Annotated in this window: 65 protein-coding genes and 1 pseudogene (1 of these 66 only partly in view); 32 read left to right on the forward strand and 34 right to left on the reverse strand. The window is 36.8% G+C overall.

All coding sequences use genetic code 11. From position 1 onward, the window contains the following. The 4 genes from AC1DIT_RS04375 to AC1DIT_RS04390 form a co-directional block, all read right to left on the reverse strand. On the reverse strand, positions 1–386 hold a 386-nt coding region (locus tag AC1DIT_RS04375; RefSeq protein ID WP_476998075.1), incomplete at its 3' end, for a YbaK/EbsC family protein. A gap of 19 nt (positions 387–405) precedes the next feature. Further along, entirely contained in the window at positions 406–1,116 is a 711-nt protein-coding gene (locus AC1DIT_RS04380; RefSeq protein ID WP_077295395.1) for a GNAT family N-acetyltransferase, read from the reverse strand. A gap of 28 nt (positions 1,117–1,144) precedes the next feature. Continuing rightward, on the reverse strand, positions 1,145–1,714 hold the full coding sequence (locus tag AC1DIT_RS04385) for a histidine phosphatase family protein (protein ID WP_016132177.1): 570 nt from the start codon (positions 1,712–1,714) through the stop codon (positions 1,145–1,147). Positions 1,715–1,803: 89 nt separating this feature from the next. After that, complete coding sequence (locus tag AC1DIT_RS04390; protein WP_016132176.1) at positions 1,804–2,583, reverse strand: YhfC family intramembrane metalloprotease; 780 nt, start codon at positions 2,581–2,583, stop codon at positions 1,804–1,806. Between the two features lie 167 nt (positions 2,584–2,750). Here AC1DIT_RS04390 and AC1DIT_RS04395 point away from each other — a divergent pair, with 167 nt between their 5' ends. Further along, positions 2,751–3,485, forward strand: coding sequence for a MerR family transcriptional regulator (locus AC1DIT_RS04395; RefSeq protein ID WP_016112383.1), 735 nt, complete (start codon positions 2,751–2,753; stop codon positions 3,483–3,485). Between the two features lie 39 nt (positions 3,486–3,524). On the opposite strand, the gene AC1DIT_RS04400 is transcribed toward AC1DIT_RS04395, so the two are convergent. Then, the gene (locus AC1DIT_RS04400) at positions 3,525–4,103 is read right to left on the reverse strand and encodes a YhcN/YlaJ family sporulation lipoprotein (protein WP_016112382.1); all 579 of its coding nucleotides are present in this window, start codon (positions 4,101–4,103) and stop codon (positions 3,525–3,527) included. A 148-nt stretch (positions 4,104–4,251) separates the two neighbouring features. Between AC1DIT_RS04400 and AC1DIT_RS04405 the strand changes: the two genes are divergently transcribed. After that, positions 4,252–4,524, forward strand: a complete 273-nt coding sequence (locus AC1DIT_RS04405) for a YutD family protein (RefSeq protein ID WP_371388589.1) — start codon at positions 4,252–4,254, stop codon at positions 4,522–4,524. A 112-nt stretch (positions 4,525–4,636) separates the two neighbouring features. Here the strand turns inward: AC1DIT_RS04405 and AC1DIT_RS04410 are convergent, their stop codons facing one another. The 3 genes from AC1DIT_RS04410 to glpX form a co-directional block, all read right to left on the reverse strand. Further along, positions 4,637–5,137: a hypothetical protein gene (locus AC1DIT_RS04410; protein WP_016132175.1), complete on the reverse strand. Its 501-nt coding sequence runs from the start codon at positions 5,135–5,137 to the stop codon at positions 4,637–4,639. A gap of 375 nt (positions 5,138–5,512) precedes the next feature. Next, a complete protein-coding gene (locus AC1DIT_RS04415) occupies positions 5,513–5,779 on the reverse strand; it encodes a DUF3055 domain-containing protein (RefSeq protein ID WP_476998076.1) in 267 nt (88 codons plus the stop codon). Positions 5,780–5,797: 18 nt separating this feature from the next. Next, positions 5,798–6,769, reverse strand: a complete 972-nt coding sequence (gene glpX, locus AC1DIT_RS04420; RefSeq protein ID WP_016112379.1) for a class II fructose-bisphosphatase — start codon at positions 6,767–6,769, stop codon at positions 5,798–5,800. A gap of 147 nt (positions 6,770–6,916) precedes the next feature. Here glpX and AC1DIT_RS04425 point away from each other — a divergent pair, with 147 nt between their 5' ends. The 3 genes from AC1DIT_RS04425 (at position 6,917) to AC1DIT_RS04435 (ending at position 8,934) form a co-directional block, all read left to right on the forward strand. Continuing rightward, on the forward strand, positions 6,917–7,357 hold the full coding sequence (locus tag AC1DIT_RS04425; RefSeq protein WP_003201498.1) for a DUF86 domain-containing protein: 441 nt from the start codon (positions 6,917–6,919) through the stop codon (positions 7,355–7,357). 81 nt (positions 7,358–7,438) lie between these two features. After that, positions 7,439–8,071, forward strand: a complete 633-nt coding sequence (locus tag AC1DIT_RS04430; protein ID WP_016132385.1) for a helix-turn-helix transcriptional regulator — start codon at positions 7,439–7,441, stop codon at positions 8,069–8,071. 98 nt (positions 8,072–8,169) lie between these two features. After that, complete coding sequence (locus AC1DIT_RS04435) at positions 8,170–8,934, forward strand: TIGR01457 family HAD-type hydrolase (RefSeq protein ID WP_003208886.1); 765 nt, start codon at positions 8,170–8,172, stop codon at positions 8,932–8,934. A gap of 602 nt (positions 8,935–9,536) precedes the next feature. Here the strand turns inward: AC1DIT_RS04435 and AC1DIT_RS04440 are convergent. Then, positions 9,537–9,623 (reverse strand): annotated as a pseudogene (locus AC1DIT_RS04440) (NAD(P)H-dependent oxidoreductase); the annotation flags it as partial. Positions 9,624–9,882: 259 nt separating this feature from the next. Between AC1DIT_RS04440 and AC1DIT_RS04445 the strand changes: the two are divergent. From AC1DIT_RS04445 to AC1DIT_RS04460, 4 genes are all read left to right on the forward strand, one after another. Further along, on the forward strand, positions 9,883–10,671 hold the full coding sequence (locus AC1DIT_RS04445) for an ABC transporter ATP-binding protein (protein ID WP_016132172.1): 789 nt from the start codon (positions 9,883–9,885) through the stop codon (positions 10,669–10,671). Further along, the gene (locus AC1DIT_RS04450; protein WP_016132384.1) at positions 10,655–13,228 is read left to right on the forward strand and encodes an FtsX-like permease family protein; all 2,574 of its coding nucleotides are present in this window, start codon (positions 10,655–10,657) and stop codon (positions 13,226–13,228) included. Before AC1DIT_RS04445 ends, AC1DIT_RS04450 begins: the two co-directional genes overlap by 17 nt. 165 nt (positions 13,229–13,393) lie before the next feature. After that, a complete protein-coding gene (locus AC1DIT_RS04455; RefSeq protein ID WP_016132170.1) occupies positions 13,394–13,939 on the forward strand; it encodes a hypothetical protein in 546 nt (181 codons plus the stop codon). 18 nt (positions 13,940–13,957) lie between these two features. Continuing rightward, positions 13,958–14,221: a response regulator transcription factor gene (locus AC1DIT_RS04460; protein WP_016132169.1), complete on the forward strand. Its 264-nt coding sequence runs from the start codon at positions 13,958–13,960 to the stop codon at positions 14,219–14,221. A gap of 49 nt (positions 14,222–14,270) precedes the next feature. Here the strand turns inward: AC1DIT_RS04460 and AC1DIT_RS04465 are convergent, their stop codons facing one another. The 7 genes from AC1DIT_RS04465 to AC1DIT_RS04495 are packed head-to-tail and all read right to left on the reverse strand — an operon-like array spanning position 14,271 to position 22,014. Next, positions 14,271–15,566 carry a helix-turn-helix domain-containing protein gene (locus AC1DIT_RS04465; protein WP_016132168.1) on the reverse strand — a complete coding sequence of 432 codons (1,296 nt, stop codon included), beginning with the start codon at positions 15,564–15,566 and terminating at the stop codon, positions 14,271–14,273. Continuing rightward, positions 15,563–16,231 (reverse strand): vWA domain-containing protein, encoded by a 669-nt coding sequence (locus AC1DIT_RS04470; protein WP_016132167.1) that lies wholly within the window; start codon positions 16,229–16,231, stop codon positions 15,563–15,565. Before AC1DIT_RS04470 ends, AC1DIT_RS04465 begins: the two co-directional genes overlap by 4 nt. A gap of 60 nt (positions 16,232–16,291) precedes the next feature. After that, the gene (locus AC1DIT_RS04475) at positions 16,292–17,104 is read right to left on the reverse strand and encodes an HAD family hydrolase (RefSeq protein WP_016132166.1); all 813 of its coding nucleotides are present in this window, start codon (positions 17,102–17,104) and stop codon (positions 16,292–16,294) included. Continuing rightward, a complete protein-coding gene (locus AC1DIT_RS04480; protein WP_016132165.1) occupies positions 17,101–18,219 on the reverse strand; it encodes a cysteine protease StiP family protein in 1,119 nt (372 codons plus the stop codon). The genes AC1DIT_RS04475 and AC1DIT_RS04480 overlap by 4 nt, the downstream gene beginning before the upstream one ends. Continuing rightward, a complete protein-coding gene (locus AC1DIT_RS04485; RefSeq protein ID WP_033670850.1) occupies positions 18,216–19,604 on the reverse strand; it encodes a phosphoribosyltransferase family protein in 1,389 nt (462 codons plus the stop codon). The genes AC1DIT_RS04480 and AC1DIT_RS04485 overlap by 4 nt, the downstream gene beginning before the upstream one ends. After that, positions 19,531–20,745 carry an HpcH/HpaI aldolase/citrate lyase family protein gene (locus AC1DIT_RS04490; RefSeq protein ID WP_016112366.1) on the reverse strand — a complete coding sequence of 405 codons (1,215 nt, stop codon included), beginning with the start codon at positions 20,743–20,745 and terminating at the stop codon, positions 19,531–19,533. The genes AC1DIT_RS04485 and AC1DIT_RS04490 overlap by 74 nt, the downstream gene beginning before the upstream one ends. Before the next feature lie 12 nt (positions 20,746–20,757). Beyond that, positions 20,758–22,014 carry a TerD family protein gene (locus AC1DIT_RS04495; protein ID WP_016112365.1) on the reverse strand — a complete coding sequence of 419 codons (1,257 nt, stop codon included), beginning with the start codon at positions 22,012–22,014 and terminating at the stop codon, positions 20,758–20,760. 165 nt (positions 22,015–22,179) lie between these two features. Here AC1DIT_RS04495 and AC1DIT_RS04500 point away from each other — a divergent pair, with 165 nt between their 5' ends. Then, complete coding sequence (locus AC1DIT_RS04500; protein WP_016112364.1) at positions 22,180–22,665, forward strand: GNAT family N-acetyltransferase; 486 nt, start codon at positions 22,180–22,182, stop codon at positions 22,663–22,665. Positions 22,666–22,822: 157 nt separating this feature from the next. Here AC1DIT_RS04500 and AC1DIT_RS04505 read toward each other — a convergent pair whose 3' ends face one another. After that, a complete protein-coding gene (locus AC1DIT_RS04505) occupies positions 22,823–23,098 on the reverse strand; it encodes a stage V sporulation protein S (RefSeq protein ID WP_003201532.1) in 276 nt (91 codons plus the stop codon). Positions 23,099–23,394: 296 nt separating this feature from the next. Continuing rightward, the gene (locus tag AC1DIT_RS04510; protein ID WP_016112363.1) at positions 23,395–23,886 is read right to left on the reverse strand and encodes a phosphatidylglycerophosphatase A family protein; all 492 of its coding nucleotides are present in this window, start codon (positions 23,884–23,886) and stop codon (positions 23,395–23,397) included. A 119-nt stretch (positions 23,887–24,005) separates the two neighbouring features. Between AC1DIT_RS04510 and yutH the strand changes: the two genes are divergently transcribed. Next, a complete protein-coding gene (gene yutH / locus AC1DIT_RS04515; RefSeq protein WP_033670849.1) occupies positions 24,006–25,007 on the forward strand; it encodes a spore coat putative kinase YutH in 1,002 nt (333 codons plus the stop codon). A 91-nt stretch (positions 25,008–25,098) separates the two neighbouring features. Here the strand turns inward: yutH and AC1DIT_RS04520 are convergent, their stop codons facing one another. Beyond that, entirely contained in the window at positions 25,099–25,335 is a 237-nt protein-coding gene (locus AC1DIT_RS04520; protein WP_000431179.1) for a NifU family protein, read from the reverse strand. Positions 25,336–25,543: 208 nt separating this feature from the next. Between AC1DIT_RS04520 and AC1DIT_RS04525 the strand changes: the two genes are divergently transcribed. Both AC1DIT_RS04525 and AC1DIT_RS04530 read left to right on the forward strand, forming a co-directional pair. Further along, a complete protein-coding gene (locus AC1DIT_RS04525) occupies positions 25,544–25,852 on the forward strand; it encodes a YuzD family protein (RefSeq protein ID WP_016112361.1) in 309 nt (102 codons plus the stop codon). An 87-nt stretch (positions 25,853–25,939) separates the two neighbouring features. Continuing rightward, on the forward strand, positions 25,940–26,746 hold the full coding sequence (locus AC1DIT_RS04530) for a nucleotidyltransferase domain-containing protein (RefSeq protein WP_077295368.1): 807 nt from the start codon (positions 25,940–25,942) through the stop codon (positions 26,744–26,746). 93 nt (positions 26,747–26,839) lie between these two features. Here the strand turns inward: AC1DIT_RS04530 and AC1DIT_RS04535 are convergent, their stop codons facing one another. Beyond that, positions 26,840–26,998 (reverse strand): YqbF domain-containing protein, encoded by a 159-nt coding sequence (locus AC1DIT_RS04535; protein WP_016112359.1) that lies wholly within the window; start codon positions 26,996–26,998, stop codon positions 26,840–26,842. 354 nt (positions 26,999–27,352) lie between these two features. Further along, entirely contained in the window at positions 27,353–28,423 is a 1,071-nt protein-coding gene (locus AC1DIT_RS04540) for an NAD(P)/FAD-dependent oxidoreductase (RefSeq protein WP_016112358.1), read from the reverse strand. 679 nt (positions 28,424–29,102) lie between these two features. On the opposite strand from AC1DIT_RS04540, the gene AC1DIT_RS04545 reads away from it, so the two are divergent. The 6 genes from AC1DIT_RS04545 (at position 29,103) to AC1DIT_RS04570 (ending at position 33,129) form a co-directional block, all read left to right on the forward strand. Beyond that, positions 29,103–29,342 carry a YuzB family protein gene (locus AC1DIT_RS04545; protein WP_000595023.1) on the forward strand — a complete coding sequence of 80 codons (240 nt, stop codon included), beginning with the start codon at positions 29,103–29,105 and terminating at the stop codon, positions 29,340–29,342. A 155-nt stretch (positions 29,343–29,497) separates the two neighbouring features. Beyond that, complete coding sequence (locus AC1DIT_RS04550) at positions 29,498–30,724, forward strand: NupC/NupG family nucleoside CNT transporter (RefSeq protein ID WP_016112357.1); 1,227 nt, start codon at positions 29,498–29,500, stop codon at positions 30,722–30,724. A 178-nt stretch (positions 30,725–30,902) separates the two neighbouring features. After that, complete coding sequence (gene dapF / locus AC1DIT_RS04555) at positions 30,903–31,769, forward strand: diaminopimelate epimerase (protein ID WP_016132163.1); 867 nt, start codon at positions 30,903–30,905, stop codon at positions 31,767–31,769. Between the two features lie 41 nt (positions 31,770–31,810). After that, positions 31,811–32,164 carry a HesB/IscA family protein gene (locus AC1DIT_RS04560; protein WP_016112355.1) on the forward strand — a complete coding sequence of 118 codons (354 nt, stop codon included), beginning with the start codon at positions 31,811–31,813 and terminating at the stop codon, positions 32,162–32,164. Between the two features lie 270 nt (positions 32,165–32,434). After that, positions 32,435–32,584 carry an FbpB family small basic protein gene (locus AC1DIT_RS04565; protein WP_476998077.1) on the forward strand — a complete coding sequence of 50 codons (150 nt, stop codon included), beginning with the start codon at positions 32,435–32,437 and terminating at the stop codon, positions 32,582–32,584. A gap of 191 nt (positions 32,585–32,775) precedes the next feature. Next, entirely contained in the window at positions 32,776–33,129 is a 354-nt protein-coding gene (locus tag AC1DIT_RS04570; RefSeq protein ID WP_476998078.1) for a YxeA family protein, read from the forward strand. 32 nt (positions 33,130–33,161) lie between these two features. Here AC1DIT_RS04570 and AC1DIT_RS04575 read toward each other — a convergent pair whose 3' ends face one another. After that, a complete protein-coding gene (locus AC1DIT_RS04575) occupies positions 33,162–33,614 on the reverse strand; it encodes a 2-thiouracil desulfurase family protein (protein WP_016132383.1) in 453 nt (150 codons plus the stop codon). A gap of 208 nt (positions 33,615–33,822) precedes the next feature. Between AC1DIT_RS04575 and AC1DIT_RS04580 the strand changes: the two genes are divergently transcribed. The 3 genes from AC1DIT_RS04580 (at position 33,823) to AC1DIT_RS04590 (ending at position 36,351) form a co-directional block, all read left to right on the forward strand. After that, positions 33,823–34,074: a hypothetical protein gene (locus AC1DIT_RS04580; RefSeq protein ID WP_229170364.1), complete on the forward strand. Its 252-nt coding sequence runs from the start codon at positions 33,823–33,825 to the stop codon at positions 34,072–34,074. A gap of 308 nt (positions 34,075–34,382) precedes the next feature. Continuing rightward, positions 34,383–35,315 (forward strand): N-acetylmuramoyl-L-alanine amidase family protein, encoded by a 933-nt coding sequence (locus AC1DIT_RS04585; RefSeq protein WP_016112350.1) that lies wholly within the window; start codon positions 34,383–34,385, stop codon positions 35,313–35,315. A gap of 145 nt (positions 35,316–35,460) precedes the next feature. After that, positions 35,461–36,351, forward strand: coding sequence for a helix-turn-helix domain-containing protein (locus AC1DIT_RS04590; RefSeq protein WP_033670847.1), 891 nt, complete (start codon positions 35,461–35,463; stop codon positions 36,349–36,351). A gap of 17 nt (positions 36,352–36,368) precedes the next feature. On the opposite strand, the gene AC1DIT_RS04595 is transcribed toward AC1DIT_RS04590, so the two are convergent. The 4 genes from AC1DIT_RS04595 to AC1DIT_RS04610 form a co-directional block, all read right to left on the reverse strand. Further along, positions 36,369–37,616: an MFS transporter gene (locus AC1DIT_RS04595; RefSeq protein WP_016132159.1), complete on the reverse strand. Its 1,248-nt coding sequence runs from the start codon at positions 37,614–37,616 to the stop codon at positions 36,369–36,371. A 182-nt stretch (positions 37,617–37,798) separates the two neighbouring features. Further along, complete coding sequence (locus AC1DIT_RS04600; RefSeq protein ID WP_016132158.1) at positions 37,799–38,278, reverse strand: GyrI-like domain-containing protein; 480 nt, start codon at positions 38,276–38,278, stop codon at positions 37,799–37,801. Positions 38,279–38,367: 89 nt separating this feature from the next. Beyond that, positions 38,368–38,634, reverse strand: coding sequence for a hypothetical protein (locus AC1DIT_RS04605; RefSeq protein WP_016132157.1), 267 nt, complete (start codon positions 38,632–38,634; stop codon positions 38,368–38,370). 188 nt (positions 38,635–38,822) lie between these two features. Then, entirely contained in the window at positions 38,823–39,812 is a 990-nt protein-coding gene (locus AC1DIT_RS04610) for an NAD(P)/FAD-dependent oxidoreductase (protein ID WP_016132156.1), read from the reverse strand. A 468-nt stretch (positions 39,813–40,280) separates the two neighbouring features. Here AC1DIT_RS04610 and AC1DIT_RS04615 point away from each other — a divergent pair, with 468 nt between their 5' ends. Next, positions 40,281–41,489, forward strand: coding sequence for an NAD(P)/FAD-dependent oxidoreductase (locus AC1DIT_RS04615; RefSeq protein ID WP_016132155.1), 1,209 nt, complete (start codon positions 40,281–40,283; stop codon positions 41,487–41,489). A gap of 143 nt (positions 41,490–41,632) precedes the next feature. On the opposite strand, the gene AC1DIT_RS04620 is transcribed toward AC1DIT_RS04615, so the two are convergent. Next, complete coding sequence (locus AC1DIT_RS04620) at positions 41,633–41,968, reverse strand: DUF5391 family protein (protein ID WP_229161394.1); 336 nt, start codon at positions 41,966–41,968, stop codon at positions 41,633–41,635. A 152-nt stretch (positions 41,969–42,120) separates the two neighbouring features. Here AC1DIT_RS04620 and AC1DIT_RS04625 point away from each other — a divergent pair, with 152 nt between their 5' ends. The 5 genes from AC1DIT_RS04625 to AC1DIT_RS04645 all read left to right on the forward strand — a co-directional run bounded on the left by AC1DIT_RS04625 (position 42,121) and on the right by AC1DIT_RS04645 (position 45,657). Continuing rightward, positions 42,121–42,627: an NUDIX domain-containing protein gene (locus AC1DIT_RS04625; RefSeq protein ID WP_016112342.1), complete on the forward strand. Its 507-nt coding sequence runs from the start codon at positions 42,121–42,123 to the stop codon at positions 42,625–42,627. Further along, on the forward strand, positions 42,624–42,941 hold the full coding sequence (locus tag AC1DIT_RS04630; protein ID WP_016112341.1) for a YuiB family protein: 318 nt from the start codon (positions 42,624–42,626) through the stop codon (positions 42,939–42,941). The genes AC1DIT_RS04625 and AC1DIT_RS04630 overlap by 4 nt, the downstream gene beginning before the upstream one ends. 85 nt (positions 42,942–43,026) lie before the next feature. Continuing rightward, positions 43,027–43,653, forward strand: coding sequence for a 3D domain-containing protein (locus AC1DIT_RS04635; RefSeq protein ID WP_016112340.1), 627 nt, complete (start codon positions 43,027–43,029; stop codon positions 43,651–43,653). 69 nt (positions 43,654–43,722) lie between these two features. Then, on the forward strand, positions 43,723–44,097 hold the full coding sequence (locus tag AC1DIT_RS04640; RefSeq protein WP_016112339.1) for a DUF309 domain-containing protein: 375 nt from the start codon (positions 43,723–43,725) through the stop codon (positions 44,095–44,097). A 75-nt stretch (positions 44,098–44,172) separates the two neighbouring features. Then, positions 44,173–45,657, forward strand: coding sequence for a leucyl aminopeptidase (locus tag AC1DIT_RS04645; RefSeq protein WP_016132154.1), 1,485 nt, complete (start codon positions 44,173–44,175; stop codon positions 45,655–45,657). Between the two features lie 38 nt (positions 45,658–45,695). Here AC1DIT_RS04645 and cdaS read toward each other — a convergent pair whose 3' ends face one another. Beyond that, positions 45,696–46,301 carry a sporulation-specific diadenylate cyclase CdaS gene (gene cdaS / locus AC1DIT_RS04650; RefSeq protein ID WP_016132153.1) on the reverse strand — a complete coding sequence of 202 codons (606 nt, stop codon included), beginning with the start codon at positions 46,299–46,301 and terminating at the stop codon, positions 45,696–45,698. Positions 46,302–46,444: 143 nt separating this feature from the next. Between cdaS and AC1DIT_RS04655 the strand changes: the two genes are divergently transcribed. Both AC1DIT_RS04655 and galU read left to right on the forward strand, forming a co-directional pair. Beyond that, positions 46,445–48,169 carry a phospho-sugar mutase gene (locus tag AC1DIT_RS04655; protein ID WP_016132152.1) on the forward strand — a complete coding sequence of 575 codons (1,725 nt, stop codon included), beginning with the start codon at positions 46,445–46,447 and terminating at the stop codon, positions 48,167–48,169. A 191-nt stretch (positions 48,170–48,360) separates the two neighbouring features. Continuing rightward, positions 48,361–49,248, forward strand: coding sequence for a UTP--glucose-1-phosphate uridylyltransferase GalU (gene galU, locus AC1DIT_RS04660; RefSeq protein ID WP_016112335.1), 888 nt, complete (start codon positions 48,361–48,363; stop codon positions 49,246–49,248). Positions 49,249–49,295: 47 nt separating this feature from the next. Here the strand turns inward: galU and AC1DIT_RS04665 are convergent, their stop codons facing one another. Then, entirely contained in the window at positions 49,296–49,886 is a 591-nt protein-coding gene (locus AC1DIT_RS04665) for a biotin transporter BioY (RefSeq protein ID WP_016132151.1), read from the reverse strand. Positions 49,887–49,936: 50 nt separating this feature from the next. Further along, positions 49,937–50,680 (reverse strand): DUF3298 and DUF4163 domain-containing protein, encoded by a 744-nt coding sequence (locus AC1DIT_RS04670; protein WP_016112333.1) that lies wholly within the window; start codon positions 50,678–50,680, stop codon positions 49,937–49,939. A 93-nt stretch (positions 50,681–50,773) separates the two neighbouring features. Here AC1DIT_RS04670 and AC1DIT_RS04675 point away from each other — a divergent pair, with 93 nt between their 5' ends. Next, complete coding sequence (locus AC1DIT_RS04675; protein WP_016112332.1) at positions 50,774–51,157, forward strand: hotdog fold thioesterase; 384 nt, start codon at positions 50,774–50,776, stop codon at positions 51,155–51,157. Positions 51,158–51,188: 31 nt separating this feature from the next. Here AC1DIT_RS04675 and AC1DIT_RS04680 read toward each other — a convergent pair whose 3' ends face one another. Beyond that, positions 51,189–52,565: a glycine--tRNA ligase gene (locus AC1DIT_RS04680; protein WP_016112331.1), complete on the reverse strand. Its 1,377-nt coding sequence runs from the start codon at positions 52,563–52,565 to the stop codon at positions 51,189–51,191. Positions 52,566–53,447: 882 nt separating this feature from the next. Continuing rightward, positions 53,448–54,140: a DNA alkylation repair protein gene (locus AC1DIT_RS04685; RefSeq protein ID WP_016132150.1), complete on the reverse strand. Its 693-nt coding sequence runs from the start codon at positions 54,138–54,140 to the stop codon at positions 53,448–53,450. 98 nt (positions 54,141–54,238) lie between these two features. On the opposite strand from AC1DIT_RS04685, the gene AC1DIT_RS04690 reads away from it, so the two are divergent. Further along, complete coding sequence (locus tag AC1DIT_RS04690) at positions 54,239–54,700, forward strand: hypothetical protein (protein WP_003208937.1); 462 nt, start codon at positions 54,239–54,241, stop codon at positions 54,698–54,700. 131 nt (positions 54,701–54,831) lie between these two features. Here the strand turns inward: AC1DIT_RS04690 and AC1DIT_RS04695 are convergent, their stop codons facing one another. Both AC1DIT_RS04695 and AC1DIT_RS04700 read right to left on the reverse strand, forming a co-directional pair. Then, the gene (locus AC1DIT_RS04695; RefSeq protein WP_077295385.1) at positions 54,832–54,966 is read right to left on the reverse strand and encodes a hypothetical protein; all 135 of its coding nucleotides are present in this window, start codon (positions 54,964–54,966) and stop codon (positions 54,832–54,834) included. Positions 54,967–55,102: 136 nt separating this feature from the next. After that, positions 55,103–56,220, reverse strand: the 3' portion of a protein-coding gene (locus AC1DIT_RS04700) for an ArsB/NhaD family transporter (protein ID WP_476998079.1). The gene runs 208 nt beyond the window's last position; 1,118 of the gene's 1,326 nt are visible here — the last part of the coding sequence; the start codon falls outside the window, past its right edge; its stop codon occupies positions 55,103–55,105.

Genomic DNA, 56,220 nt, shown 5'->3' on the forward strand with positions numbered 1-56,220 from the left:
GGAACACCCGGTGTAATTAAAATTTTGTCATAGGCATAGACGGAACTATCCACAATAATTGTTACATTCTGTGAATAACCAAAAGGAGCGACGCATCCCGGAATACATCCTGTTTGTTCTCTTAGTTCATCAGGTGAACAAATTGATAAGCGCTGCCCCGTGATTTCCTTCATTTCGTTTTTCTCGAGACGAGTTCCTTCCAATGTGAAGAAAACGTAATAGGATCCAGATTTTGATTTTAAAAATAAGCTTTTACTTGGAGCACCCTGCAAGCCAAGGCGTTCACGAACAACACGATCTGTTTCATAATCGAGAACTGGTTCGTGTTCAAATTTTTCATAAGAAACATTTGTCTTATGTAATAAAGAGATTACTTCTTCGTACATATTTTTGTAATGCCCCTTTCTATATTTGTTGCATGTTCAACATGACTTTTTCAAATTTTTTTGCACTTAAAATTTCATGTGTTAAAAATTCTCCGTTATAAAAAGCTCCGTATGTCGTGAAGGCACAAGGAGCATGTTGCGCATCTTCTCGCGATGTCAACTGAATGCATTCGAAAGGGATATGATATTGCTGAGTGATATTGGCTAATTCTTGATGAATGTAATAATCAGTATAAGGACACTGATTTGTATAATAGACAACCAAGCCGTTTTGATTCGGAATCTTCATGTCTTTGGCGCTTGCTGTGAAATGTGGTGAAGGAGCATTTGGATCAAGTTTGTATACAAGTAATTCAAAATAAGGCGGTGCTGTATCACATACTTGAAACCCTTTTTTCTTTAAGTAGCTGCCATCTGATAAATAGGGGCGTTTTTTCTTGCTTGAAATAACAACGATTCCATGCTTTCCTTTCGCTTTAGAATCTTGCATACATTCTTCTAAGAGCTGTGCACCATAGCCTTTCCCTTTAAAACGCCCCGATACCCAAAAGCAATTGATGAATGTGTATCCTGGTGCAGAGATAGGCACCCATGCATACTCAGCTGGAATGTGTTCAATGAACACCTTTCCTTTTACATCTAGCTTTTTAAACATAAGTCCTTCTTCAAATCGATCTTTTAGCCACTCTTTTTTTAGCTCGACACCACGTTTCACTTTTTTGTCTGACATTGCACAGCAGATATGTTCTTGTTCAATATTATCTCGTGTAACAATTTTCAACGGTCTTCCCCCACAATCTGTGGATTGTCGTTTGTTCATCAAGTGTAATTTCGTAAATATCAGGATTGCTTAAGTTTTTCCATTCTAGAAAACCAATCCGATTATCAAAGTACTTTAAAATGAGCGTTAATAAATTTCCATGTGTAACAAGTAATGTTACTTGGTGTTCTTGTTGTAAAATGTCTTGAATAAGCGATGCGACGCGGTCCATCGCTTGTTTTGTTGACTCTCCGCCTAAAAAGGCAATATCTATATTTGTAAAAGTATATTCTAGTTTTTGTAGCCAATCTTCCATTGGATTATTGCTTAATATGCGTTCCTCTAGGCGCTCATCTTCGCCTACGGGTAGATTGGTTCGTAATGCAAATGGTGCAATGGATTGAATGGCTCGAGTAAAAGGGCTTGAAATAATGGACTCTATTTGCAGGTTATTCTGTATGAGAAAATTAGCAAGAAAGTGTGCTTGTTTTTCCCCTGCAATTGTTAGTGCTGCATCTCGTTCTTGTCCAGTTGCTGAACAGTGACGTACTACGATAAGTTTTTTCAAAATCCATCCCTCATTTTTCAAGTTGACCATACATACTTCGACAAATAGGAAAAAAATCCTCTATAGAAAAAAGCTAAGCTCACGTGGGCTTAGCTTTTTTCTGATTCAATTGTTAATTTGTCTTTCATTTTACGAATAAGAATGAAAGCGCAAATTGTAAAAATAAGCGTGATTCCTTCTGCAACAAATATGTTGATAACTTGCTTTTGATAAAGAGCTGCAAAGAAGTCTATAAATGCATGGAACAAGCCGGCATATATAACAAAAATATATTTCTTATGTTTTACGCCGTATAATACAAGCATTGAGAAGGCGATTTGTAAGACCAAAGCTAAGATTCTTTCTAAGCTACCAAGTAGGTAGAGATAGGAAGGAGTGCTAAGTAATAAATCTTGCACTTGACTGAGCTGAGGGGCTTTTTCAATAAGTTTTGAAAAACTTCCATTATTGATTGAAATAGCAAAGTATAGAGTTTGAAGACTAGCTAGAGCCCCAATTGAAATAGATTCAATCCCTCCGTGTCCAATTCCATATGCTAAACCATCTTTATATTCTTGATATTTCTTAAGTAAATAGAAGAAGGCTATGAATCGACCTGCTTCTTCAAAGATAGCGGCAGTAAGTCCACCATAGATGGCATAAAGAAATGGGTTTTTCAATATTTCCGATGTTGTTGGATTGCCCAGCATAAATACGTGAAAAGGTGTTTCGAGAATTTGTGAAAATCCAATAAAGATAAGAACCCCAACACCAACAACTTTCCAGTTTATATGATATTTTTTTCGAAAATAAACAAGTACAATAATTGGAACTAGAACCGAAATCGCTAGTTGCACAATCATACTGGTAATTACAGCATTTGAAACCATATTTTTCACCGCTTTCTAATATATGTACATATATATTATGCCTGAATTTTAAGGGAATGTGGAGTGGAGGAGCTTTTAGTCATAAAAAACACATAATTTAATAATCATTTTTTATTGACTCTCACGTTACGTAATATTTTATTGTATGTATTAAGGGAGGCGAAACAATGACAATGAGGGTAAAAGAAGTAGCTGATTTAGTTGGTATTAGTGTGCGCACACTGCATCATTATGATGAAATTGGGTTGTTAACCCCAGATGAGACGACAGAGTCAGGGTATCGTCTGTATTCCAATGAAAATTTAGAGACATTGCAGCAAATTTTATTTTTTAAAGAGCTTGGCTTCCCTTTAAAGAAGATTAAGGAAATTATCATGAGTCCTTCATTTGACCGGGAAGAAGCGCTTCAATTGCATAAGAAAATGCTGCTCGAGAAGCGAGCTAGACTGGATAAGGTGATTGCGACAATTGATAAGACAATTAAGCATACAAAAGGAGAGATTCAAATGACGAATAAAGAAAAATTTGAAGGATTTGATTTCAGTCAAAACCCATATGAGCAAGAAGCACGTGAGAGATGGGGAGACGAAGCTGTGGATAAAGCGAATAAGACAGCAGCTGGCATGCCTAAAGAAAAGCAAGAAGAGTTTAATGGTATTTATAGAAAGCTGGCTACACTTCGAAATGGCGCGCCTGATTCTAAAGAAGCACAAGAAGCAATTCAAGAATGGTACGATTACTTGCAAAACTTCGGTCAATATTCATTAGAGGCATTCAAAGGATTAGGTCAAATGTATGTAGATGATGAACGTTTTACAAAAAATATTGACCAATTTGGAGAAGGTTTAGCACAGTTTATGTGCGATGCAATGGCGGTATACGCAGATAACCGTAAAAAATAAAAAGATGGGGCTGTCTCAAGTGGGCAGCCGCCATCTTTTTTATTTTTTAAGCATGTCATTTAATGTTTGATTCTGCGTATTATTCAAATGCGGATTTTTCCCCATTTCACGTTTTAGCATATCAAGGCTTTGTTCATATTCTTTATTGTTTAATGTACCAGATTGCAGGCCTTGAATTTGCGTGATCAATTTTTGGTCTGTTGATACATATGCTTTATAATAACGGGGAACGATGGATAAAGCCGTTTTATATACTTGATCTGTTACAAGAGCAGGATCGTTTGTTTTTGCTTTGTATACAACAAATACTTCGTCATCGGTCACAAGTGTAGCAGCATTTGTGACATCCGGAAGATTTACTGTCATACTTGTAATCATTTCAGCTACCTTCTCGCGGTTAATGGCACCCACTTGTTTGTTAGATACTTCATGTTTTTGTTTAGAGGAGTATCCGACTCTTGTAAGCTTTGTATTTGTATTTTCTGTATGATACATGTCGTTTTTATTGGAGACAAGAACGCGGCTGCCTTTTTCATGTTCCATTTCCGCTTTATTTGTCGAGTAGCAACCTACAAATAAAGAGAGCGTGAGAAGAGAGAGTATCATTTGTTTTTTCAAGATGTATCACCTCCTTCTCCATAGCATTTACTACTTTTCAATTTTTTGTATTTGAAATTGTTGGTTGTTAGGCTTTGTGATACGATAAAAAGAAGAATGCTTAGAAAGGAAGTTAATGATGGAGCAAAAGCAGGAGATTCATGCTACAATGAGCATTAATAATGTTCAATACGAAGTAATTAAAGACTATCGTAACGGTTTTCGTGAAGAAGCATTTAAAGAACGCTATGCAGAAATTTTAAATAAATATGATTATATCGTTGGTGACTGGGGGTACGATCAACTCAGATTGCGCGGCTTCTTTGATGATAGTAACCAACGTGCGACATATGATACGAAAATTAGTACACTATCGGAGTACTTATACGAGTACTGTAATTTTGGTTGTGCACACTTTGTATTACGAAAAGTGAAGAAGTAAAAAGAATTCCTCTTACGATAGGCGTAAGAGGAATTTTTTTTACTCAAGTATAGGGCTTTGGTTTACTTGAAAAATAAAACAGCGCCGCGGCAAATATAATCATTTATCCCCTTTACAAGCAAATTGAAATAAGATCACCTTCTGAAAGGGTTGTATTTGGTTTCATCTGTTGTCCGTTCAACTGAATGTGTCCGTTTTTCATTCTGTCTACAATCGTGGTGCGGCTCCAATCTGAAATATACGCAGCGAGTGCTTTATCCATGCGATGAGAGCCCAAAACTGTTTCTAATACAATGGTTAATTCTGTAGTGCCAGCTTCTTTATATTGCATAATCGAGATAGTAGTGATCATCTCACCTTGTTCTTTTTGAAACACATCGATCGTTTCAACATGATCAGAAAAAGACTTATAAATGTGAAGTTTCTTGTTCCACGTATGTCCTTTTGAGCATTTATAAATGGCAAAGCGGTAAATGTTCTTTCCATTTGCGTTATGCCTACGAACGTTTATGTCAGTAAAAAGGGTGGTATGCCCGCAATTTTTACAATGTTTTTCGACTGTCGTTTCAAATTCATTTTCATATAAATTCCAAGAAAGTTGTACTTTCTGCATTTTCCTTCACCTCGTATATATTGGGTAAAGGAACGTAATACAGCTATTTGGATGTCTTGCAGTATGAATAGGGAAGAAATAGACAAAAATAAAAGGAGGGTCCCTTAAGAGGAACCTCCGTAAACATCATACTACAGATGCGTTACGTTCCTTTGTAATGGGAAATGAACAGACTACTCCCTTGATAAAGCACACAGCTTTTTTGAGAGTAATGCTATTCAATTGCTGATCCATTACAAAGTAAATGTTGGCATACGTAGTAGACGTCCTTTCTTCCAAATAGATTTGCTCATAAGTATAACATAAAAGATTGAAAATTCAAAACTTTGTTATGTATAAAAAACACCAGCTATCGAGGTAGCTGGTGCCATAATATTATATAAGTTCAAATAAGAATGRGCGAAGTTCTTCTGCAATCTCTTCAGAGACAGAAAAAGCGTGCTCTAAGTAGCCGGGTTCGTTTAAATCGTCAGTGCCGATGATTGCAAATTTATTACGCTGCATATCAAGGACAATTGTTTTACCGTAATGGCGATCGGAATATAAAAGCGCTAAATCGTGGCGCTCATTTTCTCCCATAAAGCTAACGAAACGCGTTTTTGTATCGACTGTATCGTCGTAAAGAAAGAAACGTTCTTCCATACTACACAGGCTCCTTTTTTAAATATCTAAGTTTAAGTGAGGCTTATGATCTAAATGGTGATGCGTTTTAATAAAGCGTACCGTTCTTGTTTTGTAGCGCATAACGATAGAATATGTTTCTGCTAAGTCTCCGCCAAGGAATTTCACACCATCTAATAACTCGCCAGCAGATACGCCTGTTGCTGAGAAGATTGCGTCGTCACCAGATACTAAGTCATCTAACATAAGAAGTTGACGAGGATCTTCTAATCCCATTTTACGGCAACGTGCTTCTTCTTCTTCGTTCATTGGAACTAAGCGTGCTTGCATTTCGCCTTCAAGACATTTTAGTGCTGCTGCAGAGATAACGCCTTCTGGAGCGCCGCCAATACCAACGAATAAGTCAATACCTGTTCCTGGAAGAGCTGTTGCGATTGAYGCACCAACATCTCCATCACCGAATAGTTTTACACGTGCACCTTTTGCGCGAACACGGTTAATAATATCTTGATGACGTTCACGTTCTTGGACGATAACCGTTAAGTCACGAATTTTCTTATTGTTTGCTTCTGCTACAATATCAATTGTTTTTTCAATTGGATCATCTAAGCTAATTTTACCAGCTGCTTTTGGACCAACCGCGATTTTTTCCATGTACATATCCGGAGCATGAAGAAGGTTTCCTTTATCTGCGACTGCAATAACTGCCATTGCATTTGCAAGACCTTTTGCAACGATGTTTGTCCCTTCTAATGGATCAACGGCGATATCTACTTCTGGACCGTTACCTGTTCCTAGTTCCTCACCAATATATAACATTGGTGCTTCATCAAGTTCTCCTTCACCAATTACAACAGTACCTGCCATGTTTACTGAATCAAACATATCACGCATAGCGGTAGTTGCTGCATCATCTGCTTCGTTTTTCTTTCCGCGGCCCATCCATTGTGCGGATGCTAAGGCTGCTGCTTCTGTTACACGGACAATTTCTAATGCGAGTTCACGTTCCAAGGTGACATTCCTCCAATTTCAAAAATCATACAGTTATAACTATAACAAATAACGCGTGAAAGGTGAATTCGAAAAATTGTCGATTTTTTCAGAAGAAACGGTTACAATTAAAATGTAAATGCTTTAATTTCCAGGTAGGTGACATTCATGTACTTTGTAGACAGAAAAAAAATAGAGCAAATGTTAGCATGTTTAGAACAAGTAGTAGATACATTTCAAGAGAAGCAAGAATATGAAACGGATTTTGAATATTACGCATTAGAGCGTATGTCGCATCTCATCATTGATTGCATACTAGATGTTGGAAATGCAATGATTGATGGATTTATTATGCGTGATCCAGGGAGTTATGAAGATATTATTGATATTTTAATGGACGAAAAAGTCATAAGTGAGGAAGAAGGAAAAGGGATAAAAGAAGTGATTGTTCTTCGGAAAATGCTTATGCAAGATTATATTCAAATGAACCATGAAGAATTATATACAACGATTCAAAAACAAATTGCCGTGGTACAAAAATACCCTGCGAATATTCGCCGTTACTTAGAAAAGGAATTAGGGCCTGTATCTGCATTTGTAGCAGAATAAGCGCATGGATAAGATCCCCATTAACCTTTTTGGGGGTCTTTTTTGTCTATGGGAACGGCTCAAAAGAGAGAAGGATGAGAAATGGGGGAAGCACGTACAACGAAGGAAGAAATTGTACAGCTTTTAAAAATAAATGGTGAAAAAACAGTTGCATCGTTAGCTGAATCTTTAGAGATTACGGAGATGGCAGTACGTCGTCATTTAAGTAAGCTTGAGAAAGAAGAAATCATTCAGTCGAAAATGGTGCGTCAACATGTGGGAAGGCCAACATATTTATACGGCCTAAGTCAAAAAGGAGAAGATTCGTTTCCGAAAGATTATAAGCAATTTGCTTTAGAAGTGTTAGAGGATTTAGAGTCAATCGGTGATGAAACACTTGTTAATGCTATTTTAAAGGCGAGAACGAATCGGATGGAGGAGCAATTACAAAAGCGAATGAGCAGCCAAGATAATGTATTACAAAAGCTCCGGGAAGTTGCCGCTATTCAAGAGAAAAACGGATATATGGTACAGGTGAAGCAAGAGGGAGAAAACTCATACATATTACAAAAACAAAATTGTCCATTAAAGGCTGTTGCTGAAAAATATCCACAGCTTTGTTTGGAGGAAGAAAACATGTATAAGCGGTTGTTTTCTGATAAAAATGTGAAAGTGTTATCAAATATGTGCAATGGTGACTGTCACTGTTCGTATCACATACAAGAGAAAAAATGAACGTTATGGGACGCTTTTAGACGAAGCGTTTTTTTCTTTGGAAAAAGCGGTTAATATAAGAAGGGTATGAACGCTAGACAAAAAGGAGAGACAGATGGATGTATAAAGGCTATTTAATCGACTTAGATGGTACAATGTATCGCGGTGAAGAACAAATTGAAGAAGCAAGCGACTTTGTAAAAGCACTACAGGAGCGCGGCATTCCCTATTTGTTTGTAACGAATAACTCAACGCGTAAGCCAGAGCAAGTGGCAGAAAAGCTTGTTCGTTTCGATATTCCAGCTAAACCAGAGCAAGTATTTACAACAAGCATGGCAACAGCAAACTTTATTTATGAGCGTAAACAAGATGCGTCTGTGTATATGATTGGTGAAGAAGGATTGCATGACGCACTTGTAGAAAAAGGATTCAAGCTTGTGGATGAAAATCCTGACTTTGTCGTTGTTGGATTAGATCGCGAAATTACATATGAAAAGCTAGCGAAAGCATGTCTTGCAGTACGTAATGGTGCGACATTTATTTCAACAAATGGAGATATTGCCATTCCAACTGAGCGTGGTTTATTACCTGGAAACGGTTCCTTAACATCTGTTGTTACAGTATCAACAGGTGTAGAGCCAATCTTTATCGGAAAACCAGAATCCATTATTATGGAACAAGCACTAAAAGTACTTGGCATGGCGAAAGAAGAAGCGCTAATGGTTGGGGATAACTATGATACTGACATTTTAGCGGGGATAAATGCTGGTATGCATACACTTCTTGTCCACACTGGAGTCACAACTGTGGAGAAGTTAACAGAGTATGACGTGCAGCCAACACAAGTTGTGCATAACTTGACAGAGTGGATTGAGAAGATGTAATAGTGGACAGGCAATCTTTTAGATTGCCTGTTTTTTGCTGAATGAAGGCTGTAATTCGATTTAAGTAGGGATGGGCGTAAGTGTATATTAAAATTACATTCATTGTTTAAATTATAGAAAAAGACCTGCTCACTCATCGTTAATCAACATACAGTAATGTAAATCCGTCAAAATATCCACAGCTTACTGTTTTGAGCACTTACTAAAGTAGGGATTATACAGCTGTTGGGAAGGTGGATTTAGCTGCTAAAAAACACTCACTTGAGTGTCTTTTTACTTTAATAATATTTTTTATAAATGGATTTGCGAGAAGGGGAAGGGATATGGATCATACGATTACATTCAATTTTGGAATATCCATAGTAATTATTCTATTCGTTTTGTTTGTACTAGCTATATGCGGATGTTAAAAAGACACCCTTTCGAGTGTCTTTTTTTGACTTGAAAACCACATATGTATTAGGACTCTCATCCTATTTACTATTTTACCATGTTCGGTCATATCCGTTATTGAGAAAATTAAATCAGCATGTCACTCTGCGTTAACCTCACTGATGGAAGTTTTCATTTTACCCTAATAAACGATTCACTACTTCTTTTACTTCTTCAAGTTCACTTTTTACCGTTTCTAAAATCGCATGATTGAAGCTTTGTGGATTTGGGTGTGCATAAACGATTAGATGCTTCATCATTGTTCCTCCTATTTGTGGATATGTTGATAGCTTTTTCTTAAAAAGAAAACATTATTGTAACTATTATGGTTACGAATTGAGGGGGAGTCAAGAAATTCAAATTCTTATTAGAAAATGTAAGATGTGCTATTTTGCGAAGTGTGTTTCAAAATATATTTATATTACAATAAAAGTACAGTGTGATAGGAAGCTTGGTCTCGCAGCAGAATATATATTTAATATAAAGATAATTAAATAAAAAAAAGGGGTATAAAAAATGAATATCATTGAAATTGAAGGGGTAGAAAAGTCATTTGATATTGGTGATAGTAAGGTAAAGATATTAAAGGGGATTAATCTTCAAATCCAAAAAGGTGATTTCGTTTGTATTATGGGAGCGAGTGGGTCGGGGAAAACCACTCTTTTACAGTTGCTTGGAGGATTAGATATTCCGACGACGGGAAGCATTCGAGTAGGCTGTACTGAAATTTCATCATTAAAAGAAAAAGAACTCGCGTTGTTTCGGAGGCATAAAATAGGTTTTATTTTTCAGCAGTTTAATTTAATACCAGTATTTAATGCGGAAGAAAATGTGGGATTACCGTTACTGTTAGATAATGTCCCGCAGAAGAAGGCGACAACAGCAGCAAAGCGTTTATTAGAGCTTGTTGGTTTAAAAGGGAAAGAACAGCACTTACCATCGCAATTATCAGGTGGCCAGCAGCAAAGGGTTGCCATTGCGAGAGCATTTGCCAATGAACCAGCTATTATATTAGCAGATGAACCGACAGGAGCGTTGGATTCTGAAAATAGCAAAAATATCATTGCGGCTCTTCGTAATGCTTGTGATGAATTAGGGCAAACGGCAGTTGTTGTAACGCATGACCCGTTTGTAGCCGCTCATGCAGATAAAGTTGTTTTCTTACTAGATGGTGAAGTAATTCATGAACATGCCGAAAGTAAAGGATGGAAATTCCGGCATATTCCGCAGCAAGTTACGCACATTCAAGAGGTTATGAATCGGCACTTTAAGGTAGGTGATAAGAACGATGTCTTGGATAATTAAATATGCGGCCAAGTCTATTAGACAGAATTGGCTAAGGAACATGTTAATCGCTCTTGGGGCTGCTTTAGGTGTCATGTTAGCAACAATGTTACTACTAGGAAATCAGTCTGTAGAACAACGTGTTAAAGAGCAGGTTGTGAGTCGTTATGGTGATTATGATTTGCAATTTGGTTATATTAAAAATGATGTGTATTTAAAAGATGAAAAATTAAAAGAACTGAACGGTCTTGAAAGTGCGGAAAAAATATCAAAAGTACTTATTCCTTATCCGTTACCAAATTATAAAGAGCTTTCTGGCAAACCATCGTATTGGGGCGTGGAACAAGATTCTCCCGATATGCGTTCTTATAAAATTACAGAAGGGCGATATCCGAAAGAAGGGGCGGAAGTAGCACTTACGAAAGGGTATACAGATCGAGAAAATATAAAAGTAGGAGATATGATTCGTCTGCCTTTTCCACCGCACGGTGAAAAAAATTTGAGAGTTGTAGGGATTTTGAATCCACCATTGATGGCAGCAATGGGACATAGCGCATATTTTCCAATTACTTGGATGCAACAGGAATTAAACTTACAAGGTCAATTTAACCTTGTTCAAGTGAAAACATCTGATGTCAATGTGAAGAGAATGATTGCTATTGATGCGAATAAAAAATTTGAAAATATTAAAATAGATCAGCGTACATATGTAGATAAAGCATTAGAAAGATTAAATGTGATGAAGCCATTAGTCTTTAGTTTAGGCGGAATTGCTTTATTTGTTGTAGCGCTTTTAATTATGGGAAGCTTCTTCTTATCTGTAAGAAGTCGCTTTAAACAATGGGCTTTATTACGTGCGATTGGTAGTAATCCAAATCAAGTAATTTTCGTTGTTTTATTAGAAGCATTATGTATTGGAACGATTGGTTCGTTAGTAGGAGTTGTACTTGGTGCTAGCACACATCAGCTCGCAGCTTCTTTTATTAACAAGTGGGTGAATGTAGAAAGTACAGGGCAAGAATCATTTTCTATTTCAGTTGAGATTTTATTCATTACATTTTTACTAGGGATTATCATGTCAGTAATAGGCGCGATTATACCAGCATTTATGGTAAGAAAAATTCCTCCTGTTGAAGCATTAAGACCAGGAGTTCTAAGCAATCAAAAGAAAGAACGGAAATGGAGCATTTTCAGTCTCGTTATTTTAATAGTGGGTGCTGTAATTGGTTTAAGTGGTGTGTTTGCTGAGAGGTATATTGGTTTTAATCCAAGTGCGATAGGAGCACTGTTATTTGCAGTAGGTTTGTTGTTTGCAATTCCGTTATGTATTCGTGTTATTACCCCAGTTATTGTAAAACCATTTCAAATGATATTTCGCATTGAGACAACAATTAGTAGCCGAAATGTCATTCGTTATCGTAAAAAGGCAGCTGTTTCAGTCGCAATTCTAGCATTTGGATTTATGTTATCGCTAGTTGGAACGATGTATGTGAATGCGATGTATGAAGGAATGAAGCAAGGATTACAAAAGAATTTACCAGCAGATTTAGTCATTCGTATTTCAATGGAGTCACAAGGAATTGAAAATATCCCATTTAATTGGCTAGGAAAGATACAAGACGTTGAAGGGATAAAAGAAATTGTCGGAGCAGCCTCTGATTCCACATCTAAACTCGTAAATTATGACTTTAAAGAAGCAAATCAAGAATGGTACGAATTTATGAAGAAAAATAAATATAATTATGATGCGATGGAAGTTGTGGGTACTGATATTACAGCGTTTCAAAAGGTGACCAAGATGAAAGTTATTTCTGGTCAAAACTTGAGTACTCCATTAAAAGATGGAGAAGGAGTAATTACAAAAGAAACAGCAAAAAATTTAGGGATTAAGCTACATGATACGATTGAAGTGCAAGGGAAAGGGAAGCAAAAACAGTCTATTAAAGTCGTTTCTATTATCGAGAAAAACTTGAGAATGCAAAGTACTTACGTCTTCGTAAATGAACAATGGGCGCGAAATATGTTTCATGTACAAGGATATGAATCGATTCAAATTATGACGGACTCTAAGGTACCTTTTGAAACAATTAAGAAGAAAGTAACAAAGATAACAAATGGTAAAAATAATATAGAGGTTATAAATAGTACCGATTTGTTAAAAGAGCAAGAGCAGCTATTATCTCAAATGGTTATGTTAATTCGTTTATTGGTAGTCATTATTTTTGTTATTTCAGGTATTGGCTTAATGAACGCGATTGTTGCAAGCTTACATGAAAGACGTGCTGAGATTAGTATGATTCGTGCCATAGGAGCTATCCCTAAGCAAATGCGAAGAATTGTGTGGTTAGAAGGTACATTACTTGGTGCGATAGCTGGAATCATAGGTATTGGAGGCGGAGTGATTTTCAGTTATATTGTCTTATCAAGTTTAGAATTAACGCTTATTACAATTCCGTATAATCAAGTGCTATTACTAGCTGCAGCGAGTGTTATACTCGGAACAAGTGCAGCAATGATCGCTTCATTCCAGTTAAGGGATTTTAAATTAAGTGATACGCTTAAAGAGTTGTCAGCGTAAGGAAGGCCGTTTTTATAACGGTCTTTTTCTTTTGAATATGGTTAACTTTTTTTAGTAAATGATAAAAAATCCTCTCTGTTTTTTCGTTATTGTTAACTACTATAAATTAACTAACCTCGCGTTATAAAGTAATAGTAAGGACTTGAAAGTGGAGGTGATCCATTCATGATTCATAACGAATTATTCATTAGAAACGAACAGACGGTTAGATTGTATCAGCGTATTATTTCAGACAAACTTTTTTCATTGCATGATAAAGGTGATGGAAAGGTATTGAATGTCCATATTAATATTTTGGCTCAGTTGTTGTATGAAGCATTTAAAGAAATCGATTTAACCAATTCTCCTGTTGTTCCCGTTCTTATTATTTCTAACCCTGTAGCAGTTCAAAGTATTTATGTTCCAGGGATATATACAATGAATTTTGTTTGTGATGAGTTCATGTATATTTGTGATGTTGATCGTCTTCAAAATGAGGTTGCAACATTAGCAATCGGCTATACAATCCAGCATAGTAGACTTGAGCGATTATTAGATGAAGAGGTAGAAAAAGTGCTTATGTATATGGTTAAGAGAATAAATAAATTTTTGGATATTCACGGTGAGTTAACATGTTCTTTTGAAATTGCTGTTAAGGAAGATGTTTTATTATATGAGAACAATCTATCTCCCGTTTTTTTATGTCAATGGATTGTAAATCGAGAGGAATAGAGGAAGGAGAATGAAAAAATGAGTGTCAGATTAAGTGCAAAAGAAAAAGAAGTAGCCATTCTTGTATCAAAAGGAATGAAAGATAAAGAAATTGCTCAAACGCTGTATATTAGTCGGCGCAGGGTAGGAGAGCTAGTTGCTTCAATTAAGGAAAAGTGGAACATTCATCATCGTGTAGAAATTGGAATCCGGGCCTATTATTATGGGTTAATTACGGTAGAAATAGCTCCTAGGGAAGAGAATTGTTTACAGAGGGTGAAACAGAAGAGTGTTGTTTTTTAATTATAATTTTCGCCCTCTTTGATTGTATGCAAAGAGGGGAATTGTCATTTTAGAAGTTGTTTTGAAAATCTTCTATATCAAGGTCGCATTGTAAGGCGATTTTAAAATATTTTGCTCCTAATTTATAAGCACGCAATCCATAAAAATGATCCCCTAATTCAGTAGCTAGTTTTTTTACCTGTATATATTGTCTATTATCCATTCCAAAATCAATAATTCTTTGCATTTCTTTCTCGTAGCTATAAGAGTCACCTTGAATTTTATAGAGATGCGCTTTATATGCATGAATTTCGATGTACACAGAAGGCATATCGTAAGCTTCTAAGATTTTGATGGCTTCCGGCATGACTTTATTGATTTGCTCCCATTCTTTTAAGTGTAAGTAAATTTCAATGAGACTTCGCAATGCGTAAATATTTGACTCTTGCTGATTGATTGCTACATTTATTTTCAAGGAACGGTTGAGGTGTTGAATTGCTGTATCGAATTTTTCTAATCCTTGATACACTCTTCCGTAATTGTAATAAATCATTGCAAAATACATAGCAGGATTGTGAAGTTCTTTTACATATCCTTCAGCTTCTTTTAAGTATTGTAAGGATTCTTCGTATCTTTCATCGAGATGGTATTGTACAGCAATTGTAATAAGCGTACTTGATATGAAAACTTTGTTATTTAACTTGCTATATATTTCATATGCTTTTTTTGAATACTTCCGGCTCACACTCTGGTTTTTAATGAGACGTTGTTTAACTAGGCTCATATTATAGTATAAATTAGCCCTTTGTAAGTTCTCTTCCATAGTTAATAATTGATTTGCCTGCTCGTAGTATTCATTTGTTTTAATAAAATCTTGTTTCATATAAAAATAATTACCACATGCTATGTAATAATAGGAAAAATCTTCAGCAAATAATTGATTTGGCCGATTAGGTATTAAATTTATTGCTTGTTGATAAATGGAATCACCTTTTTTTGGTGAGCTAGTACGAGCGTAATAATGGAGTAGTACACCGAAAATCTGTAAAAGAATTGGGAGTGGATGCATTTCCCGAGTATGTAACTCTAAAAAAGAGATTTCACTTTCAGTTAATACATTCGCTTTTTTATATTTGGTAGTAATTGTTGTTATATCTTTCTCAAAATTAGTGCTATTTTGCTCCATGAGATAATCAAGGCTCATATTAAGTTTGGCTGAAACCTTCTCTAAAAAAGAATGAGAAGGTTTTGCCGTTCCATTTTCAACTCGACTTAAATATGGAATAGAACAAATTCCATTTACTAATTCCCCTTGTGTCATTTCGCGATGTATCCGGATTTGACGTATCTTTTCTCCTATTTTCAAAGTATCACCTTTTTCTCCTTCGCTTCTTTTATCCACATCGGAAGTTCATTCAACAAATTGTTATACAACGTTTCATCTGTTGTTTTTTCGATATCGCGAATGTAGAAGAAGTTTGCATTATCAATGAAACGCCCTTCCATTTCGTCTAGCTTTCTAAGAACGTCGAATTTGCCGTTTCCAATTCCAACAAACTGCCAAAAAATCGGTTGGTTAGAAGAGAATACAACCGGTTTTTGGATTCCTTTTTTACAGCCTCCATCGTTAATAAAAATAATAAAGGCRGGCTCTGCGCTTTTTTCTTCAACCGTATATTTTTTTATGATATCTTCCATTACTTGTGGCTCATCATTTCGGCCAAATTTATGAATGGAAGTGTTATTTAAAATATGTTTTTCAACATAACCAGCAAAATCTTTTTCGGTAACGGCTGGTAATCTTGAAAACTCATTATCGTACACCCAAATATCTAATGAATCATCATCATCGAATTGGCTTGCTACAGCAAGAACACGTTCAACAACTTCTTGGACAGTACCGTTTTTATAAAGTGTTCGCATAGACCCAGAAATGTCTAATACGAGCGCAACTTTTGCGACAACGCCTGTTAATTTCTTTTTCTCTAATACAACGCGTACTGCTTCTTTTCTTAAAGTAATTGTACTCAAGTATAATCGCTCCTTTTTTTATCATGTAACAAAGATGCCGGTTCTTGAAGTATGTATAGATTACGCAGTAGGAAGAGAACTATGGACCATTTGAAGTGCTTTACTGACAATTTCCTCCGCTGCATATATACCAATTTCATTTGTTCTTACAATATGGGGTAATAAACTCCCTTGTTTTGTTTCAAGTTCACCATGAAGAGGTGCGATTGCATGATTTGCTCCTTCAAGCATGCATAAATCAAGCAAGGAGTCTCCTGCTGTAATGATGGTTGTTGCCTGGACTTTTTCTTGTACATACTGAACAGCATCCCATTTGTTCACAGGCTTTGGCACAAAATATAATTTTCTGCCTTGCAATGAATGAGTCCATCCTTGTTTATCGAGCCAAGTGGTGAATGAGTGTAATTCGTCGTATGGAATATTGTCACGCTTAATGATGCAGTAGTGAAATAAATCATCAGCTGTTTTTTGTGAAATGACCCATTCTTCATGAGAAATATTTTGAAATTCTGTTAGAACATCTTCTTTTTCCATGCATGCTACTAAGCGCTTTGTTTGTATGTTTTTCCAAGTGCTATCTTGTTTGCCATTGTGAAGAATATTGCCGCCGTTGCTCGTAATCGCATATTCCGGAATGACTTCTGTTTGAAATAACGTAATACGCTGAAACTGCTCAATGGTTCGTGTTGTAACTGGGACGAATTTTGCTTGTAATTGTAGTTCTTTTAATAAAGAGATGGTTTTGTGTGTAATAAAAGAGATCTCTTTCCCATCTAACGTCTCGATAAGCTGAATGTGTTCATCGTCTATAGAAGCGCGAAATGATTTCCGAGAATAAATGAGCGTTTGATCAAGATCACTTGCAAAAATCATGAAGTTTTCCTCCCGAGAGGTTTGATGAGTCCGCAGCACGAATACGTCATATCTTTATAGATTTCTACTGGAACATTTTTTTCTTTTGCTAAAAGTAAAATGTGCTTTAAATCTGAATTGTTTTCACCCTGGATTAAAATTTTCCATGGTACTCGTCTTAGTAAAACACGCGTTGTTTCTCCAACTCCTGGTTTAATTAAGTTTATATTTTCTATTCCAAAATGCTTTTGAATAGAGGCGATGTCTTGCATACCTTGCCAAGATGGTTCTGTATAGGTAGCAATAATGTGTTCTAGTTGCGTTGTTACGTCAGCGCTAATGGAAGGGAATAACGCTGTGATTTTTTCAATAAAGAAGTTAGATAAATCTTCTGTTTCTAGTTCTCGATAATATTTGGCGCCGTGGAAATCATTTGGACCAATATAAGTTTCATTTAAAACAGTGCGGCTGATTAACCCTGATACGGTCGCGTTTAAACAAGCGCTTGGAATGAGAAAATCTTCTCGTGTTCCATATATAGAAGTACAATGGCCCGGATCAGCAAGAACTGCCATGCAGTCTGAAATATATTCATGATTCTTTTCATTAAATGTATGCACAGATTGGCGTAGTTCTTTTTTTATCGCACCTTTTCCAGTCCAGCCATCAATGAACTGAATCGTTTGATTTGGATGGTGCTTCAAAATATAATGAAGGGCATTTTCATCAATGCCGCGCCCCCGAATAATAGAAACGCAATAATGCGGCAAGTCAAGATTATATTGATAACGAATATATCGTTTTATTAAAACACCTATTGGTGTACCGGCCCTCGCTAGTGAAACAAGAACAAGATTCTTTCCTTTCGTTTTTATAATTTGCTCGGCTACTACACCGGCCGCAATGGCTAGCTTACGTTTGTATTGCTCGAGTGAAGCGAAAAATAAATCCATATAAGGTTTAGATGGTTTATATTCAATTGGAAGCATTTCAGAGTAATGTGTGCCCGATTGAATTGCTCGTTCTCTTTCTTCTGTTACGCTTTCTTCTATGACATCACTAATATCTTTTAATAGAAAAATAGCATCCTCTTTCGCATAACTACCGATAAGCTGTAATGTTTTGGGCTCGGTCATATTTCTTCACCCTCACTTTCTACTAAACCTTTAAATGAAACGATATGAATGAGCGGAATAACTGTTTGTAATTGTGTAAGAAGGGGATGGAAAGCATCTTCCTGTAAATCACGCTCTATAAAAAGAAAGACTTCATCGTAGTCCCCAGGCTGGATATTATAAAAATAACTTGTAACTGCTTTATCTTCAGGGCTTTCATAGGGAAAATGACTGTGAATAGCGTATTGTACATCACCCGCGTAAGGATGAATAGGACTTCGTGTTGTTGATTGATAGGAAATGTTTTCTCCCATTTCAGCTGCGATTCGCATTGGAAGATACATAAACTCGCCAGTTCCTAAGCAGAGTGTCTGTTGACCTTTTCGATTTTTCTTTAAATCATGACCAATCTTTTTAGCAAAAGAGTGGATACACTTTTGATCATCGGATGAAATGCCAAAACGTCCTGTGTAGTTTATGTAACTGACATCATGGTTTATAGATGTATAAGGTAAAATAGGACATGAAATCATATGTTTTTCTATCTTAGACTCTATTGATTTATAGGATGTTTCATCATGTGAAGAAGAAGTAGTAACAGGACTACCAATTACGTCGATTGAACCGCTTAATAGAGAAATCACATGAATCGTAATATCAAGTTCTTGCTCGAGTTCTGTAAATTGTTTTCGATGCGCATCTGAGCGCCAATCTAATAAAGAAGCAATAATATATTCTTTTCTTGGAAACTTTTCTTGAATAGATCGAATGATATTAAGTGCGGTTTTTCCTGTTGTCATTTCATCATCCACAAGGACGATGGGCTGTTCATTTTGAAAATAGCTTTTGTCCACATAGCAACGATGTGATGTTGCGTGAGAATGTTCCTCTTCGAATGTAATGATAGGATCGATTTGTGAGATCATCTCCCTTGTTGTATGAACATATTTTGCATTTTGAAAACATTGAAACATCGAGTGGCCTAATGCGGTAGCTGTTTCTGCAAATCCGATAAATAATACTTCTTTTTCTAGAGGGAATTGATACTGGAGAATTGCCTCTAGCTCATTATTGGTACTGTCTTTAGAAGAAATCAGGTTAAGAATTTCTTTTTGATATGGATGATTTGTACGATGTAGCACTTCCATATATCTTGCGGCAAGAGCACAGCCTCCAGCTAAAGAGATTGCAGGTAGAACAGGAAGATGTTTTCCTAAAATGGTACTCACAAATAAAAAGCCGCGGTTCCTATTCATTCTTGCGGCCATTTGAAACAGTTGATCTGGCGATAATAAATATGGATTATGTAGCACATCTATATAAACTGTTATTTTATTTAAAATGTGGTACGTGTACGTTTTGTTTTGACTTTTCGGTAAGGAGATCGAAGAAAGTTTGTTGTTCATGTAGCACCCCATAAATATTAGATTTCAGAAGTGTTTTACGCGCCCAATTATAATGTGGCTTCACTTCATTCATTTTGTTAGAAAAGCTGCTTTTCATAACGCCGTTATACGTCTGAGCACCTTCGAAAATAGCTTTTGCATCTAAATAATCTTCTAGTGTTACAACGTGCAAGGCTTGTACGAGTTTAATGTGAGAAGGATGAATCACCGTTTTTCCAATTAATCCATTTGCTTGATCGAGCAATACTTCATGAATGAGCCCGTCCTCATAACGATGAAGCATTTCCTCACGCATTGTTACTCCAGCGCTTCCGAATGATTTACGGAACGGTGTTTGCCGAAGCTGTGGTTTTAGTACGCGCTGCTTGTTTCCGAAGTACTCCCACACAGGACCAGATATAACGTATTCATCTGCCTTTCTAGAAAAAATATTGATAATATCAGAAATACAATCACGAATAACAGCAATATCATAGATTGTCGTATCTTTATTTCGGCGAATGCCAAATATGCCAGAAAAGTCGGTGGCACCAATTCGTACGTTCAAAATGAAAGTGCGATAAGAATCTAGGATTGCTTTAATTGCTAGTAACGTATCAATACGAGTTTCTTTATAAATAATTTCAGGAGACTCTAAAATAGGCATCCCGTAAAGTGAAAGTGAATATGTTTCGTTTATATCCTGTAGTTCATGAATGTAAGACATTCCGTTCGCAGGTGTGAATTTAGGAAAGACAAAACCGCTCATACAATGAACGGCGCTACCTAGTTCATGAATGAGTGAACGCATCTGTTTCGGTTCACGAATCCGGATAAAGAGAAGTGGCACGTCTGATGGAAGAAGCCTGTTTGCATCAATCATATGAGCCAGTAGTTGCATTTGTATGACGACATTTTGCTCGGCAAGTTTCACATCTCCATCACTAATGGAATCTTCTAAACAAAGTACGATTGATGTAGCACCTTCGTGCTTTTTCGCGGCAATATCCACTGCAATTGTATTCTTTGTACCAGGTGTGTATAGAGTAGCACCTAATGCGTAAGCCAATTGTTCTTTTGTGATATCTTTGGAAAAGCTTATTGGCTCTTGATAGAAAAGTTTTTTCTTTTCTTCAGAAGACAGATAGGAAAAATGCTTCAAGTTGTCACCACCTTATTTTGAACCTGCGACCCAGTTCATGTTCCATTTGTAATGCCGATCCATTTCTAGGTGCCCTCTAAAATATTTCACAAGCTTTTGTACTTTGAATGTCTCATCATTTACATTTTCGAGCATTGCAATTGCACATGTGTTGAAACCGTTACGGTGCTCATCCATTTTTACAATAATATCTGGGCCGTTTTCCTGTTTTAATGTGACAATACCATCAACCTGTGACCAGTTAGCTACACCTTCATAAATATAAGAGAAAATTAATATTCTTTTTATTTCATGAATCATGTCTCCGTTAATACGTAAATTTTCTCCTTTATTTGAAGCACCAGTGCGATCGTCTTGATCTAAGTGAATGTAAGGCTCGTTATAAAATGAACCAAATATATTTCCAAGTGGTTGTACAACGCCTTTCCAACCGTCTTTAAATTCAAACAAACAGCCTAAATCTAAATCTATTTGAGGGGAGCTATTTGCAGTTAAGGATGAAAAAAATCCTTTTTGTTTTGGTGTACTTTGTTTACCCCAGTTTAAGTTCACTGCAATTTCGCCAAGAGGCTTGTCCGTTTTTTGTAAGTTGATCGTATCTCCAGACTTCTTTAATTCAATTTTAGAAAGGTTAATACTTTTTGAAATAGGAGAAGGTGCAGCGGTTGCCTTTGCAAAAAAATCAGGTGGTGTATGGGATAAACCAAATTGTTTAGAAAGTTCGATAAGCCCGCCTTGCACACCGCGACCGATGGCATCAAATTTCCATTCTCCTTTGTAACGATAGACTTCACAGGCGATTAGTGCAGTTTCGGATGAGAATTGTTCTTCCAGATTATAGCGGAACATTTCGTCATTGTTTGCGGAGTTTAGAATGCGGACGTAAGAGTGAGCTATTTGTCCAAATGTTTGCAGACGAGTTTGTGCTTCGTGAATCGTAATAGTGAAAATAATACGTTCAATATGAGATGGAAGTTTGGAAAGGGAGATGGAAATTTCCTCGTCATCGCCAGATCCAGCTCCTGTACGATTGTCTGATGAAAGTGTAATCGCATCTTGTAAAGCAGATTGCTGTTTATAAAATATAATATGGTCTGTTGTTGTTAAGCGTCCATTTGCATCTAATAAAAAAGCAGCCGCATCTAAATCGAATGCATGTGAATTTGAATTTGTAGGAAGATTCCAGCCGAGACCTATTTTTATATGAGTTAATGTAGGATTTGTTTTTGTTAAATCTACCTTTTGTCCTTTACATAACTGTAGGGGCATTTTGATTTCACCTCATTTAGAATAGTTAATCCAATCGTAACATGCTAAGAAAAGTTTTCCAATTTAGTATTTTAAAAAATTACAAACTTTTCAAAAACAAAGTGAGATAATAAGATAAATGTAGAAATTTGTTAGGAAATTGTTTTTTTGAAAGGAAGAAGAAAAATGAATATACACAAACTAACAGAGGCAGAAGCAAAAGAAATCAATACATGGCAGTATGAGGAACTATATTCGTTATACAGCTTTTCAGGCAGTGAAGAGACAATAGAAGAACTATTAGATGGTACATATTATGGCTGTTGTAATGAACATGGAGAATTAATAGGTTATTTTTGTTTTGGTGAAAACGCACAAGTGCCAGGGGGAAGAGATGCGGAGTTATACGTGGGAGAAGATACTGTAGATATTGGGCTTGGAATGAAGCCAGAGCTAACGGGGCGGGGGCTGGGGAAAGCCTTTTTGCAAGCTGGAATAAATTTGGCGGAAGAGCAAATCCAACCGGATAGACTTCGTTTAAGTGTTGCAGGTTTTAATAAACGTGCAATAAGGTTATATCAACAGGTAGGTTTTGTAGCAGAAAAAACTTTTGATGATAGAGGAAGAGAGTTTATTTTGATGACATATTCCTGTAGGAAGAAGAGAAACTGAAGAATTGATACAATAGGAAAAAGACTGATTGTTATCAGTCTTTTCATATATCATTTAACAATTGGTATTTATGAATCTAATAAAAGAATGCAGTTGAGTGGGGATGTTCTTTCATAATTTTTGTATGGATGGTTTGAATGATAAGCTATTATTTTTTCTACGATCTAATTTTTCTAGGGCCGACAATTAATTTGATTGCTGTACTTTTCTCGTTATTGATGGTGATATCTGTAAATGCTGGAATGAGAACAAGGTCAATGCCGCTAGGAGCTACGAATCCTCTTGCAATAGCAACGGCTTTAACCGCCTGATTTAAAGCACCAGCTCCAACTACTTGAATTTCTGTACTACCTTTTTCTCTTAATACACCGGCAATGGCACCTGCAACCGAATTGGGATTGGATTTTGATGATACTTTTAAAATATTATCCATATAAGTTGCTCCTCCTGTTATTGAATCATTTTTTTTATTACTGAAAGGAATGTAATTCGCATATCTTTAACTAATATTCAGATCCCAATCAAACAGAACCATTAAGTTTATTCATTCGCTACTTTTTAGACTATTCCTGTTTATTCGTGTAAATAAAAAAATAATAGGTGTATGAAAAAATCTTGAAAAGAAAGAAAAACATAACGGACCATGATTTTTTCACATGGTCCGTTATGCTTTCTATAACATTTTCAGCTGAAAGTATTACGTAAAATTATGCTGACTATTGTTTTACTTTATTCCCCATGCTCCGCACGATGTGCCAAACGACTAGAAGCGGCAGCGGCAATACCGCCAACAATGTCATCAAGGAATGTATGGATTTTCCCAGTTGATTTATCATTTAAGTATTCTAAAATACCTGGTTTTAATTTATCGATATATCCAAAGTTTGTGAAGCCGATAGAGCCATACACGTTTACGATAGAAAGTGCGATGACTTCATCAATTCCGTACAATCCTTCATCCCGTTTTACGATATCTTGTAATGGTTCACTTAACATTCCTTTTTCGGCAAGGACATCTAATTCAATTCCTGTAATGAGTGCATTTTGTACTTCGCGTTTGGATAATACACGTTCTACGTTGTAACGACATTCTGACATCTCTAAATTTGGATGGTATTTCTTTTGAAGAAAATGAACAAGCTCCGCAATATCATCGATTGTTACACCACGTTCTTGTAGAAGTTGTAATGCTCTTTCTTGTAGTTGATTTGATTCTTTCATGTTATCACCTTTTTTTCTTTTTATTATTTGTATACGTTTTACTGCTTTATCATGTGCATAGGAATGAAAGGCGAGCACAAGCTCATATATATAAAGAAAAACCATAGGTGGCGACTATGATGATTCAGCATATTTATGAGCATTATCAAATGCATGTCAAAGAATTAATCCCCCTTGGCCCCTATAAAAGCTTTTGGATTCGCAATAAAATTTATGTACTTCTTCCGATTGGAAATATGGAGGAAGATGTACTTGTTGAAATGAAAAAATTAAGCGATTATATGAACCAGCAAGGGGATATTACTGTTGCGACTTTCGTCCCGACGGTGCACGGTTACTATGTAAGTGAGATAGAAGAAAAAAATTACTGTTTATTAAAAGGTATGCGTTTGCTTGAACGACATGCTACTTCGTTAGGTAGTGAGCTTTCCTTATTCCATAAACGAGGCGCTTTTTTTCCAGAAGAAATAGAACAATTAAGTCGCATTGGTGAATGGAAGTCGTTGTGGGAAAAAAGGCTCGATCAATTAGAGCGATTTTGGCAATCACAACTTATGAATCAGCCATCAGATGTATTTGATCAACTATTTATTGAGTCTTTCCCATACTATTTAGGCATTGCTGAAAATGCCATTCAATATGTTGTTGATACAGAAATAGATGATACACCTCAGCTTGCCGATGCAGCAACAATCTGTCAAGAACGCTGTACCCCTTTATTATGGCAGCAAACTAATAAATTAAAAATCCCCATCGATTGGGTATATGATCATCCAAGTAGAGATTTGGCGGAATGGATTCGATATGTATCGATGGAAAAGAAGAAAGATTGGGAACAAACAATTTTTCAGTTTGTAACGGATTATGAGAAAAATTATGCACTTTCTTCTTTTGGCTGGCGTCTATTATTTGCGCGTCTTCTCTTTCCACTTCGCTACTTTGAAACGGTAGAACAGTACTATCTGACGGGAAATGAAGAACAAAAAAGTATGTATCGAGATCGCTTAGAAGACATTTTACACGATGTGAACCGTTCAGAGCAATTTATGAAGCATTTTTATGAATTTCTTCGCTTGCCTGTTGATAAGCTCGGAATTCGAAAGTTGGATTGGTTATCTTAATACGAATTTACAAAAAAGAGACCATAGTGGTCTCTTTTTTTGTAAATTATCCAGTGGAAGCAATTCTAAGCGAGCCGCTACCGCTTTAAATTTAAAATACTTGTTCTACTTCGATAACGCCTGGTACTTCTTCAAGTAGTGCGCGTTCGATACCAGCTTTTAATGTGATTGTAGAACTTGGGCAGCTACCGCATGCACCCATAAGGCGTAGTTTTACAATACCTTCTTCAATATCTACTAATTCAACGTCACCGCCATCACGAAGTAAGAACGGACGTAATTTATCTAATACTTCTAGTACTTGTTCTTGCATATTTGGGTTTTCCATTTTTATCGACTCCTTTCATCCATTTTATTATAATCAAGATACAGGGGAAAATCTATTTTTTCTGTTTTTGTTTTATTGTCGAAATATTGTATCATGTTTACAATGTGTTTTTTCAGTATAGAGGACAAGAATTAAGCTTGTAAAGAGATGTGCTTATGAGGAAAGTCACCGAATCGTACTGTTAGAACAGAGAAGTGGGGGAGAAATAATGGTAAATGTTCAAGTATATGGGGCAAAAGTAATTTGTGCGAGCTGCGTTGGAATGCCGTCTTCGACTGAAACATTTGAATGGCTACAAGCGGCAATTGGTCGTAAATATGAAGGTCAAGATGATAAATTTAAGTTTGAATACGTTGATATTCAAGAAGAGCAAGAAGATGCAGAAAAGCAAGCTTTCGTAGAGCGTGTAATTGAAGAGGATTTATTTTATCCAGTTGTTCTTGTAAACGGTGAAATCGTTGGAGAAGGGAATCCTCGTTTGAAGGACGTATATGAAGAAATCGAGAAATATTTATAATACAAAAAAGTCTTTGCGGTAGCAAAGGCTTCTCTTATATGTTTATGTGGAAAAAATAACCTTTATAGGTAATCTTATCAAGGGGGTATGCGTGTGAAAGGGGTAGTGAAACATAGACTTCCAGAAGAAGTAAAGGTCTTAATGGAGCGATATGTGATTGGATTACAAGATATTTTTTTAAACGAACAATTAATTGGAGTATATGTATATGGTTCAATTGCATTAGGAGCATTTCATTTAGAAACGAGTGACGTTGATTTTGTTACAGTAACGAGAGAGTCGGTCAGTGAAACCCAGAACATACAAATAATTGAGTTACACAAAAAATTGAGTAAAAGCATGTTAGGAAGACGAATGGACGGTATGTATATTCCACTTGCTGATTTAGGGAAATACAATGAGGAAATGCTGCAGTATGTCTATTGTGCAGATGGAAAAGCTCACACAGGACATTGGGATGTGAATGCTGTAACGTGGTGGACGTTAAAAAATCAAGGGATTACTGTAATTGGGGAGGAAGCAAGTAAGCTTCCGTTTCAGACGCCATGGAGTGATGTGGTAGAAACGATGAAATATAATGTAGAACAGTACTGGAGTAAAAAAGCATCACGGCCATATTTATTTTTAATTGAAGAATGGGTAGAATCAGCTGTTGTAACGATGGGACGCATTTTGTATACATTAGAGCATAAAATAATTGTTTCAAAAGATGAGGGATTACAATATATGATGAGGGCGTCTAGTGAAAAATGGATGCCTTTGTTACAAGAGGTAGAGCGGATGCGTCATAATAAGAGAGCAAAACGAATGATTTCCATTTGGAAGCGGGCAGATATGACGAAGAAGTATTTGCTTAGTGGGATAGAGGAGTGCCGGAGGAAATGGGAAGGATAAAAAAGCAGTCATACTACAAATAGTATGGCTGCTCAGTTTGTAGATAAAGGGATTTGTTAGTGCTTAACGTACACACTACTTAGCTACTCATTATTATGCTGTGGAAGTATTCTCGTCTTTACGTACTTCGAAAAACTCATTTTTGCACAGGTATTTAAAAATTCTTTGTGTAACTTGTTCTTCTTGATCTAGCAAGAAGCGATGATCAAAAGCATAGAAGGATTGTCCCTGAATTAGTTTAACATAATACATAACCGATACCTCCATTATAGAACGATACAAATCTAAAGATTTATTACTATAATATCCTTAAATTGGATTAATATACCAGGTGTGTTAATCAGGGATTCTATATAAACCCATCTTGATTTTCCAACATATAAAACGCGGCTATGGAAACAAAAGCGGATCTCCACTCGTTTACTCCCTTTGTTTTAACATGGCATGGGGCAGGGAAAGGCCCTAACCGCTTCTATGCATGGCTAGATGCTCTCTCCCATCTAAAGATTAGGTTTTATTCCGGTTTTTCAATTTGTACTTACATATTCATATCGTATCAAAAAAGGAGAAAAATAGAAAAAAACAAGAGCGATAAGCTCTTGTTTTTTAACCATTATGATATTTATACATCCAAAGGATACCCGACTTGAGAAGTCTAGGAACTCGTCCCATTAATGGTTGATTTGCTAATAATCCGAATCCGTGTTTCTTACCGAGAGAACCGAGAACACCTTTTAATTTAATAACAGGTAGTTCATCAGGAAGGGGCTCATTGTTCCAACGTTTTAATAATATTTGGACAATTTGTTCACCTTGGCCCTCAGCAAGCTGTGCAGATGGGGCATGTGGAAGAGAAGCGCAATCTCCTACAACATAAACATGCTCATCATTTGGAATATTATGATATTTTGTTAATACAATCCGACCACTACTATCTTGTTCAACTGGAAGGTTTCGAACAACTTCGTTTGCTTGAATACCAGCTGTCCATACGATTGCATCACATTGAAGCGGTTCGTCATGGTTGTACACAACGTTTGGTTCTACTTTCGTAATGTTAGAGTTTCGTATAATTGTAACATTATGCTTTACGAACCACTCTTCTACGTATCTACTTAATTTTTCTGGGAACGGGAATAAAATGCGATCTTTTCGATCAAATAAGTAGATCTTTAAATCAGAACGGCTTTCACGAAGTTCACTTGCAACTTCAACACCGCTTAAACCAGCACCGACAACAGCGACCGTTGCGTTTGGTTCTAAACTATTTAATTGTTCATACGTTTTACGAGTTTGTTCAATTGATTGAAGGCTATGTGTATATTCCTTCGCCCCCGGAACATTATGATACTTGTCTTCGCAGCCAAGACCGATAATTAAGTCATCATATTCGACAACTTCACCGCCATCGAGATGAACGGCTTTGTTTTCAATGTCAACATTCGTTACAGTGCCATATTGAATGTTGAGACGCGGGTGTTCTGGAAACGGAATGCGAATATGTGTTTCTGAAATTGTACCCGCTACTAATGCGTAATATTCTGTTTTAAAACAGTGGTATGGTACTTTGTCGATTAATGTCACTTGGACATCATCTGGGAGTTGATTGTTTGGAAGAAGCCGTTGTAGAATTCTCATTCCACCGTAGCCGCCACCCAGTAATACGAGGTGTTTCATGATGGATTACCCCTTTTCTGTTGAAATATCCCCTAATCATACAATTATATATTGAAAAAATATTTTGACTTTACTCACTCAAATTATATCGAATTTGTGAACAAATAACAATGCATGAATGTGTACTCTGTTGTACAATAAGAAGAAAAGTGGACAAACTGTTTTAATTTGTATGCTGGAAAATCAATATGTAGATAAAAAAACGATAGAAACCCTTTCTTTTAGGTTGGAGAGAGCGTCCGCCGATGGATAGAAGCGGTCAGTGCCTTTGTTGGCTCCATGCGGTGTGAAACCAGAAGGATGAAATGAGTGGGGATCTTTTTTTGTTTTCATAGCAGTAGTTTGTATGCTGGGAAATCAATATGTAGATAAAAAAACGATAGAAACCCTTTCTTTTAGGTTGGAGAGAGCGTCCGCCGATGGATAGAAGCGGTCAGTGCCTTTGTTGGCCCCATGCGGTGTGAAACCAGAAGGAGGAAATGAGTGGAGATCTTTTTTTGTTTTCATAGCAGTGAACTGTATGTTGGGAAATCAACATGGATTTATATAGAGAAGATCTTTTGATTCGAAATGAAACAGTAAAGTAGCTAAATATTTTATTAGGTGTAATTAAAACAACAAGAAACAGCTTAGTTTTCATATTATAGATTTATTTTTTGGAGATACAGGGGGGATTGTTTTGATTAAGCCATTAATCGAATTTTGTGTAGGTAATCTTGCGAGTGGCTCACAAGCAGCGCTAGAAAAATTTGAAAAAGATCCAAATTTAGATGTTATGGAGTACGGTTGTCTGGGATATTGTGGCATTTGTTTTGAAGGGCCTTTTGCACTTGTAAACGGGGAAGTCGTACAAGGTGCAACGGTAGAAGAGCTTGTGAAAAATGTATACGATTATTTAGATGAAAACCCAATGTTTTAAGGCGTTGCATATAAGCAACGTCTTTTTTATCATTTTAACCGAGAAGACTCCCTCCTCTAAACGAAGTGAAGGTGGGGGAGTTCAATTGTTTCACCAGAGTAAAAATTCTTTTAGAGGAAATGCTAACAAAGAATTTGAACTTTAGAGGTGACAGAATGAATATTATTTGGGGATTCGGTGGAATAATCGTTATTCTTTTAATTGGTTATTTACTTTCAAATAATAAAAGAGCAATCTCGCCGCGTACTGTATTTGGTGGACTCGCAATTCAGTTATTATTTGGCTTTATCGTATTAGAGTGGGATGTAGGGCGAATGGTTTTAGAGAAGGTAACGCAGTTTGTGCAAAAGATTATGGATTTTGCGAATGCTGGTATTTTATTTTTATTCGGTAGTTTAGGGGACCCAACGAAAACAACTGGATTCGTATTTGCGTTTCGGGTACTGCCAATTTTAATTTTCTTATCATCGGTTATTGCTGTTTTATATTATTTAGGAATTATGCAATGGATTGTTCGAATTGTCGGTGGTGCACTAGCAAAGCTACTAGGGACTAGTCAATCCGAATCGTTATCTGCAACAGCGAATATCTTTTTAGGACAGACAGAAGCTCCGCTTGTGATTCGACCATACATGCCACGCCTGACAAAGTCAGAGCTGTTTGCGGTGATGGTGGGAGGATTAGCATCTGTATCAGGCTCAACGCTTTTTGGATATGCTGCGCTTGGCGTGCCGCTTAAGTTTTTATTAGCGGCAAGCGTTATGGCGGCACCTGCTGGACTTGTTATGGCAAAATTATTGTTTCCAGAAACAGATAAGCCAGAAGTACATAATAAGCATGAAGACGATGATAAAGATGGTGACAAAAAACCAGCAAACGTCATCGATGCCGCAGCGCGCGGAGCAGCTGATGGATTATCACTTGCTTTAAATGTTGGAGCAATGTTAATTGCTTTTATTGCCATCATCGCTCTTTTGAATGGAATTGTTGGTGGGATTGGTGGTCTTTTCGGTTATCCAGATCTATCACTACAACTTATATTAGGATATATTTTTTCACCGCTTGCGTTTGTCATTGGTGTACCGTGGGCAGAAGCCATTACAGCTGGAAGTTTTATTGGAGAAAAGTTAATTTTAAATGAGTTTGTAGCGTTTACTGATTTTGCTCCTTATATGGGGAAACTTTCAGAGAAAACAATGGCAATGATTACCTTTGCACTTTGCGGATTTGCGAATCTATCTTCTGTTGCCATTTTACTTGGGGGACTTGGGGGAATGGCGCCAACCCGTCGTAGTGATATTGCGAAATTTGGAATAAAGTCAATTGTAGCTGGAACACTTGCTAACTTATTGAGCGCTGCAATTGCAGGAATGTTTGTGTGAAATAAAAAAAGGCCCTTTCCGAGAAGGGCTTTTTTCTTACACAATTTGTGTAAGAACGGCTCTTATATAAAAGCCATCAAAACGTTGTCAAATATGAGAAACGGGGGACGTTCTTATTGTGTTCCAAAAGCATGCATTTTATACTTAAAACAACAAATTTTTTTTGGAGTGAATGAGGATGAACAAATTTTCTTTTACAAAAATGCATGGTCTTGGGAATAGCTATATATATGTAAATATGTTTGAAGAGCAAATTCCAGAAGAGGAACTATCTCTTGTAGCGGAAAAAGTGTCGAATATCAACACTGGAATTGGCGCAGATGGAATGATTTTAATTTGTCCGTCTGAAGTAGCACCAGTAAAAATGCGCATGTTTAATAATGATGGGTCAGAAGGAAAAAGCTGTGGGAATGGACTGCGTTGCGTAGCGAAATATGCGTATGAGCATAAACTAGTAGAAGAGACCGTTTTTACAATAGAAACAATGGCTGGAATTGTAACGGCTGAAGTGACAGTAGAAGACGGTATCGTTACATTAGCTAAAATTGATATGGGAGCACCTCGTGTAACTCGTGCAGAGTTACCGATGCTTGGCGAGGGAGAAACACCGTTTATTCGTGAAGACTTCCTATACAATAATCATCGCTATGCGTTTACTGCTGTTTCAATGGGAAATCCGCATGCGGTCATTTTTGTTGATGATGTGGAAGAAGCTCCGCTTACAACATTAGGACCGGTACTTGAGACACATGAAATGTTCCCGGAACGCGTAAATGTTGAATTTATTGAAATTGTGAATGACAATGAAATGAACTTCCGCGTTTGGGAACGCGGATCAGGTGTAACGCAGGCGTGTGGAACAGGAGCATGCGCAGCAGTTGTGGCAGCAGTGTTAAATGAAAAAATGAAGCGTGGTGAAGAAATTACGGTTCATTTAGCAGGTGGCGATTTAATGATTGCTTGGACAGAAGAAGGAAACGTTTTGATGAAAGGTCCAGCAGAAGTAATTTGCCGCGGAGTGTATGAGTACAAGATAGAAGCGTAAAGATGTATAATAGAAAGATAGAAGAAAGGAAGGTGGATTTCATGATTGATGTAACAAAACAAGCAGCATTTCAAATTAAAGATATGTTAAAAGATGCTGAAGATGGGGAGAAATACGTTCGCCTTGCTGTGCATGGCGGTGGATGTAGCGGTCTTTCTTACGGTCTAGGATTTGAAAGAGAACCAAATGAAGACGACACAGTTCTTGAGTTTTTCGGTGTTGAATTTGTTATTGATAAAGAAAGTGCTCCGATTGTAAAAGGAGTAAAAATTGATTACAAGCAATCTATGCTTGGCGGCGGGTTCACAATCGATAACCCGAATGCAATCGCATCATGCGGATGTGGATCATCTTTCCGTACGGCGTCGAATGCTGGTAAGCCGGAAGAGTGCTAATGTAATGCTTTTCGTATCGAGATATGATTGAGTTTTGCAGACTTAATCAAACGCTTATTTAATTCGCTATAAAGGAAAAGAGTGTCCGAAGACGGACGCTCTTTTTTTATTAAATTCACAAAATGTTCAAACAAATAGGTCTAAAAACTCGGAAGTTATAGTATTCTTGAATTAAGAATAATTTTTCGACAAATAAAGACAAAAAATTTATGGTGATTGGAAAATTTTATTTTATATCTGTGATTGCACAGACAATAAGGAGAAATGATTATGGCGAACAAAYATTGTAAATTACTTCATAAATCGTTTAAAGAATTGGTACAAGAAAATAAACAAAAGATATTGAATGATAAACAAGAGATGGAAAAAATTGAACAACGTATTGAACAACGTTATACAATTAATAAATCGGCTTCCTAATTAGGATACGAAAACTTTGTTGATATACAAAAAAGAAGATAATCGACTAGTTGCAGTAGTTGATTATCTTTTTTGTTTTTTCAGTGCTTAATCTTACAAAAGTGTAATATTCATGTCATGTTTTTGAATTTCTCCTCAAGCAAAAAGAGATTATGATAACAACATAATAAAAAACACATGAGGTGAATGACGTGAAAAGATATATTGCACTTTTTAGTATTTTAGTTGTATTTGCTAGCCTTCTAGTTGGTTGCGATTTGAACCGTATGGGAAAAGATGAGTACTACGTTCAAATTACAGTTGATGGARCGGAAAAGACAGGTAAAGCTGATGATGGTCGCACATACAAATCATTTGAGTATAAATTACCTGCATTCGATAAAGAAGGTAAAGAAAAAGAAATGGAATTTACAGCTAATAAGAACCTTCGTAAAGAAGCATTTTTACGCGTATATTATTCTGATAAAAAAGGTGTAACAGCTTGGGAAGAAGTAAAGAAAGACGAGCTTCCTGCAAAAGTGAAAGGAAAATTAGGCGTGAAATAATGAAGAAGGATTTGACCTCTAGGTCAAATCCTTTATTTGTTTTCAAAATCTTCTTCTGAAATTACTGTAAAGCCATGTCGTCTAAACAATGCTGTTGTCACACCGTACCCCTCTTGTTTATTTCCGTTAAATTCTCCTGTATAAATAGTAGAACTACCACAAGACGGACTTCGCTCTTTTAAAATGATATATTCGGGATTTAAATCTTTTATTTTTTCCAAAGCTTGATAAGCTCCTTGAACAAAAAAATTTGTTACATCGTTCCCGTCTTTATCCATCACCTTTGCTTTACCATCTAGTACATCGTCCCCATTGCCGCCGATGATTTCTGCTGATGGACGGGGGGTAGGTAAACCTCCCAATACTTCTGGGCAAACAAGGACGGTTTCCTCTTTCTGTAATAGCTCTTCTATTGCTGAGATTAGGTTGTCATTTCCGTCATAACGACAAGCAATGCCAGCTAAGCATGCACTAATTATAATCATGTTTTTCACCTCAGATCATTAGGGGATCTCTTATATATAATTTAACGGAAACATATGGTGAATTTCAAAGTAAAGAAAGATGTAATATATATTTCGTAATAATCTTACAATTCAATCATATATATGGACCTTTAAAAAACATTTAATTTAATAGATTTACTTGGCAAAATGGTACAGAATATATTTTTTTTGGAAAAAAATGAAAAAGATGATTATTACATCTTTACTTTCTACTGCGCTATTCATTCTAGTTATTGCTCATGCAGAAGAAAACAAGGCGATTCAACATGCTACTGCTTCTAAAATTACGGATGTAAGTAATGCCAGCCAAGCTAAAGGCTGGGTACAACAAAATGGAAGCTGGTATCACCTCGACTTTTATGGGAAAATGGTAACAGGTGAAAAATTTATTGATAACAACTGGTACTATTTTAATGATAACGGTGTTTGGATTTGTTAATTATAAGTAATAGTCTTTATCGATAAGTAAAGCAGGCCGCGGGATTAAATACGACCTGCTTTGTTTTTTATGCTTTCAAAGCATCAAAAATGAGAGATTTCTATCATTTCATGAAAACATATAGCGCATTTTAGAACGCTATCAAACTTGTATAATTTTAAAAAATTATCTAGTAATTTGTTTATAACAATCTATAGCTCATAACCATCTGTTGATTTATTTGTATATATATTACAAAAAAACATTTAATTTGTTAGATAAAATTGGTAAAATAATATAAACTATCTATTTTGAAAAGGGGAAAGAGAATGAAAAAGGGAAATAAAATGAAAAAGATGATTGCTACTTCTGTACTTTCTACTGCACTATTAATTCCAGCTATTGCTCATGCAGAAGAAAACAAGACGATTCAAAATTCTACTGCTACTCCTAAAGTTGCAAGTGTAAGTAAGGCTACTCAAGCTCAAGGGTGGGTAAAACAACAGGGTAAATGGTACTACTATAAAAATGGGAAAAAGGTAACAGGTTGGTCATCTATTGGTGGTAAATGGTACTACTTTAGCTCTTATGGAACTATGCAAACAGGCTGGGTTTCCATTCAAGATAAAAAAACAGGGAAATATACATATTACTATCTAAATGAAAGCACGGGAGCAATGCACACAGGTTGGACGAAAGTTAATGGCTCTTGGTATTTCTTAAATAATAATGGAGTAAAACAAACAGGCTGGCTATCTACTGGCGGAAAATGGTATTACCTTGGCAGTTACGGAATTATGGAGACAGGCTGGATTTCATTCAAAGATAACAAAACAGGAAAATATACGTATTACTATCTTGATACAAACACTGGTGCTATGAAAACAGGTTGGGCGCAAATTAATGGCTCTTGGTATTTCTTAAATAATAATGGGGTAAAACAAACAGGCTGGCTATCTACTGGCGGAAAATGGTATTACCTTGACTCATACGGCGGAGAAATGAAAACTGGAAGAGTTTCTATAAACAAGGTATATTACCACTTCGATAACACTGGTGCTATGCAAACCGGTTGGCAAAAATCGGGCAATTACTGGTACTACTTTAACCAAAATGGATCAGAACACAGAGGTTGGTTAAAACTTGGTGGAAGCTGGTACTACCTCGATGCTTCTTTTGGTGATATGAGAACAGGCCCGGTATTTATTGATAACAAATGGCACAAGTTCAATAGTAACGGTGTTTGGGTTGGTTATTGGTAAGAAATAGTCCTTATTGATAAACAAGACAGGTCGCATAATTGAATGCGGCCTGTTTTTTTGTTTTACGTCTCCAGTTCATCAAGAATTTTAAAAATAAATCGCCCATTCTGCTTTATCGCACCTATTTATATATGGGGTGATAAAAATGGGAACTTTCTATCATTTAATGAAAACATATAGCGAATTTCAAAGTAAAGAAGAGTTTAATACATACCAGCAGCAAATTTTAATCTGTTATCAAGCAAACATAAATAAAACGGACTTTTTAGTGATTCGTTTTTTAGGGAGATATGCGATTAATGAAAAGCAAAAAACAGTTGGAGTTGCTTGTCCGTTAATGGCAACAATTGCGACCAAAATAGGAAAAAGTATTCGTACGGTGCGTCGCTCTGTTGCCAAACTGGAGGAACTCGGGATTATTGAGCGGATTCCTACGAAAGAAAGATATAAGCGCGGGGGATATAGTGCGAACTTATATGTATTTCGTAAAGCAGCTGTTGACCGTATGGATGACCGTATGGATGACCGTATGAAAATGACCGCATGTGAAAAGAGCGTACATGTAGAGGGGCGTAAGAAGGAAGAGGTGTCAGAAAAGGAGGAAACTATTCTTTTTAAAAACTTTTCTCAAGTACAAAAGAAAAGAGAAACGTATGAACTTGATGAAACATATTGTCGTCATGATATTCCAATTGCATTTGTAGATGCAATTGTTCCGATGTCGAGAAATCCACAAACGATTAATTTGCTTTGGAGTAAGGTGGAACTTGCTTATAAAAAGAGTGGTTTATTAGAACAAGGGGTATTTTTTGAGCAATTGATTACGGATGAGGAGACTTGTACGCAACTTATCTGTCGTACGAAAAGTGTGGTAAGAGCGTATAAATGTGGAGAGATTCGTAAAGATGTTAGAGCACTCTTGTATAGTACGATGCGAGCTCTATTTTTAGATGTTGGGTTAGAATGGGGGGCGGCTATAAGAAGGAGCAGGAAGGTGACCTTATTTGATCCATTCAAAAAAGAGTCATGCATATGACACATGACTCCCCTTGATTAATCGAATTTTCGTACAACAGGAACGCGAATCGCAATAAATAATACAAAGACAATCACTGCGATTGCGCCGCTTTTCATAATCGTCACAATCGGAATACCAGCTGCAAGTGCGAGTGATGTGAATGCATAGGAAAGCGGGATGAAGCCCATAGATGATAGCATCAGCAAGCTCATGACGCGCCCCATCATTTCTTCTTTGACAGTAGATTGAATCATCGCCATTAACGGAACGATAGCCATGGCAATTGTAATGCCGTAAAATACGCCTGCTAATAATGCTTGCCAAAGTGCTGTGCTGAAGTTAATGGATAAGAAGAAAACGCCAGATAACAGCATCATAATGATGCAAAACAAGCCGCGTCTACGATTAATGTTTTTAAGGCCAACAATGACAGCACCAATTGCCATTCCGCCTCCAACAGCTGCTTCTAAATAACTAAATTGAAGCGAGTCACCATGCAGTACATTTTTGATAAATAACGGGAAGCCAACTTGCATTGGGCCGATTAAAAATAGATTTAAAAAGGCGCTACAGGTAAGAAATGTTGAAAGAAAAGGCGATTCCTTTACGTACAAAATGCCTTCTTTAATGGAGGTAAACATTCCTTTGTCTATATCCGTTTTTTCTTGCAATGTAAATTGGATTTTTTGGACGAGTATAGCAGCAATAATGAGAAGCAGAATAGTAATAGTAAAAATGGTCTCATAGTTACTAAACTTGATGAGAATGCCACCGAGTACAGGTCCTAAAATTACGGATGCTTGGTTCGTCATTTGGGTAAGTGAATTCGCCTGTGTTAAACGATGTTTTTCTACAAGTTCAGGGAGAATGGAACCGTCTGCTGACCAAAAGAAGGCGTCCGCTAATCCGAAAAACAAAGCAAACAAAGCAAACGTATATAACGTTACATGACCAACGATAAACCAGATTAGAATTGTTGCGACAAGAAGTGCACGAATGATATTTGAGTAAAACATAATATTTTTTTTCGGAAATTTATCTGCGACAGCTCCGCCGACAATCATAAAGATAAGTCTTGGGACGCTAAGTGCAACAAAGACAACACCTAGTGAAGCTTCGAGATTTAATGTTTTCGCTATGTACCATGTTTGGGAAAAGGTAAAAAAAGCTAAAGCAAAGCTTGAAAATAGAGTAGCTGCCCAGAGAAATAGGAAGTTTGTATTTTGTAGTAAAGGTGTTCCGCCTTCTGTTGGAGCAGATTTGTTTTTTTGTAGTTCCTCCATATTGCTTCCTTTCTATGTAACAATTTTGAGTGGATATAAAATCCTGTTAACACTCGTTTTATACAGTTTCTAATATTTCTATACTGCACTTTTTCATTGTAGACAATAATAGCACATTTGCCCAGTGGATTTTTTAAGGCAAAAAAATAAGAAGATGCGAAAGCACCTTCTTATTATATGGTTTAGGCTAATGCAATATAGATATCAACTTGCGCATCATTTGGATCCATCGCTCGTTCATCATACAATTCAAAGTCTGTTGTGAAAGCACGTTTGTTTTCTTTCGACCACTTCCAAATGTCTTGCCATGTTTCTACGGTGACTTCTGATACTGGGCCTTTGCGAGTCGTAAATACCGCATATGTCTGAGCAGGTATTGTGAGAGATGTCATATTTTCAGGGATGGTGTCTAATGAAGAGACTGGCATACCAATTGTATATGTATAGGCTCCAGTTTCATCGGACTCATAGTTTGAATACAATGCAAGTGTTTCGCTTTGCTTACTTTTGTTAGGAATTTGATCTGTTATTTGACCTTGGCAGTAGTCGGTCCATAGCTTGGGGATCTTTCCTTCAGTGGACATTTCAATTTCATTTTTTGTTGTAGCGGAGATGCCAATCGCTTGGAAAGCTTCTTTTTTAATAAACTTTGGTTGACTCATGTTTTATACTCCTCCTTTTTCAGTAAGAACAAACGTTCTTTTGATTGTACCATAATTATACAGATAAGGGGAGGATTAAGAGGTGCCCTTTAGACGTTTTTTTGCTCTGCACTGGTCAAAGTGGTTACCCAGACTTTATAAATGAATGAATCTTTTATTACACATGTTTCTGTGTGAACGATGAAGTTAGGAACTGAAGCTAAGAAAAATGAAAGGGCATAAGCTACTTTATAGTCAGGGGTTATATACCCATCAATCGTTCTTCCATATATTTCGTTTGCTATCGAGTCCGCCCATACTTCAGATTCTCTTAGTGTGTCAAAAATAATCTCTTCACTTTTCCATCTAATGTCCATGTCAAAAACCGCCTTTCTAAAAAGATGACTTTCCTATAATGATTTGAACTTTATCGCTGGCTTATGAAACAGTAAAAGGATTTATCGTTTTAACCGAGTAGTCCCCCCTCCCCTAAACGAAATGAAGGTGGGGGCAGTTTAATAGAAAAGACCCCATTCATACGAAAGGAGTCCGTTTCATTTATCAATTAAAACATACTAGAACTATGCATTGGTTGCAGTTTTGCATTTGGATCAAAGTAAGCTTTTGCATTGTTTACTGCTGTTGGTGCTTCACCGAAGCCACATGCAATCAGCTTTACTTTTCCTTCATATGTACAAATGTCACCAGCTGCGTAAATACCAGGGATGTTCGTTTCCATTTTAGAGTTTACAACGATGCTGTTCTTTTGAATGTCTAAGCCCCAGTTCTTAATTGGACCAAGAGAAGAGACGAAGCCGTAGTTTACGATGACATCATCAACGTCAATAACAACTTTTTCTTCTGTTTTCACATGTTGCAGAACAACTTGTTCAATCTTGTCTTCACCAATTAATTCAACTGGAACGTAAGGTGTTTTTACGTCTGCACGAGAGTTCATTAAGTTTTCTACGCTGTGCTCATGAGCACGGAATTTATCACGGCGATGAACGATTGTTACTTGTTTAGCGATTGGTTCTAACATCATTGTCCAGTCCACTGCAGAGTCGCCGCCGCCAAATACAACGACGCGTTTTCCAGCGAATTTATTCATATCATCAACGAAGTAGTGTAAGTTTTTCTTTTCAAGCTTCTCTATACTATCTAGTTCTAATCGGCGTGGTTGGAAGGCACCATTACCAGCTGTAATAATGACAGATTTAGAATAGTGTGTTCCTTTATTTGTTACAAGCTTAAATACGCCATCAGCTTGCTTTTCAAGTGTATCAACTGCTTCTTCTAAGCAAACAGTCGGTTCAAACTTTTTCATTTGTTCTTTTAAATTATCGACAAGTTCTTGCGCGCGTACTTTCGGGAATCCCGCTACGTCATAAATATATTTTTCRGGGTATAGTGCGGATAATTGTCCTCCAAGCTGCGGTAAGCTTTCAATAATTTTTACACTTGCCTGTCTCATTCCGCCATAAAACGCTGTGAATAATCCTGTTGGACCTCCACCGATAATCGTTATGTCGTAAACTTTTTGAATTTCTGTCACTATTTATTCCCCCTATAGATGGAATTTCGATATTGATTCCATATATTGTTCATATGTATACGGAAATCCTGCAAATAAGATTGCACTTTACAATAAAAATGATACCATATTTCAGTTTAGAATACTGCAAGAAATGACTGAATTATATGTAAGCTTGTGCATAGATAGGATGAAAATGTATAAAGTATACCAAGTAGGAAAATACATGAAAAAAAGGCTGAAAAACCCTTGAAAACGCTATGTTATTTTAAAATATTGATAATTCTCTAGGTGCTTGAATTCTGAAATAAAACCGACTAATATAGGAAAGTATTATGTTAATTTTTTATGACAAATTTCGTAAGATTTTTTGAATACGTTTTGTTATGGTTAAGAATGTGAGGAATTCTACATTCTTGACAAAATAAGTGTTTAATACTTTGGTCTTATGCTTATTTACTATTATATAAAGAAAAGGGTTGTGATTTAGTGAAAACTCCAAAAATCGTAGTTTTGGGTGCAGGTTATGGTGGGATGATTACGACTGTTCGTCTACAAAAAACATTATCTGTAAGTGAAGCTGAAATTACGTTAGTAAACAACAACAGCTATCACTACCAAGCAACTTGGTTACATGAAAGTGCAGCTGGCACATTACATCATGATAAAATCCGTCTCGACATTCAAGACGTTATTGATACAAATAAAGTAAACTTTGTACAAGATACAGTTGTAGAAATTAAAGCAGCTGAAAAACGCGTTATCTTAAAAAACGCTGAGTTAGAGTATGATTACTTAGTAATCGGTCTTGGTTTCGAATCTGAAACATTTGGCATTAAAGGATTGAAAGAGCATGCATTCTCTATTACTAATATTAATGCAACTCGTCAAATTCGTGATCATATGGAATACAAGTTCTCTCAATATGCGACTGAAAAGCGCGATGAGTTAGTGACAATCGTTGTTGGTGGTGCAGGATTTACAGGTATCGAGTATGTAGGGGAACTTGCAAACCGTATTCCTGAACTTTGCAAAGAGTATGATGTTCCACGTGAAAAAGCACGTATTATTTGTGTGGAAGCTGCTCCGTCGGCACTTCCTGGTTTCGATCCAGAATTAGTTGAGTACGCTGTAAAACAGTTAGAGAAAAAAGGTGTAGAATTCCGCATCGGTACGGCAATTAAAGAAGCAACTGAAGAAGGTATTCTAGTTGCGAACGGTGACGATGTAGAATTACTTAAATCTGAAACGGTTGTTTGGGCTGCGGGTGTTCGTGGTAACGGTATTGTGGAAGAGTCTGGCTTTGAAGCAATGCGCGGACGTATTAAAGTTGATGAGTATATGCACGCTCCGGGTCATGAAGATGTATTCATGGTTGGTGACGCAGCGTTAATCATTAATGAAGAAATTAATCGTCCATATCCACCAACAGCACAAATTGCAATTCAACAAGGTTACAACATTGCGCATAACTTATCTGTGTTAATTCGCGGTAAAGGCGAAATGAAGAAATTCGTATTTGATAACAAAGGATCTGTGTGTTCATTAGGACATGACGATGCAATGGGCGTTGTTATGGGTAAAAAGTTAACGGGATGGAAAGCTTCCTTCATGAAGAAAGTAATCGACAACCGTTACTTATTCTTACTTGGTGGACCTTTATTAGTTCTTAAAAAAGGTAAATTAAAGTTCTTTTAATATATAGTAGAAAAAAGCAGAAACGGCTATGAGTCGTTTCTGCTTTTTTCATGTAATACAAATTTTTCTTAAAGTTCTGTTTCAACGAACATTCAGTGTATAAGTAGACATTTTGTTTGACCGAAAAGCAACAAAAAACCAAATTATATTTGTGAGTGATACCGTCGCGCAAAAATGATGACTCCTAAGACGGAAGAAAGGCTATAGTCATTTACGCGCATTATAATAAATACGGATGCAAGTATCACAAGATTTATGCATAGTCCCATACCGCAAAGAACTGCCATGATGAATCTCATTGCCTTTATTCCTGCTATATAAAGAAGTAGAGGTACGATATAAAATAGTAAAATCGTGCTGATTGATTTCTCATTTTTCTTTTTACTCCTTTCGCAATGAATAGGTGTGATGTAATATTCAAGGAAGAATTTTGAAGTAATTCGAGACCTTTCTATAGGGAAATAATACCTGACATTCACATTACATCAAAAATATGGGAAATTTAGAGAGGTAGAAAAAAGCGTAGTAACTGAGGAATAGGGAAGATTATATTATTCTTACTGAAAAATATAGTATAATACATAGAAAAGAATGAATATTCTGTTCGTTTAATCGGAAGGGGTTTTACATCATGGGGAAGCGTGGGAATGTTTGGCTAGCTGTAAGTGGGCTTGTAGCTACAAAAGATGGTCGTTGGCTCTTCGTTAAGAAAAAATACGGAGGCTTAAAGGGGAAATGGTCATTGCCCGCTGGTTTCGTAAATGAGGGCGAAACGATTGACCAAGCTGTTAAGCGTGAAATTTTAGAAGAGACAGGCATTGTTACACATGTAAAAGGAGTGATTGGCATTCGTTCTGGTGTCATTCGTGATGAGATTAGCGATAATATGATTATTTTTTTACTGGAACCAGAAGGAGAAGAGGTTACCGTTCAAGAAGAGGAATTGTCGGAAGTAGCATTTTTAGATCCGAAAGATATTGCAGATGATCAAGATACTTCTATATTAGTTCGATATTTATTAGAAGGGAATGCAGGACCAATTCTTGAGATGGATACGACACTAAATCCAGGAGAGCAATTTGGATATACAGCGTATCATGTGTTTACGGCGGGAGAGAAGGAGATGGGGAACAAGTGAGTATACCGGTACTACTTATTTCAATGATGTTGTTTTTTATTTTGTTTTTTGGAATTGGATTTTTGCTCAATATGATTTTACGTGCTACGTGGGTGATGGTTATTGTCTATCCAATTGTTTGCATACTAATCATTAATAAAGCGAGTGTTTGGGACTATTTTTCAAAACCAAAAGAAACATTTTCTTCATTTGGGACAAGTGTATCGCATCTTGGACAAGCCGATCTTTTTATTTTATCAACTGGATTAATCGGGGCAATTTTGTCTGGTATTGTAATAAAAAAATTGCGCCAAAGCGGATATCAAATGTTTTAATCCCCAGTTTTCTGGGGATTATTTTTTTGCATATTTCTACATCGTATGGGGAATGACTAACGATGAAGGAGTGTGGAATATTAAAATGTTAAAACGATATGGTATTCGCATTATGATGACTTGTTTACTTGTAGCAGCATTATGCGTGACATGGCAAGCGTTCACAGGAGTCTCTCTACTAGAGATTGTAAAAACATATCAAGAAGGCAATGTAAAAGAAGTACATGCAGCAGAAAGAGGGCAACAAGTTGTTCCGAGTAAAGAAGTGATAAATGCTTTAGAGCAGGGAAAAGACTGGTCTAAATATCGTGTAATGGAAATGACAGCAACCGGTTATACGTCAGGGATAGAATCAACCGGTAAAAGACCTGGACACCCAGAGTATGGCATTACATATTCTGGCGTGAAGGCAAAAAGGGATATATATTCTACAATCGCAGCTGACTTACGTGTGTTTCCGGTTGGAACCATTCTTTTTGTACCAGGCTATGGCTATGGTGTGGTAGCAGATAAAGGCGGGGCCATAAAAGGAAATAGACTCGATTTATATTATGAAACCGTTCAAGATGTATATAGTGAGTGGGGCAAGAAAAAAGTAAATGTATATGTAGTGAAAATGGGGAACGGTAAGTTAACAGAAGATGAGTTAACGATGCTCAATCAAGATGAAACGCTGCAAGTATTCCGCGGTCAATATTTGAAACAGAAATAGTCTAGTGAGATTGACACTAGACTTTTTTATTTGTCTTCATTCACAATATAAGAAAAACGAGGTGCGGAAGTGGAAGACTATCCTTTGGCATATTATGAGTTTTTCGTGAAATATAATGAAGGAGATTATTATACGTGCCACGATTTGCTCGAGGAAATGTGGCTGGAAGAGCGAAGTAATTTATTTTTGAAAGGTTTATTACAAATGGTAGTTGCTCAGTATCATTACAGCTATGGAAATATAAAAGGAGCGCGGCTTATGATGGAAGTGGCGGAGCAATATTTGACACCGTACTGTCCTTTGTATTGGAATTTAGATGTGAACGAAGTCGTGGCATTTATTCAAAGTTTCCGGAAAATCATACCTGAAAAGGTAGAGAAAGTCCCATATGAACAAGTACATGATTTGCCGTCATTACCGGAGCTCATTATATATATGAAGTGAAAGAGAAGTTAGAATTATCGCATTTTAGGGAAAATGCAGTTATAATGAAAATAGAGAAATCTAGGGGGTCTGAACATGTTTCAAGTACAAAAAGAATTAGTAAGTCATGAAGCAGTCATCGTTGCTTTATTTGAGGAAGAAAATACGAGTAATTTTGTACAGGAATTAGACAAAGCATTTGAGGGACAATTAAAAGTTTTACTAGAAGAAAAAGAGCTTTCTGCAAAGAAAAAAGCTATTTCAAAAGTACATAGCCTAGGAAAAACAACTGTAAAACGTTATTATTTTGTCGGTCTGGGCAAAAAAGAATCATACTCAACAGAAACGTTACGTGCTTCGCTCAGTAAAGCATTTAAAGCATTAAAAACTGCGAAGGTAAAAGATGCAGCAATTTTACTTGATTCTTTTGTAACAGATAAGTTAGACGCAATTGATGTTGCACATATTGCCAATGAAGTATATTGCCTTGGTACATATGATTTACAAACATATAAAACGGACAAAAAAGAAAGTGTAGAGTTGGAAAACTTTACGGTTATTACAGCAGAAGATGCAAAAGAAATCGAGGCTGCATTAACAGTAGGGTATATGCATGGACGTGCGACAAATTCAGCTCGTACACTTGTAAATATGCCGCCAAACGTATTAACAGCAACAAAACTTGCAGAGTATGCAGTTGAATTAGCTGAGAAATATGATATGGATTATAAAGTACTTGAGAAAGAAGAGATGGAAGATCTTGGTATGGGTGCATTACTTGCAGTAAACCAAGGTTCTACAGAGCCACCAAAAATGATCGCTCTTATTTATAAAGGAAAAGAAGAGTGGACGGATGTTATCGGATTTGTAGGAAAAGGGATCACATATGATACAGGGGGCTACTCTTTAAAACCACGTGAAGGCATGGTTGGYATGAAAGGTGATATGGGCGGCGCTGCAGCTGTTCTTGGSGCRATGGARATTATCGGAGAACTTCGCCCAGAACAAAACGTAGTTGCTGTTATCCCATCGACTGATAACGTTGTGAGTGGTACAGCATTTAAACCAGATGATGTGATTACATCTATGAGCGGAAAAACAATTGAAGTATTAAATACAGATGCAGAAGGACGTTTAGCATTAGCTGATGGTATTACGTATGCGAAGAAACTTGGTGCAAACTATCTTGTTGATGTTGCAACGTTAACAGGCGGTGTCATTGTTGCGCTTGGAAACCATACAACGGGTGCAATGACAAACAATGAAGCATTGTTTGAACAAGTGTTAGAAGCATCGATGGAAACAGATGAGCCGATTTGGCAATTACCGATTTTCGAGCGCGATAAAGAGCGTGTTCGTAACAGTAAATTCGCAGATTTAAATAACTCACCAGGCCGTGAAGGTCATGCAGTAATGGCGGGAACATTCCTCGGTGAGTTTGCAGAAGAAACGCCATGGGTACATTTAGATATCGCTGGAACTTCTGATACAACGAGTGCACATGATTTGGGACCAGCAGGAGCAACAGGTGCAATGGTTCGTACACTTGCGACACTGGTTGACCGTTTTGGAGAAGAATAAGAAGTTTTAGAAAAGGCAGCGGATTACGCTGCCTTTTCTTATAAAGAAATGGTATATAACGTTCCGTTTAACGCAAAAGATGTGCGACCTGTTTCTTCAGAGACAACTAATATGAGTGCATCGCTTTTTTCGGATAAACCTATTGCAGCTCGGTGGCGTGTTCCAAGTTTTGAGTCAATCTCTGTATTTTTTGTTAGAGGGAGAATGTTCGCTGCTGAAACAATATGGTTACTTCTAATGAGAATAGCTCCGTCATGAAGAGGATTTCCTGGATAAAAGATAGATTCCAGTAGTGGAACGGTTAAATATGCTTCAAGTCTTGTTCCAGTTTGAATAAGGGAATCAAGTGAATCATTTCTTTCTACAACAATTAATGCACCATGTTTCCTATCACCTAAATGCTGAATTGCTGTTGTAAGGGGAGCATAACCTGATGTAAATGGTGATAAATATGCCTTTAAATAATAAGAAGCTGCTAGGGTTTGAACATTGCTTAGTAGATGGTGAATTTCTTCCATTTTACATAAAATGCACTCACCGTCTTGTTCAACCGTTTGTTTCATGCTCTGTAATTCCGCTTCTACAACCTCAATCATTTGTTTCGTTTTTATTTTTAACTCGTCTGATAATCCCCATTCTTCCATTTTTCTCACCTTTTTGTTTGAATTATATAGCATTAGTGTGTGCAAATCACAATAGTAAAATCCTGCTATACTTTAAAATATATTGAGATACTTGTCGTTTTTTTCATATAATGTAGTTATGACATGCGAGAGGAGATAAGATAATGGATTGGAAACAAGAATATAGTCGCTGGCTTTCCTATGTAAACTTAGATGCAGAACTAAAAGAACAGCTAGAAAATATGAAGCAGGATGAAAAGAAAATAGAAGATAGCTTCTATAAAAACTTAGAATTCGGTACAGGTGGTATGCGCGGAGAACTTGGTGCTGGTACGAACCGTTTGAACGTATATACAGTTCGAAAAGCAACAAAAGGATTGGCGCACTTTATTGAAAAATTAGGTGAAGAAGCGAAGAAACGTGGCGTTGTTGTTGCGTATGATTCTCGTCATAAATCACCTGAATTTGCAATGGAAGTAGCAGCTACCCTTGGTGCTCATGGCATTACAACATATGTATTTGAAAGTTTACGCCCAACGCCAGTACTTTCTTTTGCAGTGCGTTATTTACATACAGTAAGTGGAATYGTTCTTACGGCAAGTCATAATCCACCTGAATATAACGGTTATAAAGTATATGGAGAAGATGGTGGACAATTGCCTCCGAAAGAAGCAGACGAGTTAATTAGCTACGTAAATGAAGTAGAAGATGAATTAACAGTAGAAGTTGCTGATGTGGAGCAATTGAAAGCGGATGGCTTATTACATATCATTGGACAAGAAGTAGATGATGCATATTTAGAACAGTTAAAAACAGTCATCATCAATAAAGAAATGGTACAAGAAGTTGGAAAAGATTTAAAAATCGTCTTTACACCACTACATGGAACATCCAATATTCCAGCGCGTCGTGGTTTAGAAGCAGTTGGATTTACAGACGTAACAGTTGTAAAAGAACAGGAGTTACCAGATTCAAACTTCTCAACAGTAAAATCCCCAAACCCAGAAGAGCACGCAGCGTTTGAACTTGCGATTCGTGACGGAGAGAAAGTGGGAGCGGATGTGCTAATCGCAACAGATCCAGATGCAGATCGTCTTGGCGTAGCTGCTCGTAATCACGCTGGTGAGTACCAAGTGTTAACAGGAAACCAAACGGGTGCGTTAATGCTTGATTACTTATTATCACAAAAGAAACAAAACGATACACTTCCAGAAAACGGTGTTGTGTTAAAAACAATCGTAACTTCTGAAATTGGTCGTACAATTGCGAAAGCGTATGGTTTAGATACAGTAGATACATTAACTGGATTTAAATTTATCGGTGAGAAGATTAAGCAGTATGAAGAAAGTGGACAATATGAATTTCAATTTGGCTATGAAGAAAGTTATGGTTATTTAATTCGTCCATTCTGCCGTGATAAAGATGCAGTACAATCTGTTTTATTTGCATGTGAAGTTGCAGCATATTATAAATCACAAGGCAAAACGTTATACAATGGTTTATTAGAAGTGTTTGCGAAATACGGTTTCTTCCGTGAAGACCTTGTATCGTTAACGCTAAAAGGAAAAGATGGTGCAGAGAAAATTCAAGAGATGATGGCATCATTCCGTGAAAATCCACCAAAAGAAGTGGCTGGCTTAACAGTGAATTCTGTAGAAGATTATAAAGCAAGCATCATTACATCTCTAGAAGATGGAAGTAAGGAAGAGATTCACTTACCGAAATCAAATGTGTTAAAATATCAATTAGCGGATGGTTCTTGGTTCTGCCTACGTCCATCTGGAACAGAGCCAAAAATCAAGTTTTATTTTGGTGTGAAAGATGATTCCTTACAAAATAGTGAACAAAAGTTACTTGCTATTAAAGAAGATATCATGAATCGTTTATAATGAGATAGAGTGTTACTTCCATTAATGGAGGAAGAAAGAGGAGAACGTAGAACGGCCTCCTCTTTTCTTGCATGTGGAAAAAATTCGCTTGCTGAAGGTGGATGAAAGGTTCACTGTATAGAAAATAGAGAATCACACGATACAATAAGAAAAGGTATTTGACGATTAGAACAGAAAAGAGGGTATTTGTTATGAAAAAAGTAAGAAAAGCGATTATTCCCGCTGCGGGATTAGGAACGCGTTTTTTACCGGCAACAAAAGCGATGCCGAAAGAAATGCTTCCAATTGTAGATAAGCCAACGATTCAATACATTGTAGAAGAAGCTGTGGCATCTGGAATTGAAGATATTATTATCGTTACTGGTAAAGGAAAACGCTCTATTGAAGATCATTTCGATAATGCGTTCGAATTAGAACAAAACTTATTAGAGAAGAAAAAATATGAGTTACTTGAAAAAGTACAAGCTTCTTCTAAAATGGTTGATATTCATTATATCCGTCAAAAAGAGCCAAAAGGATTAGGGCATGCGGTTTGGTGTGCACGTAAGTTTATTGGTGATGAACCATTTGCTGTTCTATTAGGTGATGATATTGTTCAAGCTGAAAAACCATGTTTACGTCAATTAATTGACGAATATGATAAAACACTTTCTTCTGTTATTGGTGTGCAAACAGTTTCAGAAGCAGAAACACATCGTTATGGAATTATTGATCCACTAGAACAAGAAGGTCGTCGTTATCAAGTTCGAAAGTTTGTTGAGAAGCCAGCGCAAGGTACAGCACCTTCAAACTTAGCGATTATGGGACGCTACATCTTAACACCTGAAATCTTTATGTTCTTAGAAAACCAGAATGTTGGTGCAGGTGGTGAAATTCAATTAACAGATGCAATCCAAAGTTTAAATGAAATTCAACGTGTATTTGCTTATGACTTTGAAGGAAAGCGTTACGATGTTGGAGAAAAATTAGGCTTTGTTCAAACGACAATTGAAATGGCACTTCAGCATGAAGAATTAAGAGATGACATGCTTGTTATGATGAAGAAAATTTTAGAAGAACAAATGAAGCAAGAATCATAATATAAAAAAAGAGTTACTCCATACGTTGGAGTAACTCTTTTTCATTGTCATAGTGTTGAATGAGAATGCTGATAAGCAGAACGACGAACTGCATAGTATATTCGAGGTGCAATCATAGCACCGATAATTGTAAAGATCATATCCTTAACCGCGAACCACATCATAATTGTCCAGGCCGCTTTGTAACTCATATTTCCGCCCATCCAGAAGTTTACAGCCGCATACATATAAGTAGTACCAATGATATAGGTTAAAATAATTCCTGTAAAAGACGCGATTGCAAAGGTACTGAATTGTGGTTTTTCTCTTGGTTCTACTAGTTTTCCTGATACGTAAGCAACGATAATGAATGCGATAATAAAACCACCAGTAGGATCTAAAAGTGCGCCAAATCCAGCTTTGAACTGCGCGAAAATTGGTGCTCCTGCAACACCAACAAGCATATAAACAGTCATAGATAAGGCCCCAAGTCTGCTTCCAAGAAGAAGACCTGCTAAAATTGCGAAAAATGGTTGCATGGAAAGTGGAATACCAGCCACTTGTAAAAACGGTGCCCAGGATACGATATTCGCACCGATTGCCATGAGCGCAACAAACATAGCAGCTAGTGCTAAATCTAAAGCACGTAATCGTCTCATATTGTTAACCTCCAGTTGTTGTTTGGTTAACAATATAGTAGCGAATCCATTTATCCGTTGTCAATTAAAATGTTTTGATAGTTAGGCTTTAGTGCTTTTCTAAGTAAAGTGTATGGAATGCGAAATTGTGGAATACCGCTTGAGTAAGGAGCTATTTCATATAATGAGAAATAGATGACAAGATGATCGGGTTCTAAATAATAGTTAAATTTCTTTGTACTCATGACTTTTTCAGTTGCATCTGGAAAATAGATGCTTTCATTTTGCTTAATTTGTCTAACGATTTCTGTGCGGATGATATCTTGATACGTACTGTCTTTTTGAAATAAGTCGTCCAAATTAAGTAATCTTTTTTCATTTAAATCAAATGTATTCGCCTTCCATGTATATAGTCCGTGTGCTCCACCTGTATACTGATAATAATTTACATAGAGACTGAGTAAGGGAGATTTTTGCAATGTTACTTTATAGTCAACATTTGCAACATATGGATGAAAAGGAGCATTTGATTCCTGAGCCTCTGTATAATATTTTTTTGCTTCTTTCGCTAATGTTGTTTTAAAACGATCAGTAGTTGTTTTATAGTATGTATTCAACTTTTTTTGAAATTTTGTATCGTAAAAATTACTAAAATAAGGTCTGCTAATTTGATATTCAAGATAAGGTTTCTTACCTTTTTGTGTGACAGGCTTAATATCGATTGTCAGGTTAGAAGGGTGGGCTGCATTCGTATAATTTGGTACAATAATGAGCAAGGAGACTAAGAGTAATAGAATATAGAATTTGTTTTTCATGTAGATAGAACCTCCTTATATAAGTGCTATAGGTAGTTTGAAAATAAATAGGGAAAATTATACATTTTTAAACAAGAAAAAGGAGGAAGTAGTATGCCGAAAACATTAATGGATGCACTTGGGATTGAGCTGTTAGAAATGACGGAAGAAAAAGTAGTAGCAACTATGCCAGTAGATGGACGCACACATCAACCTTTTGGTTTTTTACACGGTGGCGCATCAGTTGCATTAGCAGAAACTGTAGCGAGCGTAGGCTCCTATAATTTAATTGATCAAGAAAAGTGTATTTGTTTTGGTCTTGAAATAAATGCGAATCATATTCGCTCGAAACGCGATGGAATCGTAACAGCAATCGGTACGCCAATCCATAAAGGACAAACAACAATGGTTTGGGATGTGCGAATCATTGATGAAAATGATGATTTACTTTGCATTTCAAGATGTACAGTTGCAATTAAAGAGAAGCGTGAGCAATAAAAAAGGCTGCCCAGAGGCAGCCTTTCTATCATTAGAACTGGATTTTCTTCTCTAAGAAGCCTTTTAGTTCGCTAATTGGCATACGAACTTGCTCCATTGTGTCACGGTCACGTACTGTAACAGCTTTGTCTTCAACTGAGTCGAAGTCATAAGTGATACAGAATGGTGTACCGATTTCGTCTTGACGACGGTAACGTTTACCGATAGAACCAGTTTCGTCAAAGTCTACCACGAAGTCTTTTGCTAGTTCTGCGAACACTTCCCCAGCGCCTTCAGATAACTTTTTAGATAGTGGTAAGATTGCTGCTTTGTATGGTGCTAAAGCAGGGTGGAAACGAAGAACTGTACGAGAGTCGTTTTCTAATTGTTCTTCTTCGTATGCATCACATAAGAATGCTAATGTTACGCGGTCTGCGCCAAGAGATGGCTCGATGCAGTATGGTACGTAACGTTCGTTCGTTTGTGGATCGATATAGTTAAAGTCTTCGTTAGAGTGTTCCATGTGACGTTTTAAGTCGAAGTCTGTACGAGATGCAACGCCCCAAAGTTCGCCCCAGCCGAATGGGAATTTAAATTCGATATCTGTTGTTGCGTTACTGTAGTGAGATAACTCTTCCTCACCGTGGTCACGAAGACGCATGCTCTCTTCGTGCATACCAAGTGATAGTAACCAGTTTTTACAAGTGTTACGCCAGAATGTGAACCACTCTAAATCTTCACCAGGTTTACAGAAGAATTCAAGCTCCATTTGTTCGAATTCACGTGTACGGAATGTGAAGTTACCAGGTGTAATTTCGTTACGGAAACTTTTACCGATTTGGCCAATACCAAATGGAAGTTTTTTACGCATAGAGCGTTGTACGTTTTTGAAGTTTACGAAAATACCTTGTGCTGTTTCAGGGCGAAGGAAGATTTCGTTTGTGCTAGATTCAGTAACACCTTGGAATGTTTTAAACATTAAGTTGAACTGACGGATTTCAGTGAAGTCTTCGCTACCGCAATCTGGGCATTTTACTTCATGTTCTTTCATTAATCCAGCCATTTGATCGAAAGTAAGACCATCAACGACCATTTCGATGCCTTTTGCATCTAAAGCATCTTCAATTAATTTATCAGCACGGTGACGCGCTTTACATTTTTTACAGTCAATCATTGGATCGTTAAAGTTACCAACATGACCAGAAGCTACCCAAGTTTTTGGGTTCATTAAAATTGCTGCGTCTAAACCAACATTGTATGGAGATTCTTGAATGAATTTTTTCCACCAAGCTTTTTTAACGTTATTTTTTAATTCGATACCAAGTGGACCGTAATCCCAGGTGTTTGCAAGACCACCATAAATTTCAGAACCAGGGAAAACAAAACCGCGATGCTTCGCTAAGTTTACAACTTGTTCCATTGAATACATAATAAAATCCTCCTTTTAAAAGTTAACGTATTAGGGCGATGACTGGATGTACTTGTTGAATGGCAATTTCTCGAGCAAGCCGCTTGCGCTTTTCGGTGAGATCTAGCTCCAGCGGCTAGAATGTTCGGTGGCTTCGCTGCTTCCGCTTTTAAATAAAAAAAGCTCGTCTCTAGGCATTTTTGCCTAGGGACGAGCTTGTATACCCGCGGTTCCACCCTAGTTGATGTGTGTGTAAACACACAACCACTTTATCACGTATTGCTCGAGACTGCCGTTTCCTCGCTTTTTCAGGCTTTCACTATCCCTGAATCGCTTTTTGTGCAAGTACTTATAAGTCTGTCATCGCTACTATATTTTATAATAATGACCATATTCTATCATGTTCCTTTTTAAATCACAATAGAGGAACGATTGTATCTATATAAATACAAATTGAAAAAAGGATAGAAAACCTTTCTTTTTTAGATGGGAGAGAGCGTCCGCCGATGGTTAGAAGCGGACAGTGCCATTTTTAGCCCCATGCCAAGTGAAAACAGAAGGAGAAAACGAGTGGATATCTTCTTTTGTTTTCATAGCTGTGATTTGTATGATGGAAAGCATTTGTGTATAAATACAAATTGAAAAAAGGATAGAAAACCTTTCTTTTTTAGATGGGAGAGAGCGTCCGCCGATGGCTAGAAGTGGACAGTGCCATTTTTAGCCCCGTGCCAAGTGAAAACAAAAGGAAAAAATGAGACCATCGCTTCTTTTGTTTTCATGGCAGGGACTGATATGTTGGAAAATCAAGATGGATATATATGATAGAGTTTCGCCTATTTTACTATTCTTTATCATTTTAATCGAGAAGACCCCCCTCCTCTAAATGAAGTGAAGGGGGAGAGTTCAATCTGAAGAGGTGCTCATAGTAGAGCGAATATGTTTAATTGCTTCACGTTTGCTTAGAGGAGCAAGTTCATGATTTTGAACATATTCCCATACAGCATCTGGGCTTGTTTTTGCGTATTCACGAAGTACCCAGCCGATTGCTTTTTGGATGAAAAATTCTTTTGAAGATTTGAGTTGTCCAATGATTGAGAAGAGAAGTTTTTCATCCATTTGTTCTTTATATTTTAGTTGAAATAAGATTGCGGAGCGCTGTAACCATATATTTTCTGAAGCAATCCATTTCGGGATGTATGTTTGAATGGCTTCTGGATGTTTCAAAAAAATGCTTCCTAGGGAGGTAGGAACAATGCCATCAACGGAATCCCACCATGATTTCGTTATAATGAGTTCTTCTAAGAACGGGATGTGAGTTTTATCAAGATGCTTTTTATATTTCTGTAATAGATCGAGAGCGGCGGCTTGGAATTCGCGTTCTGGTAAATCCCAAAGTTCACGGATGACGGTTTGAAAGTCCTCTTTGTCTGGAAGTTTATGTACTTGTATGACTTCACGTAATAGCTTTCTTCTTTCCGGTGTTTGAATACCGAGAAATGGGAAATGATTTTTCATATAACGAGCCATTGGTTCTGCTTTTTCAGGATTTTGATGTGCGATAAACTGTTGCTGTAAGGCTTTTACAAATGGGTGCATAAAATTGTTCTCCTTTCATGGTCTTTGTTCATATTATATAAAGAAGTGATATGAAATGGATATAAGAAATCCGATGAGAGTAGAAAGGAGAGGGAGCGATGGAAGATCAAAGTATATTAGCAGGTTTTTTTGCTCTTAGTTTTGTTGCTATTGTTATTATTTTAATATGGGCATTTATTGCGTATTTGTTAACTGCATTTGCACTCTATACAATGGCAAAAAATGATGGTGCTGAAGATGGCATTCTTGCTTTTATTCCATTTTTAAATAGTAAAGTATGGGGGGATTTGGCAAGGGAGAAGTTACCTGATTTTTTGAAAGAAGGAGCTGGATGGAAAGTATTCGGTATATACGTTGCTTGTTTTATTTTGAACTTCATTCCAATCATAAGCCTTTTAGCAAGTGTTGTAGTACTCGTTCTGTCGATTTACTTAGTATACGCCATTTTGGAGCGTTATGGTACGAACGCAATATTATTTACAGTCATCCATGTGATAACATGTTCTATTTTTCTTCCGATTCACCTGTTTTTGATTCGAAATGAACCAACGAAATATTAGAATTTATTATGAATAATCATGTTGCATATTGTCGAACGGTCGATATGTTGTTCCGAACCGCCGATATATGATGGGAAATAGAAAGGGAAAAGGCTATCGCATCTAGCGATAGCCTTTTTTGGATAGTGATTCTAAGCGAGCCACTTCCGCTTTTTATGGAATCCAGCTTCAGTGGCTAGAATGTTCGGTGGCTTCGCTTCTTCCGCCGAGGCAAAGAGCGCCTCTATGTCAGGAGTTCCATCCCCTTCACATTCTAAGCGAGCCACTTCTGCTTTTTATGGAATCCAGCTTCAGTGGCTAGAATCTCCGGTCGTTTCGCCCCCTCGGACGAAGCAAAAAGCGCTTCTTTGTCGGATGCTCCAACGCCCTGCGATTCCAAACGAGCAACTTCCGCTTTTTATACTACATTAAGTAACGCAGATAAATATAAATGTGAGAAACAATTAATGAAACAATCATAATTGGGAAACCGACTTTTAAGAAGTCCACGTAGCTAAATCGGTGTCCTTCACGGCTTGCGATTCCAGCAACGATTACGTTAGCGGAAGCACCGATTAATGTTCCGTTTCCACCTAGACAGGCTCCTAATGCTAATGACCACCATAATACATCGATTTGTGCATCAGAAGGTGATAGACCAAGACCGACTGCCATATCGTTAATAAGTGGAATCATTGTTGCAACGAACGGAATGTTATCGATTGTTGCTGAAGCAATGCCGGATACCCATAAAATAAGGATGGATGCGTAAGAAATATCTCCGCCTGTTAAACCGATTACTTTTTGGGCTAACATTTTGATAAGTCCGATATCAATAAGTCCACCAACGAGTACGAATAGACCAGCAAAGAAGAAAATTGTAATCCACTCTACGTGAGCGAATACTTCTTCAATTTCATGCTCTTTTACACCGATTAGCATAAGTACAGTAGCACCTGTTAATGCGATTACTGCGGCGTCAATGTGGAAAATAGAATGAGTCATAAAACCGAGGATTGTAAGTCCAAGTACAGTTAAAGATTTTTTCATTAGTACAGCATCTTTAATGTATTGTTTTTCGTCTAAGCTCATTAGTTTTTTAATTTGTACAGGGTCAGCAATTAACTGCTTGCGGTACATAAAGTAAATCATTATCGCGGTAACAGCGATAATAATTAGTACGATTGGGGCTAAGTTGAATAAGAAAGCATTAAAATCTAAATGCTTGTTTGCAGAACCAATCATAATGTTTGGTGGGTCACCAATTAATGTTGCAGTTCCCCCAATATTTGAAAAAATAATTTCGGAAAGTAAATATGGAACAGGATTTACTTGTAAAATGCGCGTAATAGATAAAGTAACGGGAACAACAAGAAGTACAGTTGTTACGTTATCTAGAAATGCGGAACCGAGCGCGGTAAGCAAAGAAAGAGAAATTAAGATTTTAATTGGATTTCCTTGTGCTTGTTTAGCGGCTTTAATTGCAACATATTGGAATACGCCTGATTTACTTGTGATGTTTACTAATATCATCATGCCGA

Source organism: Bacillus sp. 05T22, assembly GCF_056396765.1.

Excerpts from the sequence above, each read along its gene's own strand:
- AC1DIT_RS04380 (WP_077295395.1), bottom strand. The coding sequence starts at position 1,116 with ATGTCAGACAAAAAAGTGAAACGTGGTGTCGAGCTAAAAAAAGAGTGG.
- AC1DIT_RS04390 (WP_016132176.1), bottom strand. The coding sequence starts at position 2,583 with ATGGTTTCAAATGCTGTAATTACCAGTATGATTGTGCAACTAGCGATT.
- AC1DIT_RS04395 (WP_016112383.1), top strand. The coding sequence starts at position 2,751 with ATGACAATGAGGGTAAAAGAAGTAGCTGATTTAGTTGGTATTAGTGTG.
- AC1DIT_RS04405 (WP_371388589.1), top strand. The coding sequence starts at position 4,252 with ATGAGCATTAATAATGTTCAATACGAAGTAATTAAAGACTATCGTAAC.
- AC1DIT_RS04410 (WP_016132175.1), bottom strand. The coding sequence starts at position 5,137 with ATGCAGAAAGTACAACTTTCTTGGAATTTATATGAAAATGAATTTGAA.
- AC1DIT_RS04425 (WP_003201498.1), top strand. The coding sequence starts at position 6,917 with ATGTACTTTGTAGACAGAAAAAAAATAGAGCAAATGTTAGCATGTTTA.
- AC1DIT_RS04430 (WP_016132385.1), top strand. The coding sequence starts at position 7,439 with ATGGGGGAAGCACGTACAACGAAGGAAGAAATTGTACAGCTTTTAAAA.
- AC1DIT_RS04435 (WP_003208886.1), top strand. The coding sequence starts at position 8,170 with ATGTATAAAGGCTATTTAATCGACTTAGATGGTACAATGTATCGCGGT.
- AC1DIT_RS04445 (WP_016132172.1), top strand. The coding sequence starts at position 9,883 with ATGAATATCATTGAAATTGAAGGGGTAGAAAAGTCATTTGATATTGGT.
- AC1DIT_RS04450 (WP_016132384.1), top strand. The coding sequence starts at position 10,655 with ATGTCTTGGATAATTAAATATGCGGCCAAGTCTATTAGACAGAATTGG.
- AC1DIT_RS04455 (WP_016132170.1), top strand. The coding sequence starts at position 13,394 with ATGATTCATAACGAATTATTCATTAGAAACGAACAGACGGTTAGATTG.
- AC1DIT_RS04460 (WP_016132169.1), top strand. The coding sequence starts at position 13,958 with ATGAGTGTCAGATTAAGTGCAAAAGAAAAAGAAGTAGCCATTCTTGTA.
- AC1DIT_RS04475 (WP_016132166.1), bottom strand. The coding sequence starts at position 17,104 with ATGATTTTTGCAAGTGATCTTGATCAAACGCTCATTTATTCTCGGAAA.
- AC1DIT_RS04480 (WP_016132165.1), bottom strand. The coding sequence starts at position 18,219 with ATGACCGAGCCCAAAACATTACAGCTTATCGGTAGTTATGCGAAAGAG.
- AC1DIT_RS04485 (WP_033670850.1), bottom strand. The coding sequence starts at position 19,604 with ATGAACAACAAACTTTCTTCGATCTCCTTACCGAAAAGTCAAAACAAA.
- AC1DIT_RS04495 (WP_016112365.1), bottom strand. The coding sequence starts at position 22,014 with ATGCCCCTACAGTTATGTAAAGGACAAAAGGTAGATTTAACAAAAACA.
- AC1DIT_RS04500 (WP_016112364.1), top strand. The coding sequence starts at position 22,180 with ATGAATATACACAAACTAACAGAGGCAGAAGCAAAAGAAATCAATACA.
- AC1DIT_RS04505 (WP_003201532.1), bottom strand. The coding sequence starts at position 23,098 with ATGGATAATATTTTAAAAGTATCATCAAAATCCAATCCCAATTCGGTT.
- AC1DIT_RS04510 (WP_016112363.1), bottom strand. The coding sequence starts at position 23,886 with ATGAAAGAATCAAATCAACTACAAGAAAGAGCATTACAACTTCTACAA.
- yutH (WP_033670849.1), top strand. The coding sequence starts at position 24,006 with ATGATTCAGCATATTTATGAGCATTATCAAATGCATGTCAAAGAATTA.
- AC1DIT_RS04520 (WP_000431179.1), bottom strand. The coding sequence starts at position 25,335 with ATGGAAAACCCAAATATGCAAGAACAAGTACTAGAAGTATTAGATAAA.
- AC1DIT_RS04525 (WP_016112361.1), top strand. The coding sequence starts at position 25,544 with ATGGTAAATGTTCAAGTATATGGGGCAAAAGTAATTTGTGCGAGCTGC.
- AC1DIT_RS04530 (WP_077295368.1), top strand. The coding sequence starts at position 25,940 with ATGCGTGTGAAAGGGGTAGTGAAACATAGACTTCCAGAAGAAGTAAAG.
- AC1DIT_RS04535 (WP_016112359.1), bottom strand. The coding sequence starts at position 26,998 with ATGTATTATGTTAAACTAATTCAGGGACAATCCTTCTATGCTTTTGAT.
- AC1DIT_RS04540 (WP_016112358.1), bottom strand. The coding sequence starts at position 28,423 with ATGAAACACCTCGTATTACTGGGTGGCGGCTACGGTGGAATGAGAATT.
- AC1DIT_RS04550 (WP_016112357.1), top strand. The coding sequence starts at position 29,498 with ATGAATATTATTTGGGGATTCGGTGGAATAATCGTTATTCTTTTAATT.
- dapF (WP_016132163.1), top strand. The coding sequence starts at position 30,903 with ATGAACAAATTTTCTTTTACAAAAATGCATGGTCTTGGGAATAGCTAT.
- AC1DIT_RS04560 (WP_016112355.1), top strand. The coding sequence starts at position 31,811 with ATGATTGATGTAACAAAACAAGCAGCATTTCAAATTAAAGATATGTTA.
- AC1DIT_RS04575 (WP_016132383.1), bottom strand. The coding sequence starts at position 33,614 with ATGATTATAATTAGTGCATGCTTAGCTGGCATTGCTTGTCGTTATGAC.
- AC1DIT_RS04580 (WP_229170364.1), top strand. The coding sequence starts at position 33,823 with ATGATTATTACATCTTTACTTTCTACTGCGCTATTCATTCTAGTTATT.
- AC1DIT_RS04585 (WP_016112350.1), top strand. The coding sequence starts at position 34,383 with ATGAAAAAGGGAAATAAAATGAAAAAGATGATTGCTACTTCTGTACTT.
- AC1DIT_RS04590 (WP_033670847.1), top strand. The coding sequence starts at position 35,461 with ATGGGAACTTTCTATCATTTAATGAAAACATATAGCGAATTTCAAAGT.
- AC1DIT_RS04595 (WP_016132159.1), bottom strand. The coding sequence starts at position 37,616 with ATGGAGGAACTACAAAAAAACAAATCTGCTCCAACAGAAGGCGGAACA.
- AC1DIT_RS04600 (WP_016132158.1), bottom strand. The coding sequence starts at position 38,278 with ATGAGTCAACCAAAGTTTATTAAAAAAGAAGCTTTCCAAGCGATTGGC.
- AC1DIT_RS04605 (WP_016132157.1), bottom strand. The coding sequence starts at position 38,634 with ATGGACATTAGATGGAAAAGTGAAGAGATTATTTTTGACACACTAAGA.
- AC1DIT_RS04625 (WP_016112342.1), top strand. The coding sequence starts at position 42,121 with ATGGGGAAGCGTGGGAATGTTTGGCTAGCTGTAAGTGGGCTTGTAGCT.
- AC1DIT_RS04635 (WP_016112340.1), top strand. The coding sequence starts at position 43,027 with ATGTTAAAACGATATGGTATTCGCATTATGATGACTTGTTTACTTGTA.
- cdaS (WP_016132153.1), bottom strand. The coding sequence starts at position 46,301 with ATGGAAGAATGGGGATTATCAGACGAGTTAAAAATAAAAACGAAACAA.
- galU (WP_016112335.1), top strand. The coding sequence starts at position 48,361 with ATGAAAAAAGTAAGAAAAGCGATTATTCCCGCTGCGGGATTAGGAACG.
- AC1DIT_RS04665 (WP_016132151.1), bottom strand. The coding sequence starts at position 49,886 with ATGAGACGATTACGTGCTTTAGATTTAGCACTAGCTGCTATGTTTGTT.
- AC1DIT_RS04670 (WP_016112333.1), bottom strand. The coding sequence starts at position 50,680 with ATGAAAAACAAATTCTATATTCTATTACTCTTAGTCTCCTTGCTCATT.
- AC1DIT_RS04675 (WP_016112332.1), top strand. The coding sequence starts at position 50,774 with ATGCCGAAAACATTAATGGATGCACTTGGGATTGAGCTGTTAGAAATG.
- AC1DIT_RS04680 (WP_016112331.1), bottom strand. The coding sequence starts at position 52,565 with ATGTATTCAATGGAACAAGTTGTAAACTTAGCGAAGCATCGCGGTTTT.
- AC1DIT_RS04685 (WP_016132150.1), bottom strand. The coding sequence starts at position 54,140 with ATGCACCCATTTGTAAAAGCCTTACAGCAACAGTTTATCGCACATCAA.
- AC1DIT_RS04690 (WP_003208937.1), top strand. The coding sequence starts at position 54,239 with ATGGAAGATCAAAGTATATTAGCAGGTTTTTTTGCTCTTAGTTTTGTT.